This window comes from Corynebacterium sp. J010B-136 (assembly GCF_002967075.1).
Lineage (GTDB): Bacteria > Actinomycetota > Actinomycetes > Mycobacteriales > Mycobacteriaceae > Corynebacterium.
In genome coordinates this window covers 288,358-346,028 of record NZ_PUGE01000003.1, presented here as the reverse complement: position 1 = coordinate 346,028, position 57,671 = coordinate 288,358, and the positions used below count along the sequence as shown (strand labels likewise).

Here is a 57,671-nt window from a genome sequence, read left to right as displayed (position 1 = left end):
TCACTTAATTCCTCATCAAAGCGCTTTGCCTGCTTCTTTAACGCCTTGGCATTGCCGTCAAAACCGGGTGTGGCCCTCGGGTCAGAATCATCGAAACTAAATGGCGTGGAAACACGCAACTTGCGGGCATCTTTGACTTTGAATTTACTCATCTTCCCCACCTTACTTAAGGAAAAGCCTTCGCCCTGCCCATTTTCCTAAGAAAAGTTTATGGGCAGGGCGAAATCTTCAAGGTCAAGCGGTGCGACTACTCCTCAGAAGCCTCTGGCTCTTCAGCCTCGACATTCATCGGGTTATCCTCGGAGCGGGAATGCGCAACATCGTCGAGCACTGCGTTGATGTACGGTGCTGCGGCATCGGTCGAGTACTCGCTGGCGAGCTCCACGCCTTCGGTTACTGCCGTAGCCAGGTCAATCTCATCCGAGTTGAACAGCAATTCCCACACAGCGACGCGCATGATCGCACGGTCGACAGCCGGGATGCGATACAGCTCCCAGTCCTGCGCCAAGAAGCGTTCGATGGTCGCATCGATTGTGTCCAATTCTTCAGCAACGCCGGCGACTAGCACCTTGGTGTACTCGGCGACAGGCGCGACACCGTGCTCGTCTTCACGAGCCAACTTCACGCGGTCTTCAACGATAGCTACGGGGTCGACGTCGCGATTTTCTGCCTCGTACATAATGTCGGCAGCACGACGACGCGCGCGGTAGCGAGCACCATGACGGCGCTGCTTAGGCACGCGGTGAGACTCAGGCTTTGCGTCCAGAACTTCTGGGTTTGGTTCCTTATCAGAACCAGACCCGTCATTGATACGTTCTTCAGCCACGATTAGTTGCTCACACGGGACTGGTACTCGCCAGTGCGGGTATCAATCCGGACGACGTTGCCAATTTCGATGAACAATGGAACCTGAATCTCAGCGCCGGTTTCCAAAGTTGCTGGCTTGGTGCCACCGGAAGAACGGTCGCCCTGCAGGCCCGGTTCGGTGTGCTCAATCTTCAGCTCTACGGAAATAGGAAGCTCTGCGAAAAGTGCATCGCCTTCGTAGAAGGAAACCTGCACGCGCATGTTTTCCTGCAGGAACTTCGCTGCGTCACCGAACTTGTCAGCTGGCAACTCAGCCTGCTCGTAGTTGGTGTCGTCCATGACAACGTAGCTGGTGCCATCGTTGTACAGGTAAGTCATATCGCGACGGTCAACCGTAGCGGTCTCAACCTTGGTGCCGGCACTCCAAGTCTTGTCGGTTACCTTGCCGGTAACAACATCCTTGAGCTTGCTGCGTACGAAAGCTGGGCCCTTGCCCGGCTTAACGTGCTGAAACTCGATAATCTGCTGAAGCTTGTTATCAATTTTGAGAACAAGTCCATTCTTGAAGTCGCTGGTATCTGCCACGAGATTCTCCTGTGATGGTTCGTGTAAAAGTACGGTCTACTATCCTACTACACTGCGGTGTCCACACGTTATTGGACTAAAGCACGGTCATTTTAGCAACCGTGCAACCTAGTCCTCATCGTGTTTAAATGATCCGCAATTCTTTGGACATCGGGGTAATAATCTTCGGCGCCCCAGAAGTAATAATCAGGGTGTCTTCGATGCGGACACCGCCTTTACCGGGGACATAAATACCCGGTTCGATAGTGAGCGTCATATTCTCTTCCAAATAGCCCTTGCCGGTTACCGCCGCTGAAGGCCCTTCATGCACGTGAAGACCAATGCCGTGGCCTGTGGAGTGCACGAAGTACTCACCAAAGCCAGCATCTTCGATAATGGAGCGGCACGCGCGATCCACATCATAAAGAGCCGTTCCTGGACGTGCTGCTGCGACACCGGCGAGCTGCGCTTCTAAGACAACGCCGTAGATCTCCTTGGCAAAGTCCGTGACCTCGCCTGCGACAAAGGTACGGGTCATATCGGAGTTAAACCCACGCAAGTGCGCACCGAAGTCGATGGTGACCAAATCACTATTAGCAATTACACGGTCTTCAGCACCGTGGTGTGGCTTCGCGGAATTAGGACCGGAAGCAACAATGGTGTCAAAGCTAACCCGTTCAGCACCAGCCTTGCGCATGCGGTATTCCAGATCCGCTGCAACTTGACGCTCGGTGCGGCCAATAGCCAGCTCCCCTGCCTCCAGTAAGTCTTCGAGGGCATTATTGGCCAACAAAGCAATCTCTTCGAGGCGCTGGAGCTCGTAGTAATCCTTTTTCTCGCGCTGCTTTTCAATCACGCCGGAAACTGGCACCAACGTAATATCTTCCGGGCAGGCCTCTTCTAGCTTTTTGAATTCCTCAACGGAAACATAAGCCGCTTCAAAGCCCACGCGTTGTGGACCTTCCAGCCCCTCCAAAAGATTCGGCCCCACGCGACGCTGAATGATGGCCTTGATATCAGGGACCTCTTCAGCAATCTGGGTGGTGTAGCGGCCATCGGTAGTCACTACGGCAGAAAGATCTTTGCGCAAGAGCAAGGCGCCATTGGATCCGGAGAAACCGGTGAGATAGCGCATATGAGTCAAGTCAGTAACTAAAATCGCATCGATGCGCTGCGCTGCCAACGTAGCAGCCAATGCGCGGCGACGATTGCTAAAGCGAGTATCTGCCAAACCCATAATTACTATTTATCCTTTTCTCTCCCGCCCAAGGCTTTCTTAGTCCTGCGAAATACCTCAGGCTGATGAATTTTTAGTTAGCGTCGAATACTTCTGTAGCTTAGCTGCCTAAGCATCCTTTGGGGTGAGATCCTGGGTGAAAAATCCCAAGGCTGCAACGTAGCCATACACACCCAAACCTGCGATAACGCCGCGGGCTTTATCGGAAAGGTAAGAGTGCTGACGGAAAGGCTCACGCGCGTGCACATTCGAGATGTGTACTTCCACATAACCTTGGCCATCGGCAATTTCTGCCAACGCGTCACGCAAAGCTACCGACGTGTGTGTAAAGGCGCCAGGGTTGATGATGACGGCGGCGTTGTTATCGGCAGCCGCGTGCACAGCATCCAGCAGTACGCCTTCGTGGTTGGACTGCACAAAGTCTAATTCCACCCCTGCCTTATCCGCGTGAGCGCGCACAAGCTCTTCAATATCGGCCAAAGTAGTAGTGCCGTAGATTTCCGGCTGACGCTTGCCCAGACGGTTCAAGTTTGGTCCGTTGACTACAACAATCTTCATGTGGAAATCTTCCTTTTTCTAGTCGTTACTGCCGGGGTTGCTATTGGGAAATCGCGTCATAGGCGGCGCGCAGCTCATCGATGCTTGGGCCTTCCAGGCGCGTCGTGCTACCCACACCAGTCAAGGCCACAAACCGGATGGTGCCGTGACGGTTTTTCTTATCGCGTGTCATGGCCTGGTACAGCTCGTCGAAATGACCGGCCTCATAAGTTGTAGGCAGGCCAATACTGTGAAGGATACGCTCATGTTGGGCAACCAGGGAGGCATCGATAAGCCCGCGCGCATGCGACAAGTGTGCGATGAACATCAAACCCACTGCCACTGCCTTGCCGTGGCGCCAGGAATAGTTCTCCCGCAACTCCACCGCGTGGCCGAAAGTATGACCGTAGTTCAGCGTTTCGCGCAGACCGGCTTCCTTCAGGTCTTCACCAACAACCTTGGCCTTAACTGCTACGGAGCGCGCGATCAGCTCGGGCAGGAATCCGTCTGGATCTAAACACGCTGCCGGGTCTTGCTCATAACGTTCAATGATGACCGGGTCATGGATAAAGCCCGTCTTGATGATTTCAGCCGAACCGGCAATGATTTCATCGGCAGGCAAAGTACGCAAGCGCTCTAAGTCGATAAAGACGGCGGAGGGCTCATGGAAGGCGCCGACGAGATTTTTACCCGCCGCCGTATTAATTCCTGTCTTGCCGCCGACTGCCGCGTCCACCATCGCCAGCAAAGTGGTAGGAACCTGGATGACCTTGATGCCGCGCATCCAAGTCGCGGCAACGAAACCGGCCATATCGGTTACTGCTCCACCGCCAAGTCCCACGATTGCGTCGGTGCGGGAGAAATTTTCCTCGCCCAGGCGATCCCACAGCTTAATCGGGGTGGCAACCTGCTTGCCTGCTTCGGCATCAGGAACTTCTTCCACGACGACCTGCAGGCCTTCGTCTTGTAAACGCTTGGCTAACTGCGCCGCTGGCGCAGCGATGCTGGGCTGGTGCACAACCATAACTTTGTCGGCCCCTGTTGCCTTCGCGTGCTCTGCGATGCGCTCATCCAGGCCTTGGTCAATGACCACCTCGTAGGGAGCTGGTCCATTCACGGCGATTGTGGTCACTGTCATTGCCTTTCTGCGCTTTCACGCAAGGGTTTAAGCAGGTGGGTTGAACAAAGTGCTTATAAACAAACGGTGTCAAGGAATCCCAGGATGTCCCCAACTACTTGCTGCGGGCTGCGGCCATCAGTACGGGCGCGGAAATTAGCTACCTCGCGGTAGAACTGCTTGCGCGCTTCGATGAGTTCACGGTAGTGCTCCACGGGATCATCCGCTGCGAGTACCGGACGAGTAGATTCCCGCGCGGTGCGGCGTGCGCCCTCTTCAGCGGAGACATCGATTAACACCACGGTGTGGTTTTCTAAAAGCTGGCGGGTCGATTCCGTCAACACGGCACCACCACCGAGGGAAACTACGCCATCTGATGCCAAAGCTTCAGCAACGTGTTCTGCCTCAATCTCGCGGAACTTGGGCTCACCGAGATCGGAAAATACTTCTCCGCAGGACTTACCTTCGGCTTCTTCAATCAGTTGGTCAGAGTCCACCAAACCGACGTTGAGGGCACGGGATAGGCGCCTGCCGATGGTGGATTTGCCGGCACCAGGCGGGCCGACCAAGACCACGCGTGGGCGGGTAACCGCAGTCGGCTGCGGCGGGATATTGGGAAGAGTCATGATTAATTTTCCTGGTCAAAAGCCAAACGCTGTGCGACGTATTCTTGGTAAGCAGCGATATTTCGCTTGGTTTCCTCGACGCTATCGCCACCGAATTTATCTAGTACTGCACGTGCCAGCACCAAAGCCACCATGGCCTCGGCCACGACACCGGCAGCAGGAACAGCACACACATCGGAGCGCTGGTGGATACCAGTTGCAGCCTTACCGGTCGCCATATCCACGGTCTTCAGCGCGCGTGGCACGGTGGAAATCGGCTTCATGGCAGCGCGCACGCGCAGTTGCTGACCATTGGTCATGCCGCCTTCTAGGCCGCCAGCGCGGTTGGTCAGACGGTCAACACCGTCTTCAGTGCGCACCATTTCATCGTGAGCTTGTGAGCCTGGGCGGCGAGCTTCTTCAAAGCCATCGCCGACTTCAACACCCTTGATGGCCTGGATGCCCATCAACGCAGCAGCCAGTTGCGCATCCAAGCGGTCATCACCAGAGATGTGCGAGCCTAGGCCGATCGGAAGGCCATCGACAACAACCTCAACGATGCCGCCGAGGGTATCGCCCTGCTTTTTCGCCTTTTCAATCTCTGAAATCATGGATTCTTCAGCAGCCTTGTCAAAAGAACGCACTGGCGATGCATCAATCGCGCTAAGGTCATCAAAGCTTGGTGCTGGACCTTCGTACTTCTCAGAAGGGCCAATGGAAATCACGTGGGAAAGCACTTCAACGCCGAGGGTTTCACGCAGGAAGCTACGTGCCACGGTTGCCGCTGCAACACGCGCTGCGGTCTCACGTGCCGATGAGCGCTCCAGAATAGGGCGCGCCTCGGAGTGTCCGTACTTAATCATGCCGGCAAAGTCCGCATGACCTGGGCGCGGGCGGGTAAGCGGTGCGCCACGGCCCGATTCCATAGCCTTGACGTTTTCTGGATCTTCCATGTCCAGCTTTTCTGCGGACATGATCGTGGTCCACTTTGGCCACTCAGTGTTGCCAATCATGATGGAAATTGGGCTGCCCAAGGTATATCCATGCCGAATGCCAGTGAGCAAAGTTAGTTCATCAGCTTCAAACTTCATGCGTGCACCGCGGCCATAGCCGAGGCGACGACGAGCAAGCTGGAATGAAATTTCATCACGGTCAACGGGTACACCGGCCGGCATGTGCTCAAGCATCGCGATGAGCGCCTGGCCGTGGGATTCTCCTGCAGTAGTCCAACGAAGCATGCCAACCATTATCACATGTAGGTAGCCTTAATGAACCATTTGGCTCGCCGTTTGATTCAGCACTCCCCCTACCAAGGTGTAAAAATCACGATCGCGGTCGCAAAAAGCATGGCTGGCCCATTGGGTGGATCTGCATAATCACTACTGATCTCCGTTGCTTTTGCCTGCAAAAATAACCCCCACACCAGCGCTATCACCGAGGTAAGCCCGATGGCTACCAGTAGTGCAAAGACGCCAGAGTGCTTAACGATGACAACCCCCAACGACACCGCCAGCTTGATATCGCCGCCGCCCATGCCCTGCCCATTGCTTAACATTGCGAAGCACAGATAAAGCACCGGCCATATTAGCCCCCACAGTGCGTGCCACTGCAGAGAAAATCCAATCCAGCCTAGAGCCACGACTGCGGCCGGCACGGTGAGAAAGTCCGGCAAGCGGCGCTGCCGAACATCATAAATAATAAGCGCTGTTGCCCACCCAGCTGCGCCCACGAGCCCCACGATGGGCACAGCCTGTGCGATTAAGTTCTGCATCAACACACTCCCCCAAGTATGCGTCGCTTCCGGTCATTACGCGTCTACATCTCAGCGTACCGGCGTTCTACCTAGTAGAGGCGGTTGACGTTTTTATCGCGCATGTAGACTTTCAAAGCCTCAAACATTGCCTCGCGTGGTGCTTCATGGCCGGTGAACTGCTCAAATTGGCTAAATGCCTGGTACGCCAGCATGCGGTGGCCGCCGACCGTTGGATAGCCATCGGAAGCCGCGTGCACGGTGAGCGGAGTTGGCCAAGGGTCGTAGATAACGTCCAAGATGGGAGCGTGTGCCAGCGTCTTTTCATGACCTTCTAGCGCGGGTGATGGCACCGTGGAGATAATAACCTCTGCGCGCTGCGCAATCTTTTCGATGTCATCGGAATAGGTCACCGGCGTAATATTTTGACCCAGAGATTCCGTGAGGTGCTGCAGCTCGCTGCGGCGGTCGGTGCGGTTTAAGAGATCAATATTCTTAATGCCACGCTGCGCCAGCGCCCACAGAGCTGGACGTGCGGTTCCGCCCGAGCCAATGAGCAATGCCCGTTGTTGTGTGGTTGAAGAATCACGCACACGCAAGTTATCAGCACGGCCAAGCAGCTCAGTCAACGCGCCTTCAACACCTTCGGTGTCGGTGTTATCTGCGCGCCAGCCGCCTTCAATACGCACCAAGGTATTGGCAGAGCCCATCAGGCGCGCACGGTCGGTAATTTCAGATGCTAAAGAAAATGCTGCGAATTTCCCCGGCATGGTCACCGAAAAGCCGCGGTAGTCTTCTTCAGATCCACTCACGATGTCCGGTAGAGTCTCGGCATTCGCCTCAATCCGGGTATATGACCAATCATCAAGGCCCAACGCCTTATAGCCCGCGGTATGCAAAATTGGGGACATGGAATGGGCAATGGGCTGGCCCAAGACCGCTGCGCGTGGCATATACTCTCAAAGCTCCTTTAGTAAGGGAAAAGACAATGCGCGCTGATAAACAGCACGCATTGTTTAGTCTACTGACGTTGGGTGTCCAAGATGCCAGATTCGATGGCGCGATCTACTTGTTCCAGATGTTCTTCGAAGGTATCGGTAAAGACCGTGGTGCCCTGATCATCGATGGTCACGAAGAAGAGCCACTGACCTTCCGCTGGGTTTTCCATGGCTTGGATTGCTTCTTCAGAGGGAGAAGCAATCGGGGTTTGGGGCAAGCCATCCATCGCGTAGGTATTCCACGGAGTAACCTTCCCGCGATCCTCATCAGTCGTGGCCAGCTCTACATCTTCCAAACCGTAATTGACCGTCGAGTCGAACTCTAGGCGCATCGGTTCATCGAGGCGGTTGAGAATAACACGGGCTACCTTATCGAACTCTCCTGCTGGAGCTTCACGTTCTACCAACGAAGCGGACGTTAGGAGCTCATACGGAGTAATGCCGATGGCGCGGGCACGTTCTTCAATGCCAGTCTCGTTATACCGCGCGGTGGAACGGGTAATAAGATCGGTCAAGATCTCCTGGGCGTTCATATTTGGGTCCAGGACGTATTCGCCCGGAGCAATCAGGCCCTCGATACGTTTCGGATCATCTCCGCGAGCGCGAATGTCCTCAAGTGCCCATTCCGGTGCGCCCAACTCTGCTGGGTCCACAGATGCTGCGGTGTCTTCTAGCTCTTGTTTATTAACGCACTGGCCATCATTACAAGTTACGGCCTCAATCAGTGAGTAAATGCCATAGCGAGTATCGCCACCTAAGACGTTAATGTCCATCAAGGTTGAGCCACCGTGGACTGCCAGCATGTCCACTCGGTTTTCTTCATTAAGCAAGGCTTCGACCGCCGCATTGCCGCTCATCTGGCCCTGCAAGCGGTAAAAACCTGGCTGAATATTGCCTGCATTGGTGTTGCTCGCTGCTGCAGCTTGAAATGCAGCATTGGATTTTACAATGTCGCGTTCTTCCAGCTCTGGGCCAAGCTCAGAAATAGAAGAGCCTTCAGGGATTTGCACGAGCTCTACTGAGCCGTTGCCCTCGCCCTGGTAGTCATTGCCTTCAGACTCCCCTCCACTGCCGCTAAGCACGCGCATGGCGATGTAAACTACGGCACCGATAATCAACACGAAAGAAGCGATCAATACCGCTAGTCCACGTTGACGACGCTTTACATGAACGGGGGCCATTGACCTGGCGGGCTTAGCTGACTTGCCGGATTTGGCCAGTCGAGGTTCTTTGTGGCTCACGAAGGTTTCGGCTCCTTGGGGTCGTTTTCATTGCGAGTGCCCGAAAGCGTCACAATTTTGCCATCTACAAGTATTAACGCCACCACATTAGTCGCTCCGTGTTAGTTAAGCGAGCAGGCATACCGAGAGATCGTTACCTTTTTGAGATAGTTTTGGCCCCGTGACGTTATATTTAGGCTGGTTTAGCTGCCTAAAGCAGCTGCGCGCCCATCGAGCCAGGACTGCAAAATCTCTACTGCAGCAGCCTGATCGATGACGGAGCGGCCCTTCTTATCGCTTACCCCCGACGCGCGCAACGCAGTAGTTGCGACGACGGTAGTAAGGCGCTCATCCCCCATGCGCACCACAGGTGCCGGAGAAGGAGGTGTGGGATCTGTAGCAAAAGGCTTATTCAAACGACGCTTCAAGCGAAAGGCGATCTCTTTGGCGTGCTTAACGCTGGCAGAGCCATTGCCCTGGAGATCACGCGGGAGACCAACAACGATTTCCACGATGCCGTATTCGGCGATGATAGACAGCAGCCTATCGATGTCGCCCTTATCAGCGTCTTTCAACCCAGTTTCCCGGGGCACGGTCTCAACTGGGGTGGCAAGGCGTGCATCGCGGTCAGAGACCGCTACGCCAATACGCACCGTGCCAACGTCTAAACCGAGCCGACGCCCAAGGCCTGGGTCTTCTACTCCGGGAGTATCTGGGGAAACCTTTGCCATGTTTACTTACGCCTGAGCCTAAAGCGTCTCTGCAAAATCACGAACAGCAGCAAAGCCCTGCTCGATACCACCAGCATTGCTACCAGCGCCTTGGGCCATATCTGGCTTGCCGCCACCACGACCATCAACGTAGCCACCAAAGAGCTTGACTACATCGCCGGACTTCACACCGCGCGCTACAGCCGACTTGGTTGCCGCAGCGATAAACGGCAGTTTGCCATCAGTTTCAGAAGCCAAGACAACAATCGCGTCCTCATTGCTCAAACGGTTACGCAGATCCGTAGCTAGGGTACGCAGGTCATTAGCAGCAACACCATTAGGCAGGTTCAAGGTGAGCACCTTAAAGCCATTGATGTCCTGTGCCTGGGCTACAAACTCAGCAGACTTAGCCTGCAGTTGCGCCTGGTGCAGCTTGGCGATCTCCTTTTCAGCCTGCTTCAGCTTCTCAGTCAGCGCAGCAATACGGCCTGGCAGATCATCGGAAGGAACCTTCAGATCCTTCGAGACGGCATCGATAAGCGCTGCTTCCTTCGAGTAATAACGGAAAGCATCCATACCGGAGTACGCCTCGATACGACGTGCACCAGAGCCTACAGAAGACTCACCCAAGACAGATACTGGACCGATCTGCGAAGAGTGGCTGACGTGCGTACCACCACAGAGCTCGATGGAAAATGGTCCACCGATTTCAACCACGCGCACATTGTGACCGTAGTTTTCACCAAAGAGTGCCATCGCACCCATTGCCTTGGCTTCTTCCAACGAGGTCTCAATGGTGTTGACGGCAAAGTCCGCATCCACTGCTTGGTTAGCAATTAATGCGATCTCTTCCAACTGTGCATCAGACAGCTGCTCAGTGAAGTTGAAGTCAAAGCGCAAGTAACCTGGACGGTTCAAAGAACCTGCCTGTACAGCTGTTGGACCTAGAACCTCACGCAGCGCTGCGTGAATGAGGTGGGTTGCGGTGTGTGCCTGGGTGGCACCATGGCGCCACTTCTGATCAACCTCAGCGGTTACCTGGGAGCCCAAATCTAGACCACCCGATGCAACGGTGGCCTTGTGTACCCACAGTTTCTTACCGATCTTCTGCACGTCTTGAACGTCCAAAACGGTATCACCGGTGAAGATACGGCCACGGTCAGCCATCTGTCCACCTGATTCCGCGTACAGCGGACTGTGGTCCAAGATGACTTCAACCTGCTCACCCGCACCAGCTGAGGTGACTTTCTCACCATCGCGCACAAGGCCGATAACCTTCGCCTCTGAAGCAAGCTCTTCATAGCCAGTAAAGACGGTTGGCTGGTTATCAACCCACTCACGGTATATCGACTCATCCGCATGTCCGTGCTTCTTTGCACGGTTATCTGCCTTCGCGCGCTCACGCTGCTCGGTCATCGCCGCATTGAAGGAGTCCATATCGACTTCTAGGCCAGCCTCTGCAGCCATTTCCAAAGTCAGGTCGATTGGGAAACCATAAGTATCGTGCAGTTCAAACGCTTCTGCGCCCTGAACCACGGTCTTGCCTTCGGTCTTAGCAGCTGCAGCAACCTCGTCGAAGCGGTGCGTGCCGGACTCCAAGGTCTTCAAGAAGGACTTTTCTTCATTCAAAGCAACGCGCAGGATACGCTCGCGGTTTTGTGCGATCTCTGGGTAGGACAGTTCCATGGTGTCCATGATGGTGTTCATGAAACGCTCGAGAACTTCTGCCTGCGCACCCAACAGACGTGCAGAACGGATGATGCGGCGTACCAAACGACGCAGGATGTAGCCGCGACCTTCATTCGATGGGGTTACGCCATCCAAAATCAGCATCATCGCGGTGCGCGAGTGGTCAGCGATCACACGGAACCGCACATCATTGATGCGCTCATCTTCTGGATCTTCGTAAGTTGCGCCGGTGACCTTTTCCGCCTCAGCGATAACCGGTGCCAAAAGGTCCGTCTCGTAGACATTGTCTACGCCCTGCAGGATACAAGCTACGCGCTCGATGCCGAGACCGGTATCAATGTTTTTCTTCGGTAGCTCGCCAAGGATTTCAAAGTCGCCCTTGCCGGTGCCTTCACCACGGATGTTCTGCATGAACACGAGGTTCCAGATTTCCATGTAGCGGTTATCATCGGCTTCTGGGCCGCCCTCAACACCGTATTCTGGGCCGCGGTCGTAGTAGATCTCAGAACATGGACCACATGGGCCTGGCACGCCCATGGACCAGTAGTTGTCTTCCATGCCCATGCGCTGAATACGTTCCTTAGGAACGCCAATCTTTTCGTGCCAGATTTCTGCTGCCTCGTCATCGTCAAGGTAGACGGTAACCCACAAACGGTCAGGGTCTAAGCCAAAGCCGCCTTCGTCGACGGAGTTGGTAAGAAGTGCCCATGCATTTTCGATTGCACCCTCTTTGAAGTACTGGCCAAAGGAGAAGTTACCGGCCATCTGGAAGAAGGTGTTGTGACGGGTAGTAATGCCGACTTCTTCAATGTCCAAGGTGCGGACACACTTTTGAATCGAGGTAGCCAAGCCATTAGGAAATGGCGGGTTTTGCTGACCTAAGAAGTAGGGCTTGAACGGAACCATGCCAGCGTTGACGAACAGCAGGTTCGGGTCGTCCAGAATCAATGAGGCGCTCGGTACCGCTTCATGTCCGCTATTGACGAAGTGTTGGGTAAACCGTTCGCGAATCTCATGAGTCTTCACTGTGCAGTGTCCTTTTGCATCTATCGGTAGTTAATATCACAAGCCATAATAACTACTACTGGGCTAAATCTTTTTGCCGCGCTTGGGCAATACCTTGTTAAAGCGCGGACTCAACACCACAAGACTTTACCCGTCTTGCACGTTGGTTCGGAATACGGGGCAGGAATTTCTCTAACTCGAGATTTTATTTACTTCTGCCGGCGTTTTTCTCATCCCGCACGATCCCGCGCAACCGTGGGAGATATTCATAAATTCGCTTCTCCGCACCGTGGTTGGTGGGTTGGTAGTACCGGGCATCCGCCAGTTCCTGCGGCAAATATTGCTGGGCGACGACACCGCGTGGATCATCGTGTGGAAATTTATATCCCACTGCACTTCCCAAACGCTTTGCACCTTCATAATGTCCATCGCGCAAATGCGGCGGCACATGCCCAATCTTGCCGCGGGCGATATCTTCTTGTGCCGCTGCAATAGCTTGCATCACCGAGTTGGATTTCGGTGCGGTAGCTAAGTGGATAACCGCCTGTGCCAGCGGGATGCGGGCTTCCGGCAGACCAATCAATTGCGCGGCTTCGGCTGCTGCCACCGCAGTAGGAAGCGCTGTGGGATCTGCCATGCCAATGTCTTCAGAAGCGTGCACGATCAAGCGCCTCGCGATAAACCGTGGGTCCTCCCCTGCCTCGATCATGCGCGCCAGGTAGTGCAAGGCAGCATCCACGTCTGATCCACGAATGGATTTAATAAAAGCTGACACCACGTCGTAGTGCTGATCGCCGTCGCGGTCATAGCGCACCACTGCGCGGTTAACGCTGGCGTTGAGCACCTCCGTGGTTAAAACCGGCTGTGCAGCGCCTTCCCCGTCCGACTCACTTTCGGTGGTTTTTGAGTACACGTCCTCAGCGGTTTCGGCAGCTGCTTCGAGATAGGTCAACACTCTGCGTGCATCGCCACCGGCGAGCATCGTCAACTGCTCTTTGGCTTCATCTGTTATCGTGATGCGACCTTGCAGTCCGCGGTCTGACTCGATGGCGCGATCGATTAACTTCGCAATGTCCGCAGGTTCTAGGGAGTTTAGCTGCAACAGCAGTGAGCGAGAAAGCAACGGCGAAACCACCGAGAAAGACGGGTTTTCAGTGGTTGCTGCCACCAGGAGTACCGTGCGGTTTTCAACAGCCGCTAGCAACGCATCCTGCTGTGTTTTGGAAAAGCGGTGTACCTCGTCGATGAAAAGTACTGTGCGTACCCCGCGGATAGCCTCTTGGCGCGCGTGGGTGATTACTTCGCGAACTTGTTTGACCCCGGAGTCAAGCGCGGACAGGCCGACGAAATTCTGTCCCATGGTTGCAGCGATCAGAGAGGCAATCGTGGTTTTGCCGGTGCCGGGAGCTCCGTACAAAATGACTGAGGCTTCACCTGAGCCTTCTACTAACCGGCGCAATGGCTTTCCCGGTGCCAAAAGATGGTCTTGGCCTAAGACTTCATCCAAGTGCTGCGGACGCATGCGAGCAGCCAATGGAGAACCCGTGTGCGCAGCGAACATCGCCCCGCCACGTCCAGCTATGCCTGAGGCCGAATCCCCTTCTGATGCGGCAGACGGCCCGGTTGGAAATAACGAATCTTGGGTCATGACTACCTTCTCACCATTCGAAAAGCCCTAAGCCTTGAACCATCTCCTGGATAGCCCCAGTGAGGTGGACAAGGAGATAACTAGGCTAGCGATAATTATTCGGGCGTGGCTCCCGCAGCCGGTCGGCAACCTGCTGGCTAAATTCCTCAATGGACTTATATTCCTCAGCATAAGAGCCACGTCCGCGACGTGCTGCAAACCTGTGGAGCGATTCGAATGTCTCATAAAGGTCGCGGCGAATCAACAGCTCATCATCGCTAAAGGGAGCCTGGTTGCTACCGCGCAACAAAGAGTTAGCAAAGACGTCATCGATCTCGCGGTCTTCAGCCGAAAATGCTGCTAGCTCTTCCACACCACCGGCGTACATGGTGGCAACGCTAGACAGTGCCCAACCAATAAGAGAGCGCACGATCAAACGGTTAAGTTCTTCACTTTCACCAAAGCGGGGCCATGTTTCTACGACCTCGCGAGCCCACGCATGGATGAAGACGTCTCCTTCTTCATCGGAGATCGGGCGAGCGAATAGGAACTGTGGGAAGCCTGCAATAACGCATGCCACGTCAAAGCCAACGTTTCTAAAGCCTGCCCATTCATAGTCCAAGAAGGAAATCTTCTGGGAGACAATGATGTTGTCCGGCGACAAGTCAAACGGAGTAAATGCCCGTTCATTACCGCTTAGCAGTGTCGCAGCGGATGCATTCGCGTAGCTGGAAACAGCCTCCGGCGGGGTCAAGCCTGCACGCTTGAGAATTTCCAAGCCGAGATAAATCGAATTGTGCAAAGCTTCCGCGCGCAATTGATAGTTGATGATATCTGGTTGATTGCGGATTACCCGGTTAGCAAGCGCTTCAAAGTCAGGCTCGCGGCCAGCAGTATCGGCATGCATCTGCCCCAACTCCGTGCCAAGTGCGCGGATTACTTGCAGACGCTCTTCATCATCAGCCTTTGCCAAGGTATCCGACAAAGTATTGGAGTCACCTAAGTCAGTGAGCACCAAAATACGCTCATCAATATCGTGCGCTAAAAGCACGGGTCCTGGCCTGGTGTCTTCGGATAGCGAGGTGGTGAATTGATACGCCACCACTTCACTGATGAAGGCCACATCATCCAAAGCCTGCCCCGTTGGCGGGTTGTGCTTAAGCACTACCGTGCGCTGTTGGAGAAATGGTGAGGATGCAACCCGTGCGCGCAGCACGACTGCATGGCCAGAACCAGAGAGTTCTTCTACTTCGGAGAGTTTTTGTTGACCGCCAAACCGCCGCGACAGCAAGTCTTGAGCGATGTCGACGACTTGTTGTTGTTCTAGGTTCACGGTCTTCTCCTTGAGTCTGGAACCACTAATACCACGGAAGAGTTTTCGCGGCAGAAACTAGTGGTTCCATTTACTAGCTTCTGCTCCCGCACACAGGTCTTTTATCGCTATGCGCGGGAGATTTCATATTAAGCTTCAGCCTGGTCAGCAGACTTAGCGTCTGCCTGTGCCTTAGCTTTTTCTGGCTTGAAATCAACGCCAGTTTCCTTACGCTGCTGCGCAGGAATTGGTGCTGGTGCATCGGTAAGTGGGTCTACTCCGCCTCCGGACTTCGGGAATGCGATGACGTCGCGGATGGAGTCGAAGCCGCCGAGCAGCGAGACGATACGGTCCCAGCCCAAAGCGATGCCGCCGTGTGGTGGTGCACCGTACTGGAAGGCATCCAACAGGAAGCCGAACTTCTCCTGTGCTTCTTCTTCGCCGATACCCATGACGTTGAAGACGCGCTTTTGCACATCAGCGTTGTGGATACGGATGGAGCCGCCGCCGATTTCATTGCCGTTGCAGACAATGTCATAAGCGTAAGCCGTAGCCTCACCTGGATTCTCATCAAAAGAATCCATCCACTCTGGCTTAGGAGAGGTAAAGGCGTGGTGCACAGCGGTCCATGAGGAGTTACCCAAAGCAACGTCACCGGATGCGGTGGCTTCAGCTGCAGGCTCAAACATTGGAGCGTCAACAACCCAGGTAAATGCCCAGTCGCCTTCCTTGATGAGGTTGTTCTTGCGAGCGATCTCTCCACGTGCAGCACCAAGCAGTGCACGGGAAGACTTCGTATCACCAGCGGCGAAGAAGATCGCATCGCCAGGTTTAGCGCCGACGTGCTCTGCAATGCCTTCGCGCTCAGCGTCGGTAATGTTCTTCGCAACCGGGCCACCCAAGGTGCCATCTTCGGCAACTGTGATGTAAGCAAGACCCTTAGCGCCGCGCTGCTTTGCCCATTCCTGCCAAGCGTCGAACTGGCGACGTGGCTGAGATGCGCCACCTTCCATGACGACCGCGCCGACGTATTCGTTCTGGAATACGCGGAAGGTGGTGTCCTTGAAGAAGTCGGTGCACTCTACGAGCTTGATATCAAAGCGCAGGTCCGGCTTATCGGTGCCGTAGTACTTCATGGCATCGGCGTAGGTCATGCGCGGGATCGGAGTGGTGATCTCGTATCCGATAAGCTTCCACAGCTCAGCAATGATCTCTTCGCCCAAGGCAATGACGTCTTCTTGGTCAACGAAGGACATCTCAACGTCCAGCTGAGTAAATTCTGGCTGGCGGTCTGCACGGAAGTCTTCATCGCGGTAGCAACGTGCCAACTGGTAGTAACGCTCCATGCCAGCAACCATCAGCAACTGCTTGAACAGCTGCGGAGACTGAGGAAGTGCGTACCAAGAACCTGGCTTCAGACGTGCTGGGACCAGGAAGTCACGCGCGCCCTCTGGCGTAGAGCGGGTCAGAGTTGGGGTTTCAATCTCAGTGAACTCGTGGCGGTCCAGAACGCGGCGAGCAGCGCGGTTAGCAGCCGAGCGCAGACGCAGTGCGTCGCCTTGAGTCTTGCGACGCAAATCTAGGTAGCGGTAGCGAAGACGTGCTTCTTCGCCTACTTCACCGGAAGACGATGGGTCATCGATTTGGAATGGCAGTGCTGCAGACTTATTCAACACCTCGAGCTCGGTGACGTTAAGTTCAATCTCGCCAGATGCCAGGTTTGGGTTCTCTGAACCTTCTGGGCGAGCTTCAACAACGCCGGTTACCTTCACGACGAATTCCGAGCGCAGTTCGTGAGCTTGCTCAGCAACCTCAGACTCGCGGAAGACAGCCTGTGCGAGACCGGAACGGTCGCGCAGGTCAATGAAGATAACGCCGCCGTGGTCACGACGTCGGGAAACCCAACCGGTTAGGGTGACGGTTTCTCCGGTTAGCTCTTTGCGGAGTTCGCCCGCTAGGTGTGTACGCAACACGTTTGTGTTCATTCCTTTCAAGTTTGCAGCCACTTCTTCGACCATCGCCTTGCGTAGACAGCGCGCGCGACAAGGAGGAAGAAGACATGAACGGCCCAAGTCTACTCGTCTTTATCGCGCCCTTCTCTAAAGGGGTCAATCTTAGTCACTTAAATATTCCGTATTCTGCATCAAGGGTGTTCCACGGTTATCGGAAATTTTCAACTCTCCACCCATTTTCTTGTCTTGGCTATGGCATGATCAGTGCATGACATTCAAAAAGGGTTCTGTTCCGCAAGGCCGCCGTGCATCCTCGGGTCGTGGCGGGCGTGGCGGCATGATTGCTGCCGGCGGTGGCTTTGGTTCTCTCTTGCTGGTGGGATTATTTCTACTTCTGGGTGGAAGCCCGGGGCAGCTGGGCGAGTTGCTCGGCGGCCAGGAGCAAGCCCAGCCGGCTATTGAAAGCGGCGAAGATGCCAATGAACCTTTGGCACATTGCCAGACTCTTGAAGACGGCAATACTCATGCCGATTGCCGCGTGGACTTTACCGGCATTTCTGTTGATGATGTCTGGGCAGAGCTTTTGCCGCAGCAGGCCGATATTGAATACACAGAACCAGGCCGCGTTATCTTCCAACAGACCACGCAGTCAGGCTGCGGTATGGCTTCGGCAGCCACCGGCCCGTTTTACTGCCCCACTGATCAAACTGCCTATTTCGATGTCTCTTTCTTCGAACAGCTAGAAAGTCTTGGTGGCTCTGACGGGCCACTGGCGCAGATGTATATCGTCGCCCACGAATTCGGACACCACGTTCAGCAGCTCGAAGGCACGTTGGGATTGTCGAATTATAACGAGCCGGGTGCAGAATCCAACGCTGTGAAGATCGAGCTGCAGGCCGACTGCTACGCGGGCATTTGGGCTTCTTATGCCGACAAAGGTGAGGATGCACTCTTAGAGCCAATCACTCGGGAACAGGTGGCAGCGGCAGTTGAGACTGCACGCGCGGTTGGCGATGACAATATTCAAGAACGCAGCTCAGGCGAGGTGCGCCCAGATACCTTTACCCACGGAACCTCTGAGCAGCGCCAGGAAGCTTTCCTCGCCGGCTACCGAGAAGGCACCATGGCAACCTGTGACTACCTCGATCGCGGCGTTTACACCTCTTAAACCTGCACTGCCTAAAACTCGCACCCTGCAGGGATTTAGGCCACAATTTGGCGATGTCCCAATGGGCAATTTCGGTACGCTAGAAAAGCATGACGTCCTCAAATAGTGATGCCTCTAGCTACCAAAGCCGCGCCATCCCTTTCCTCGCCGCTTTCAATGACATCGAAACGCATCTGCGCATCGTTTTAGATGCCAAACGTTCCGACTCTTTTTGGTGGATGGTCGACCGGGCCGTGGATAAACACCTGCTCTCACGCCAGCAAGGTGAAGTCTTAAAAGACTATGGAAACCTGCGCAATGCAATTTCTCATGGCCGCTATCACGAGGGCGAACCTATAGCCGAGCCACATCCTGCGGTTATAGAAGATATTGAAATGCTGCGCGGAATATTAATGGATCCTCCTCGCGCTTTATCCATCCTGGAATCCACGGACGTGGTGACGCTGACGCCTGCGTCTGAAGTATCCAAAGCACTGCGCGTGATTCGCCTTCAAGGCTTCGCCCAGATCCCGGTTTATGAAGACCACAAGTTCATCCAACTATTAACCACCAACACCATCTCCCGGTGGGTGGCAAACGATCTCGCTGACAATAACGTCCTTGATGCCCGCACCATTGGTGACGTTTTAAAAATGGTCAAAAAAGTCGATGATGCAGTGTTTTTATCCCGGGACATCACAGCGCAAGAAGCTGTCGATGCCCTCATCAACCCAGATAAAAACGGACGTCTTCCTTACGCCGCCATCGTCACCGAGACTGGCAAACGCAACGAGCGGCCATTGAGAATTATTACCTCCTCTGACCTGGCGGTTTTGATTGAGGCATTAAATGGACGCTAAAACACCAACACCCACTTGTTGACGTGTCACATATATGCTATTCTTCTTTTTAGAAACACTTAAATCTTGAAGTTAAACACCTTCTTGAATTCTTAGCGAGGACACGACAATGCAATTTGGAATCATGACCATCGGTGATGTCACCGAGGACCCCACCACCGGCAAGACCCCTACTGAGCACGAGCGCATTAATGCCATGACGCAAATTGCGCTCAAGGCAGAAGAAGTTGGCCTAGATGTCTTTGCCACCGGCGAGCACCACAACCCACCTTTCGTGCCTTCTTCGCCGACCACGCACTTAGGCTATATCGCTGCGCAGACAGAAAATCTGATTCTGTCGACTTCCACTACCTTGATTACCACCAATGATCCGCTCAAGATTGCTGAAGACTTTGCCTTTTTGCAGCATCTTTCCGGCGGCCGCGTGGATTTGATGATGGGCCGCGGCAATACTGGTCCGGTCTACCCATGGTTTGGTAAAGATATCCGCGAAGGTATCCCGCTTTCCATTGAGAATTACCACCTGCTACGTCGTCTATGGCGCGAGAAGAATATCTCCTGGGAAGGAAAGTTCCGCACCCCACTGCAGGGTTATACCTCCACCCCATTCCCGCTCGATGATGTTCCACCTTTTGTGTGGCACGGTTCCATCCGCTCCCCACAGATTGCAGAGCAGGCAGCCTTCTACGGTGACGGCTACTTCCACAACAATATTTTCTGGAATAAAGAACACGTCGCGCAGATGGTGGGCATGTACCGCAACCGCTTCGAGGCTTATGGACACGGTCGCGCGGACCAGGCCATCGTCGGTCTTGGTGGACAGATTTTCGTCGGCGAAACGGAAGAAGCAGCTAAGAAGCAGTTCCGTCCTTACTTCGATGTCGCACCGGTCTATGGCCATGGCCCAAGCCTGGAGGAATTTACCGAGCTCACACCATTGACCGTGGGCACCGTTGAGCAGGTTATTGAGCGCACCATGCAGTTTGCGGACTGGGTAGGCGACTACCAGCGTCAGCTCTTCTTAATGGATCACGCCGGTTTGCCGCTGGAGGTAGTGCTCAACCAGATTGAAATCCTCGGCACCCAGATCGTGCCAGAGCTGCGTCGTCGCATGGAAGCTCGCCGCCCCGAGCACGTTCCTTCCGATCCGCCATCACACGCTTCGCTGAAGGCCAACCGTGACAACCCGCACTTCCAGGTCACCCCGGGCAAGATTGCCGAAGAGTCTTAAAAATCCCCACCTTCCTTCGCGCAGGTAGGATGGATAAACTTATAGCTTGAACACAAAGAAAGAGATGAATAGATAATGCGTTCTCTGGCCGTTGTCACCGCCGGGTTGTCCAATCCGTCATCCACCCGCCAATTGGGCGAAAAGATTGCTGCTGCGGTCGATAGTGCCGTTACCTCCCGCGGTGAGTCCATTGAGGTTCATTTTATTGAGGCGCGGGACTACGCCGAGGAATTAGCATCGGCTTTGGTCAATACGGCTGCCAAGACGCCATTGCTTGACGATGCAAAAAAGACGCTTTCTGCAGCCGACGGCCTCATTGTGGTCTCCCCGATTTTCCAGGGTAGCTATTCAGGGCTGTTTAAGATGTTCTTCGATTCCTTAGATGTCGAAAGCATCAATGACATGCCCACTATCATCGCTGCAACTGCTGGTTCTGCGCGACACAGTATGGTCTTAGACTTCGCACTGCGCCCCTTGATGACCTTCCTGCACGCGATGGTCATGCCGACTGGGGTCTTTCAGGCCACGGAAGACTTTGGTACGCCCGAGGGCGCGCGTATTGATCAGCGCATCACGCGCGCGGCTGGAGAGCTTGCTAATTTCATTGTTGCCAATCCGGACCATGTTGAAGGACTAGCAAAAGACTTCAGTCACAACGCTGGTAGAAAACGCAAGTCTGGGGTGGGAATTGATACCGCTGATTTTGTGCCGATGTCGGACTTGCTAAACTAACACCGAACAATCCCCCAGCTCACCGGCTTATATTTTAAGGGCGTGCGGAGAAAATTCTGCTGAATTTTCTCCGCACGCCCTATGAATTTTTATCTTCGGCCAATGTCGGATTAATTTAAGTCATTGGCGTTAGAATGACACACAGATACGCGCATTTTTCGTTTTCTAATTCGCGCTTCTTTCTCCCCCCATACTAATTTTCCAAGCCCCTTTTTAGAAAGGAGTCATTTCGTGACCATTAGCGTCATTGACATCTTTTCAGTAGGCGTGGGGCCTTCCTCCTCCCACACCGTTGGCCCCATGCGTGCAGCGAAAACCTTTATGGAATCTTTGCCGCATGCTCCAGCCAAAGTACATACTGAGCTGCGTGGTTCGCTCTCAGCCACGGGTAAAGGCCACGCCACCGACCGCGCCGTTATTTTAGGCCTTGCCGGATGGGCGCCACTGACCGTACCTATTGACGCTAAGCCGCTTGCGGGCAGTTTTATCCCGTCTGAAGGCACAGTCGAAGGCCCCGCCGGCAGTGTGGAATATTCTATTGCGTTTAACAACAAGCCAGTACCTGAGCACCCGAACTGTTTGATCTTTAGTGCCTGGGATGAAAATGGTGAAGAAATCGCTACCAATATGGAGTACTTCTCCGTGGGCGGCGGCTTTGTTCTCTCACGTGCAGAGCTCGATGCGCAGCTGCAAGCCACCCAGGAAGTCCCAGCGGGTATGGCGGCTGCGCAAAATAATGACAACGCAATCCCCTATGATTTCAGCACCGGTGATCAGCTCCTAGAGTTGTGCAGAACGCACGACATGAAGATTTGGGAGATCGTCTCCGCCAATGAAGCAATTATCCACCGTGAAGATGGCGGGCTAGCCAAGGTCTACGCACACCTTGATCTGGTGTGGGATGTCATGCGCGAGTGCGTTACCGATGGCATCGCCACCAAGGGGATTTTGCCCGGCGGTCTGCAGGTTAATCGCCGTGCTCCGCAGCTTTATAGCCAATTGCTTGAGCACCAAGATGATCCTGCGTCAGGCTTTTCTGCCATGGAGTGGGTGAACCTCTATGCCCTAGCTGTTAATGAGCAAAATGCTGCCGGTGGCCGCGTGGTCACCGCTCCAACTAACGGTGCCTGCGGAATCATTCCCGCGGTCTTGCACTATGCGCGTGATTTCCTCCCCGATTTCACTCGTGAGACGGCCCGGCGTTTTCTGCTCACCGCTGGCGCTATTGGCATGATCATCAAGCAGAATGCTTCTATCTCTGGCGCTGAGGTCGGCTGCCAAGGAGAAGTCGGCTCGGCATCGTCAATGGCTGCTGCCGGATTGGCGGAGATTTTAGGCTCAAGCCCAGCGCAGATCGAAAATGCTGCCGAAATCGCACTGGAGCACAATCTGGGCCTTACCTGCGATCCAGTCGGCGGCTTGGTGCAGATTCCGTGCATCGAGCGCAATGCGATTGGCGCAGTAAAGTCTATTAACTCCGCACGCCTTGCCCGCATGGGCGAAGGCACGCACTACGTCACCCTCGATAATGCCGTGCAGACAATGGCTGAGACCGGCCGAGATATGCTGACCAAGTACAAAGAGACTTCGATTGGTGGCTTGGCCAAGACCCTGGGACTATCTGTCTCCCAGGTGGAGTGCTAGGCACGCTACGCACTCCATATAACTAAGAGCATTCGACATTAAAGTAAACACTCAGCATTAAAAAGGGCGCTCTGCAGGATAAATAATTACCGGCAGAGCGCCTTTGTGCTGTCTTAGCCGTTCAGCTTCTTAGCTGTGCAGCTTCTTAGCCAAGACCTCAACGATATCGACCAAAGCGACATCTTCTTGCTCGTGCGCTGCGAGATCCTTCAAGGCTACGGTGCCGTTAGCGAGTTCTTGGTCTCCCAATACCAACGCAAAACGTGCGCCAGCGCGGTCAGCGCCTTTCATCGCGCCCTTGAGTCCGCGGTCGCCATAAGACATATCGGAGCTAATACCGGCTTGGCGCAGCTTGTTGATGATAAGAACCATTTCTTTTTTGGCCTCTTCACCCAAAGCAACACCGAATACGGCTGCGCGTTCTTCTACACCTGGAATCGTCTTACCCTCTGCTTCCAAGGCAAGCACGGTGCGGTCAACGCCGAGGCCAAAACCGATACCGGAGAGATCCTGGCCGCCAAGTTGCGCCATCAAGCCGTCGTAGCGGCCACCGCCACCGATGCCCGATTGCGCTCCGAGGCCGTCGTGAACAAACTCGAAGGTGGTCTTGGTGTAGTAATCCAATCCACGCACCATGCGAGGGTTGATTTCAAAAGGCACCTGCATGTCATTGAGCATCGACTTTACGGTTTCAAAGTGCGTGCTGCATTCTTCACACAAGTGATCGAGCATCAACGGCGCATCGGCAGTGGCTTCTTGGATATCTGGGCGCTTGTCATCTAAAACGCGCAGTGGGTTAATCTCCGCGCGGTGACGGGTTTCCTCGTCCAAGTCTAGTTTGAACAAGAATTCCTGCAGCTTCTCCCGGTAAGCAGGACGGCAGTTGCCACAACCCAAAGACGTCATCTCGAGACGGAATTCGGTAAGCCCTAATGCGCGGTAACCGCGGTCTGCCAAAGCTACGACCTCGGCATCCAAAGCAGGGTCATCGACGCCAATGGCTTCTACGCCAACCTGCTGTAGCTGGCGGTAACGGCCTGCCTGTGGGCGTTCATAGCGGAAGAATGGACCGTAATAAGCAAGTTTTACTGGCAGCTGACCGCGGTCTAAGTTGTGCTGGATAACAGCACGCATGACACCAGCGGTGCCTTCAGGGCGCAAAGTGACGTTGCGCTCACCGCGGTCTGCAAAGGTGTACATCTCCTTGGAGACCACATCGGTGGACTCACCGACACCGCGAGCAAAGACCGTAGTGTCTTCAAACACCGGCAGCTCAATATGCGAATAACCCGCGAGATACGCTTGTCCCACGAGGGTCTTGCGCACAGCGTCAAAAGTAGCGGACTGCGGCGGAACGTAATCAGGCACGCCCTTAGGTGCCTGCAGGGCTTGAAACTGCTTTTTATCACTCACGGGTTCTAGATTACCTCCCCTAGTTGAAGAAGAAACCCATTGGTCTTTCTTTCCGCGCGCATGGTGGTTGTGGGGCCATGTCCGGGCAGCAGCGTTAACTTATCGTCAAGAACTTTTAACAGCTTGCGCAGTGACTCATCCATGGCCTGAGCATCCGAGTTCTCAAAGTCAGAACGACCAATCGAGCCTTTAAAAAGCACATCTCCGGTTAACGCGAAATCTTCTGCAACAATCACTGTGGAACCTGGTGAATGCCCTGGGCAGTGATAAACATCGAATTCCAGATCAATAAGTTGCAGCTTCTGTCCATCTTGCAGGTGGCGAATGTCTTGGATCGGAAGCATCGAGGAGGCATCGAAAAGCAACTGCGATTGCGGCGAGCCTCCCTCACCGGTGTGCAGCATAAACTCATCTGCTGGGTGGATGTAGGCAGGGATATCGAAGCGCTTTGCTAAATCACCAGCTTCACGGGTGTGGTCCAAATGCCCGTGGGTAAGCACGATGGCTTCGATGACAAAGCCGTGCTCAGTGCTCAATTCAATAATGCGACCCATCGTGTGCATGCCTGGGTCCACGACAAAAGCACGACTGTTGTGCTCAACGATATACGTGTTCGTTTTGTATGGACCTGCACCGAAACCCAGAATTTGCATGATGACTACCATATCGCGTTGCTGCGCATTGGCGATAATAAAAAAATCCGGCTACCCCGCGAAATGCGAGATAGCCGGAATGGGAAGTTAAATTTTTACTGCAGAGCAGCCAAAGCCTCATCGTAGTTTGGCTCATCAGTGACCTCGTCTACAAAGCTTGCGTAGACGACCTTGTGGTCAGCATCGGTAACGATGACACCACGTGCCAAAAGGCCCGCGAGTGGGGAATCCTGCAAGGTTGCGCCGAAGTCCTCACCGAAGGAAGAACGGAAAGCCGAGCCTGCAACAACATTTTCCAGACCTTCTGCTGCGCAGAAACGATCCAGTGCGAAAGGTAGGTCCTTAGAGATGGACAGCACAACGGTGTTGTCCAGGGAGTTTGCCTTCTCGTTGAAGCTGCGGGTCTGTGCCTGGCATACACCGGTGTCGATGGATGGGAACAGGGAAAGAACCAGGCGCTTGCCTGCGTAGTCTGCTGGGGTGATGTCGGACAGGTCGGTGCCCACAACGGTGAAGTCTGGAAGAGCTTCGCCTACTGCTGGAAGCTCGCCTGCGGTCTGTGCTGGATTGGATTGAAAAGTTACGTTAGCCATGACTACGACGATACTTCCGTTTTTGTTTCCTCGCCATGAACTATTTTCTTCTTACCGCTTTACCTGCCAGCAAACCACTAAGGGACGCGTCGGGGTGTTTAAAGCACCTGGGTTTGCTTCACGCTAGAATCAGGGCATAAATCTTGACGCAGATGACTTCTCTGGATGTCTGTGCAGCACAACGCTGGTTGTTTTCGTTGTGCTGGTGTGTCAATCGGACCTGTTCGATCACTATAAGGACCACTCGGTGACTAGTAGTAATAAAAAGCGCGGCGAAGAAGCCCTGAATCATCTCGAGCGTGAAATTAAAGCTCGCGACCGTAAAGAAAAGGCACGCCCGTTTGGCGTAGTTATTGCCTCTGTTCTTGCCATCTTGGTTATCGGCGGCGGCATCACCTACTTCGCAACCCAAGGTGGCGACGAGGACATCGTTGCCGAAGAGGCTGAAGAAAACGGCGCTACTCCTGAGGAGCAGGCAGAGATCACGCTGACGGGCCAGCGCGAAACCGCGCTGGAGCCAACCGTGCAGTGTGAGTACAACGAAAGCGGCGAAGCTGCCAACGATGCCACCGTCCCTAATGGCGACGACATCTCCGCGGAAGGCACCGTCACCGTTAACTTCACCACCAACCAGGGTGAAATCCCGATGGAACTCGACCGCGCACTGGCACCTTGTACTGTCAACGCGATTACCGATTTGGTGGACCAGGGCTACTACAACGACACCATCTGTCACCGCATGACCACTGGCGGTCTTGCGGTCTTGCAGTGTGGTGACCCAACCGGTTCTGGCTCTGGCGGTCCTGGTTTCCAGTTCGCCAACGAGTACCCCACCGATGAGATGGATGACACCAATGTTCAGACCATCTACCCACGTGGTTCTATCGCCATGGCAAACGCTGGTGCGGACACCAACGGTTCGCAGTTCTTCCTCAACTACGCTGACTCCACTCTGGCTCCGAACTACACCTACTTCGGCAACGTGACTGAAGAAGGACTTGCAACCCTCGACGGCATCGCTGAAAAGGGTGTCGAAGGCGGCGCTGCCGATGGCGCTCCTGCCGAAGAGGTTCGCATCGAATCCGCCTCTGTTGCTTAAAGAATCCTGGATATATTCGCAACGAAAATAAACGAAGCTCCGCTGGCATCACGTCAGCGGAGCTTCCTTATTGCCTGAGATTTGACCACAATAGTCACACAAACCCCAACCTGACCAGCAGTCTTTTTCAACTAAGGCCACCCTGTGTGCACAAAGACACACTTTTGCAAAAAGCTTTGAGTTTTGTTGCAGAACCCTGAAAGTCGGGTTAATATCGTGACGTCTATACAACTATCGCTCTTCAAAGGATTTCACCATGAAGCTTTTCTCCCGCAAGGCACTTGTTGCCGGCGCAGCCGCAGTCGCTCTCTCCTTCGCTGGCACCTCCGTTGCCGCAGCTGAAGAGGGAGACAACACCGAGGTAGTCACCCCGGCTCCTGGTGCTACTGACGACACCGTTAACGAAGGTGGCGAAGGTAACGACGCTAACGAAGGTGGCGACGACGAGGGCCAGGACAACAACAACGGAAACGGTGGCTCTTCTTCCAAGGATGACGAGAAGAACGAAGGCGAAGACAAGGATGAAGATAACGGTTTGTCTTCCCAGGATCCGAAGGACATCAGCGCTTGGATCTCTGTATTCACCGCAGTCATCGGTGCATTAGGCGCTCTCTTCGCATTCGCTTCCAAGTACCTTGGTTTTAAGCTCTAATAGTCAAATCTGACTGCTTTAAAGGCTGCCGCGGATAATTCCGTAGCAGCCTTAATTCTTTCTATAGGCGTTGATATTTAGATTTCAATACACTACAGCGGGTGGTCTTTACCTATGTTCAGGCAAAGACCACCCGCTGTGTTTCTATCTAGTCAATCACGCTGGTCCGTGATTGGCAGCGCCAAAGATTAGAACTTGATAGGGCTAACCTCGTTGAGCTGACGACGCAGGTCATTGAGGGCACGCTGCATGTTAGCTGGGATGAACTGGTCAAACTGTCCATTCAAACCGATGAACGCGGCGATGCCCGCAATTGCTGCCAATACTCCAGCGATACCTACAGCAGCCGAAGCACCCTGGGAAGAGCCCTTGCCGGTGTCAGGTGCGCTGCTGCTAGGCTTGGAGCCGCCGGCAGCGCCCTCGTTGGCCCCCAAGGCGCTTAGCGGCACGGAAATCTCGGTGCCGGCATCGGTGGTCACGGTAACGAGGTCGGTTGGCTCGATGTCTTCCGGCAGGGTCAGCGTTACGCTTGCACGGCCAAATTCATTCTTCTGAGCGTCTTCTTCTGCATTCCACGCAGTGTCGATATCAGCGGTTTCCTGCACATCGCCTACGGCAACGGTAGCCGTAGTGGCTTGTGGATCTTCAGCCATGGTGTAGTTCAGCGAGGTGAGGTTGAAGGTAACTTCTTCACCAGCTGCCATGGTTCCTTCAGTGCTGATACCGATATCAGACTGGCCTTCTTGTACCTCTGCACCGTCTGCGATGTAGTCATTGAGGACCGAGTAGTCCATGTAGCCCACGTCGGTGAGGTTCTGGACATTAGCCAAGGAAGCGAAGTTGTCACCGCCGTCGAAGAGGAAGGTGGAAGTTGCAACCGTGTATTCCGTGGATGGGTCAAGCTCTTCGCCATTGAGGGTCGCGGAGATAACGCGCTGCCCTTGCTCTGCAGCCGGGTCGTAGGCGTACTCAAATCCCGCAGAGAGACCCAGTGCCAAGCGTGGGCGAGACGATCCTGGCTGCCACTGAGCCTCCAGAGCATCCAAGATATCCTGGCCCGTCAAAGTGCCATAGGCGATGGAATTGCCGAATGGCTGCACGGTAAGCACGTCCTGGAAAGTCACATCGCCATTTGGAAGGTCAGCGCGTACGCCACCGGCATTCATAATGCCTAGGTCCACGTCAACGCCAGTCGACTTAGCCACTGATGCACGGTTGGCGTCAGCGATAAGCGAGTTCAAGGTGGATTCAACACCGCGGTTGCTCCCCGCTCCTGCTCCCTCATCTTGGCCGCGGAAAGTAGCGCGGTCCATCTGGCCGACAACCTCAGCTCCAAGCTCTTCAGCTTCTGCCTCGGCAGCTGCTACGCGAGCGGCAACTTCTGCATCTGGGGCTAGTGCTTCAACCTCAGGCATCGAGCGGTCGTACTGGGTGATTTCGACGGACTCAATTTCGCGGGTGTCCTTGTTAAAGGAAATGTCGGCGTCTTGGAGAACCTTGCCGTATTCATGGCCCTGCGCCCAATGCAGTGGCTGCGCAGCATCACGTTCGATGATGCCCTGGGAACGCTGGTGAGAATCGCCACCGAAGAGAATATCCACATTGTTGTTGAAGCCAGCAGCGTACTGCTGCGCGTCCTCGTGCATGAGCGCTACAACAACGTCTGCTTCGCCGGATTCCTTCAATCGGTCAGCTTCCTTATTTGTAGCCTCTACAGGATCAGAAAACTCCACACCTTCAACTGCGGATGGTGCGACCTTGTTCTTGGTCAAGGTGGTCACAGTACCGACGAAGCCAACCTTGACGCCGTCAATTTCTTGAACGTAGGAAGCATCCAACATCGGTTCACCGTTTAAGGTGACATTCGCACCCAGCAATGGGTAATCAGATTTCTCGGCGATGCGACCAAGCAGATCATCATAGCCGCGGTCGAATTCATGATTACCTACGGCCGAGACGTCAACGCCGAGCATGTTGAGGACGTCGAGGGTTGGCTCATCATCGGCGATTGCCGAGACAAACGCGCTGCCGCCGACGTTATCGCCGGAGGTAGTCATGATGTATTCTTGGTCCTGGTTGACGTACTCAATCAATGCCTTAAGCTTGGCCGCACCCATCTCTGAGTTGGCATCAGGAGCGTCAGTCTCCTGCGTAGAAAGGTGGCCATGGAAGTCAGTGATATTGGTGACCGAGAAGTCAACAACATTATCTTCTTGAGCAAAGGCTACGGGCGCGCCAACAACGATGGTGGCGGATACGGTGGTTGCAGCCAGCAGACGGCCAAAACGGCGAAACTTAGACACGGGTTCTCCTGTGAGAATAATGAGAAATTACTTACAGAAGTCTTTATATCGCCTTTAAATTATCTAAGCAGCGCAATGGTTTTGCACCACCTGCGCATTTACCGCGTCGATGAAAATAATTCACCACAGCTTTAACTTCACGCCACCTGCTGGTGGCTTAGCTACCCCGCAGAAGGGGCAACTAAGCAGTCACGCGATAGACGTCGAATACGCCTTCAGTATTGCGCAACGTTGTCATCAAAGAACCTAGCTGCTTGGTATCTGAGACCGAGAAAGTAAACTGCAGGGTCGCAATATGGTCTTCACCTCGAACCGAGCGCATGGATAATACGTTCAGCTTCGCTTCGGTAAATACCTTGGTGACCTCGAAGAGCAGTCCTTGCCTATCCAGCGCTTCTAGCTGCAAGGTCGCAGCGAAAGCTCCGGAAGAAGACTTTCCTTGTTCCCACTCAACCTGCACCATGCGCTCTGGTTCGCTCTTGAGCTTATCCGCGTTGGTACAGTCTGCACGGTGAACCGAGACTCCCCCGCCGCGGGTTACGAAGCCAAAGATTTCATCTCCAGGAACCGGCTGACAACACTTGGCGAGCTTCGCCAACACATCGGGGCTTCCTTCCACCAGAATGCCGGCACCAGCTTTGGAATCCTCCGTCTGCGTGCGCTGCTTCGCGCGTGAGCTTTCCAATTCCGACAAAGGCGTGCGCGAGGCAAGCGCATCCACTGCATCATCGCGATCGCCAAACAATGCCATGAGTTGGTTGGCAACATGTTGCGCAGAAACGTGGCCAGCGCCGATGGCTGTGTAGAGAGCATCGACATCATCGAAATGCAGCTGCTCTGCCACTTGCTTCATCGACGTAGCGGTAAACAGCCTGTGCATTGGCAAACCACCGCGTTGCTCCTCAGTAGCTAGTGCATCGCGACCATTTTCCAAGTGCTCTTCTCGGCGTTCTTTGGCAAACCACTGCCGTACCTTAGCCTTGGCACGCGGCGAGACAAGAAATTCCTGCCAGTCCCGAGATGGACCAGCGTTAGCATCTTTGGAGGTAAAGATTTCTACCTTGTCACCGGACTTTAGCTCCGATTCCAAGGCAACCAGTTTGCCGTTGACCTTCGCACCGATACAACGGTGGCCTACCTCGGTGTGCACTGCATAGGCGAAGTCGACCGGGGTCGAACCTGCAGGCAGCGTCACCACATCGCCCTTCGGCGTAAACGCAAAGATCTGCTGCGAGGTTAAGTCATAACGCAAAGAGTCCAAGAACTCATTCGGGTCAGCAGCTTCCTTTTGCCAATCCAGAAGCTGGCGCATCCACGCCATCTGATCGACTTCTTCGCTGTTGCCGGAGTTCTTACCCTTCATCTCCTTATAGCGCCAGTGCGCAGCAACACCGAATTCTGCGTTGTAGTGCATCTCGTGCGTACGCACCTGCACTTCTAGGGTGGATTCCCCAGCAATCACGGTGGTGTGCAGCGACTGGTACACGCCAAAACGAGGCGAGGAAATATAGTCCTTGAACCTGCCCGGCAGCGCCTGGAAGAGTGAATGCACGACGCCAATGGCGGCGTAGCAATTATTGACGTCATCCACCAGGATGCGGATGCCGACGAGGTCAAAGATCTCCGCAAAGTCACGACCACGCACGATCATCTTTTGGTAGATCGACCAGTAGTGCTTCGGCCGGCCCATGACATCGGCTTCAATGCCGTTTTCTTTCAGCGCACCGCTTACCTGCTCCTTGATTTCTGCCAGAGCCCGGTCACGGGAAGGTGCACGGTCTGCAACCATGCGGACAATCTCGTCATATTTTTTCGGGTACAAGATCGCAAAAGCTAAATCCTCTAGCTCCCACTTCACATTTGCCATACCCAAGCGGTGCGCAAGCGGTGCAATCACATCAAGGGTTTGCCGTGCCTTCTTCGCCTGCTTTTCCGGCGGCAAAAAGCGCATGGTACGCATATTGTGCAAACGGTCAGCAACTTTAATCACCAGCACGCGTGGATCATGAGCCATCGCCACAATCATCTTGCGGATGGTTTCTGCTTCAGCAGCCGCACCAAGGGCTACCTTGTCCAGTTTGGTCACTCCATCAACTAGACGCGCGACCTCAGGGCCGAAATCAGCGGTTAAGTCTTCCAGCGAATAATCGGTGTCTTCAACCGTGTCATGCAGCAAAGCCGCCACCACAGTGGTGGTGTCCATGCCAATTTCCGCAGTAATCGTCGCTACCGCCAAAGGGTGGGTGATATAAGGTTCACCCGACTTGCGAAATACCCCTTCGTGCAGCATCTCCGCAGTCGAATAGGCATTGTTTAACAATTCCACGTCAGCGCGAGGATGAAACTGCCGGTGGATTGACAGCAATGGATCAAGGACTGGATTGACCTTGACGCGACCCCCTGTCAGCGAACGCGCGAGGCGGGCCGACATACTGCGAACGCCACTGCTGGCTGGGCGTTTCGTTGACCTATTGTTCGTCATGTGCGCCCTTTCACTCACTACCTACTCGGTGGGCCCAAATATTTACTGGTTTAAAGACCCAAACCGAATCCTTAATGAACCTAGTTTAGCGCGTCTTATTCAGTTGTGGCATTCAGCACACTAATAGGGAGATTTCCAAACTTTTCACGTCCCCCTAGACCTTCAACTTCCAAAACCACAACAGCACCCACGACTTCTGCGCCAGCGGACTCCAGCAGTTGACGAGCACCGGCAAGGGTACCGCCGGTGGCAAGGACGTCATCGACAAGCGCAATCTTGGCGCCCGTAATCACTGCCCCATCCGCAGGAATCTCCAACGCCGCGGAGCCGTACTCCAAGGAGTATTCTTGGTGCAGCACTGGAGGGGGAAGCTTGCCAGCCTTGCGCACTGCCAGGACACCGGTGCCCAGCTTGTACGCTGCGGCTGAGCCAAGCAAAAAGCCACGTGCATCGAGACCTGCGATGAGATCCGCGCCCAGCTTTTCGCATTCATCAGCAAGACCATCGATGACTACTGAAAAGGCATCGGCATCAGCTAATACCGGAGTCAAGTCTTCAAAAAGCACACCGTCTTCTGGAAAATCCTGTACATAGCGGATTTTATCCTTGATGGCTTCACGGGCATCGGAATACTTTGAGTTCACGGTATTAAACCTTAAGATCTATTCATAGTTAGTGGAAAACGTGGAATGACGCGGCGGCAGCAAAAGCAAGAAGCCTCGTGGATTATCTCCAGAGGCTTAATACTGCACAAGTAGATTATCAACTGCTAGAGGAAGTTTCAGAGCTCTCCCCCTCAGATGAGGAAGAGCCTGTGGACTCTGGCACATCTTGGACGTACCAACGGTCCATATTCCACCCAATACCGGTGCTTCCGGTGTACGGCACGGCATTAGCCAGCTGCGGTGAAATAAAGAAGGTATGCGGTTCCGCAGACAGCGGCAAACCGGGAAGATCTTCCCATAATTGGCGCTCTTCGTCACGGAGTTCATCGACACGCGCCAAGCTTGCAGCGTTAACTCCATACTGTGAACGCGAATTAATGGGGCCTAAGAAAGCGTCGATGCTCGGCAACCAAGTCTCTGGATCCATTTCCAAAAAGGCCGCAGAAACATTGCCGCCGGTTACTTCTTCAACTGTAATCCCTGCTGGCTCGCACTGCTGGCGGATAGAGTCCACCATCGCTTGCAAACGCTCATCTTCACCAAGATATCCAATGCGGATGGTCATGCCGGCCAGCTGTCCAGCCTTGTCCATATCTGTTTCCTGATGTTCCCTGGTAACTGAAGCAAGGGTTCGTGCCAAAGGATCATTGTGGTTGACCGCATGGGTATAGACGGGTGGAACTTCTACCCCAGAAGCCTCGGAGCTCACCTTGGCAATTTCGCCTTGGTCAATACAAGCGGCAAAAGCCTGGCGTGCCCACTGCTGCTCAAAGACACCTGAGTCAGAGAAAATCAGCGAGTCCGTGAGATCGCCGACGACATCTTCGATCTCGAAGTTATCGCCCATAGTTTCTTTATCAAACCACTTGGGTTCAGAAACAGCTGCATCAGCAACCAGGAGGTTGTCTTGCTGGGTTACTTCTGAGACATCCGAGTGGATCGGCCAGATCACAAGATTGTCCATCAAAGCTGGATCGCCGTAGTAGTTGTCATTGCGCTTGAGCAGGACCTCACCCTGCTCACCCACGCTATCCAGGGCAAATGGACCATAGGAGACATGCATTTCTGGGGTGAAATGATCAAGACCAAAGGCAAAGCGCCAAATCTCTGCGACGCGCCCTAATTGATTAGGGTCTTGCGAATAGAGGGCGTTAACCAGCTCTTCCCTGCTCATCTCAGCACGTTCAGCAATCTTATGAGCCGGCATGACAGTGCCCGGGCCAAACATTGAACGCCACTGTCCACCTTGTCCTGGCTGGAACTTGACCAAGAATTTCTTGTTCTCAGGCGCGCAGGCAACGGATTCAACTTGATCCATCAAAGGCATATTTGACCCAAACATCTCTTGCATCTGGCCTGCGGTATAAGCCAGCAAGAAATCATCACAGGTAACAGGCGTGCCATCGGAATAAGTTGCATCCTCAGTCACCGTGTACAACACTTTGCGCTGATCGCCATCCATCCACTCATGGGTCGTAACCAAATCCGAGTTCGGCACCAACTGTCCAGTTGGGCCGGAGACAAAAGCACCCGGATATAGGCGACCTGATAGCTGCGATGCTACTGAGGCAGTACCAAATGCTGAACCAGCGTTGACCGTAGTTAGCTCAGAGTTAGCCAAGTATCCCGGATACTCAGAGCTTTTCTTTTCTTCAGGGCCAATTTCCTGCTCGCCGCTTTGGTCTCCGCCAGTTGAGCAAGCAGTCAGCACAAGCGAGGATGCGGCTAGAAGTACGACACCGGCACGTAAGTGTCGGGCATGCTTTCGCCACCCACGCATCGGTGTTCGTGGTGTGCTTTGGTTATCCACTGTTTTTACCACTTTTTGGTTCATGCCACGTGTCTCCTTCACAAACCCGAAACTTTACTACCCTATCTACTTAATAACCAATGAAAAAGCTTGAGGATAGGTAAATAGAGCGAAAGAAAACAGCACCGCATGTAGAAAGCGGTGCTGTTAAAAATCTTTAGCGGTTAAGAGTTAGTCTTAACGCCGTGGACGCCAAGAAGAGCCGGTCTGCGAGACCTGTGTGCCTTCTAGGTTCGTCGGCTGTTGTGCGGTTGGTGAGACGACCTGGCGCTTGGAGTTTGCTTCCTTGCTACCTGCATCCTGTTCGCCCTCGCTAAATTCGGCACTGGCACGATATTCAGCGACTTGCTTGTTGTGTTCCTTAATCTTCTTATTGCGGTTAGCCAGAGTGACTACCAAAGGTGAAGCCAAGAAAATCGAAGAGAAGATACCTTCGATAACACCGATAAGCTGAATGAGCGCAAGATCGCGCAGGGTACCAATGCCCATCATCCATACGGCAACGACAAATAGCGCAATGATCGGCAGTGCAGAAATAACCGAGGTAGAGATTGAACGCATCACGGTCTGATTAATTGCCAAGTTGGTTTGCTCAGCATACGTTCGATTTCTTTGTCCGGTAATCCCCTCTGTATTTTCATTGACCTTGTCAAAGACAATCACGGAGTCATAGATGGAGAAGGTCAAGACCGTCAGCAGACCAATAATGACTGCTGGGGAAACTTCCAAACCAAACAGCGCGTACAGGCCAGCGATGATAATACCGTCAGCAATCAGGGCCAAGATGGCAGCAATTGCCATAGTGCGCTGCAGGCGGAAAGCAACATATGCCGTCGCAATAACCAGGAACACAATCATCGCGATGATCATGCGCTTAGTAATAGTTGAGCCCCAGGACTCCGACACGGTGGATACGCCCACAGCATCAGGGGTAGCTTCCCCAGCTGCGTTTACTGGCTGAAATTCTTCATAGATTGCCAGTCGTGCCGAATCCGCCTGTTCCTCGGTTAAACGCTCGGAGTTTACTTCCAGCGTCGCGCTCTCACCACTACCAACAATTTGGACCTGTTCAGGTTCAATGCCAGTAGCTTCTTGGAATACCTCGGAAACTGCGGTTTCTTCCAGGCCTTTGGCGGGAAGGTTGATTTTGGTTCCGCCTTCGAAGTCCAGCGAAAGGCTGAATCCGCGAATGGCGATGGCAGCGATTGCGACCACTAAAAGACCAATGGTGATGGAGTACCAGGTCTTGGATCGCTTGATGAAATCAAAGCCGCCCTCATCGAGGTATAGGCGATCCATGCGAGAGATTTTAGATTTATTGGCAGCCATGATTATTTCTCCTCCTGGGAGTCCTGATCCGAAGGCTTCGCGGAGGGGTCTTCCCCGCTGTCTGATCTTTCGGGTGCTTCAGAAGTTGATGATGCTGATGATGTTGGCCCAACGACGCTTCGAAGCTGGTTTACTGGCTCTTCCTTGCCTTCGGCTTCAGAACCAGTAGAAGCTGCTGCCCTGTGGTTGCGTCCTGGCGCGTAGAAACCCTGTTCACGGCGTTCTTCGACCAAAGCAAACATGCCGCCCAGGCCGTTCATCGATGGCTTAGCAAATGCTGGACGACGTGCCGCGATCTGCATCAGTGGTGCCATCACGAGGAAGGAAACAACGATGTCGAATACGGTGGTCAGACCCAGCGTGAATGCAAAGCCCTTAACTTCACCAACAGCCAGCATGTAGACCACGACAGCACCGATCAAGGTCACGACGTTACCCGTAATGATGGTCGCACGTGCGCGCTCCCAAGCCTTAGTAGCTGCGGACCTAAATGTACGTCCCTCAAGCAGCTCATCCTTGATGCGCTCGAAGTAGACAACAAAGGAGTCAGCGGTGGCACCAATACCGATGACCAAACCTGCGATACCGGACAGGTCCAGCGAGTAGCCGATCCAGCGGCCCAGCAAGACGATGGAGCCATAGGTCAAGATTGCTGCGGCCACCAGCGTAATGAGGGAAACGCCAGCCAAAGCGCGGAAGTAGTAAATGGAGTAAGCCGCGACAAGAAGCAGACCTACAACGCCAGCGATAAGGCCCGCTTCCAGCGCAGTCTTACCCAGTGACGGTGGGACGATCTCGGTGGTACCGCCCGATTCACCGTCTTCACCGGTAAAGGACAATGGCAGCGCGCCATAACGTAGGTTGTTGGCAAGACTTTGTGCTTGCTCCTGAGTGAATTGTCCAGTGATGGAGGTTGCGGAACCATATGGGGTTACGCCCTGAATCACGGGAGCGGAGATAACCGCCGAGTCCAATGTGATAGCGATTTGCTTCTGCAGGTACTCGTCGGTCAACTTGGCCCAGGTATCGGAACCAGTTGGGCCATCACCGGTCTGGAAAGAGAAGCTAATTTCCATCTGACTGGTTTGAGAGTTCAAGCCACCATTGATTGGTGAATTCGTATCAATCTCATTACCGGTTAGACGAGTGCCTTCTGGATCCTCAATGCCGGCGAGCAACGGAGCAGGCTCCAAAAGGTAGGGAGCCTGATTGTCATAGTCACAGGTAACAAAAGGAAGCGCTGGGTCGTCTGCACCTGCCAATGGGTCAGTTGCGGCATCACACTGCATCAAAGACAGTGCTGCGGCCTGAACCGTTGGGTCTTCAGACTGGCGGTCCTTCAACAGCATCTCAGTCATTTCATCGCGGCGATCAGCAGCCTCTAGAGAGTTCTCAGGCTCTGGTCGTGGCTCCGCAGTTACGGTTGGCGCATCTGAATCTGTATCGTCGGCAGCATCGCCTTCGTCATCCGTAGTTGGGTTAATGGCATCATGAACCTGCTTGAGAACCTGATTCGCCCCATCGACAGAAATGAGGTCGAATTCTACCCACCGGTTGGCCATTTCTTCGATGGTCTCACCCAGCGCTGCTGGATCCGGATTCGGCTGTTCAGCTACAGGACGAAATAGCAGCTGCGATGTCGCACCAACAGCTTGTGCCTGAGAGGTGTCTTCACCCGGAACGGTGATCACCAAGGTATTGCCGTTGGTTACTACCTCAGCACCAGAGACACCCATGCCGTTGACACGCTGCTCCAAAATCGTACGAGCTTGCGCCAACTGGTCCTGGGTTGGCTCTTCACCCTGTGGAACTAGCGTGACTCGCGTACCACCTTGCAGGTCGATACCAAGCTTGGGGCTAAGTGAACGCTCCCCGGTAAAAAGAACTAATGCGTAGAGAAGGATCACTATGAGCCCAAACAACGCTAGAGCGCGTTTGGGCCAGGTGCGATTACTTTTGCTGATCGCGCCGCGATTAGGAGCGGACAAGGCTAATCTCCCACTGGTTGACTTTATTGACTATTTAGATTTTGCGGCCACCGCGCGCAGTAAAATACACCGCACGTTAGGTTGACCAAACACAAACCATTATCGTACGTCATATATACAACTGTGCAGCACCCGATCTTGGCATTTCTCCGAGCATGTGAGAAGTAATACGCCTTTTCATATCGTTGCCGCTGCTGTGAATTAACTAGTTAAATTGCAGCTCTGGCACGCGAAAAGCACCAGCATGCTCCCTCAATTGGGTGCACACGGGTGCTTTCTAGAAATCTAACTTTAGTTCTTTGACTCAGGTGAGCTGCCAAAGTCATCATCGTTAGACTCTGGTGCGTCATAGTTTTCAGACTCAAAGTTGCTGGAGTAATTTTCGGGGTGGCTTCCGCGATCCTCGAAAGCTTCTGGATGCTCAGTCGCCGGGGAGCTTGGTTGCTGGTTTTCTAGTGCGGGACCACCGGCCGGGCTGATCGCATCCGCACTGCGGATAATGCCCATGCGCTCAAAAGTAACGACGACATTAGGCGATAGTTCTAAGTTGACGGTATTGCTGTCGGTGGAAACCACGGTGCCGACAATGCCGCCGGCGGTGATTACTCGCTGTCCAGGAACCAAGTCGTGCTGGAACTGCTGGATCTCGCGCTGACGCTGACGCTGCTTGCGGCCAATCAGGATGCTGGGAAGGAGGAAAAGGACAAGGATTATTGCGATAAATACTAATTCCATAGTATTTCCATACTGCCAGAATATCGCCGAAATTCCTTGCTAAAGCCCGCTTGTTCTCTACACGCGAACAAAGTCGCTACGCGTTAGAAAAGTCCCGCGGCGGTATTAGGAGGAGTAAGTCCCAAATGTTCCCACGCCGCACGAGTTGCCACGCGCCCGCGGGCAGAGCGCGCAATCATGCCAGCGCGCACAAGATAGGGCTCACACACTTCCTCAACGGTGGAAGGTTCTTCACCAACAGCAATGGCAAGAGTACTCACGCCAACCGGCCCGCCGCCGTGGCCCTTAATCAATGCGCTAAGCACTGCCCGGTCCAGGCGGTCTAGACCTTTGTGGTCCACGTCGAAGACTTCCAACGCACCCTGCGCTGCTGCCATGTCAACATGTCCATCGCCATTGACTTCAGCAAAGTCACGCACGCGGCGCAAAAGCCGGTTTGCAATACGCGGGGTGCCACGCGAGCGCGACCCAATTTCAATCGCTGCGTCTTTGTCAATGTCCACGCCCAAAATTCGAGCCGCACGAGTAACAACGTGTTCTAGATCGGCGTCGTTGTAGTACTCCATTTGCGCAGTAAAGCCGAAGCGATCACGCAAAGGGCCGGTGAGCATGCCCGCGCGAGTGGTTGCTCCAACAAGGGTAAATGGCGGAATTTCCAACGGAATGGATGTTGCACCAGGCCCTTTACCCACAATGACGTCGATGCGGAAGTCTTCCATCGCCATGTACAACATTTCCTCGGCAGGACGCGCGATACGGTGAATCTCATCGATGAAAAGGATGTCACCTTCCATCAGGTTCGATAACATCGCGGCCAAGTCGCCAGCTCGTTCCAGGGCTGGGCCCGAGGTCATGCGCAAACTCGTGCCCATTTCCTGGGCAATGATCATCGCCATGGTGGTCTTACCAAGACCTGGCGGGCCCGAGAGCAACACGTGATCTGGAACAACACCACGATTTTTAGCACCGGTGAGAACTAGCGACAGCTGTTCTTTGACCTTCGGCTGGCCGATGAATTCATCCAAGCCTTTGGGACGCAGCGAACGCTCCACGTCGTGTTCGCCCAGCTGCATTTCAGCGGCAATATTCTCATTTCGCTGCAAAGGCTCAGGGCGCGCAGCGTCATTGGGAAGCTGAAATTCAGTGCGCTCTACATCCGACATGTCGTGTCCTCAATCTCCGGTGATTCATTCATGTTTGATGAACCTCTATTTCTTACCGCTTAGTGCTGCAAGCGATGCACGCAAGACGGTAGCAGTTTCAAGGGTTTCCGTATTTTCTGATTCTGCCACGAAGGCTTCAACCACAGGACGCGACGCTTTTTCGGTAAAGCCAAGCCCGACCAATGCTTCGACGACGGTATCTACCATTGCCCCGCTGCCGACAGGCAGGCTGCTTTGGGAAGCAGCCGACGCATCATCCCCAGCAGGTTGCGTAATAAAGCCTTTAACCTTGTCCTTCAGTTCCAAAGCCATACGCTCCGACATACGCTTGCCCACACCTGGGATGGTCTGCAGCTTCTTCGCATCCCCATTATTAATGGCAGTGGCAATTTCGCCTGGCTCGAGCACCGATAAACATGCCAGCGCAAGCTTCGGGCCTAAGCCGGACACTACTTGGAGTTGATGAAACATCGCACGATCTTCATCTGCGGTAAATCCATATAGGGTCATGGCGTCTTCCTTGACAGCCAAGGACGTCATCACTCGCGCACGATCACCGCGCACCAAAGTACCTAAGGTCCGGGGCGTGGCTAAGAATTGGTAGCCAACCCCGCCACATTCAATAACAGCGTGATCAAGGGCGATGGATAAGACCTCACCGTTCAAAGAGGCAATCACAGGTTTTCTAGCTCCATTTCTTCTTGTGCAATAACTCTTGTTGCTGTTTCTGACGCAGCATGCAACACATTGGTTCCCCATATTTGGCCGCTATTAGATTTACGCGTGCCCATTACTTATTCGCTGCTTGCTTGCGGCGTTCTTCCTCCAGCTTTTTCATCTGCTGTTGCGCCATCTCTGCACGTTGGATAACTGGCGCTCGCCAACAGTGACAGACCGCGAGTGCCAAAGCATCGGCAGCATCCGCCGGCTTCGGCGCTTCACTCAATCCGAGGATACGGGTAATCATGGTGGTCATCTGTTTCTTATCAGCACGACCATTGCCAGAGATAGCCTTTTTCACTTCCGAAGGAGTGTACATATAAACCGGTATATCGCGCTTGGCTGCAGCCAGCATCAATACGCCAACACCGTGGGCCGTGTGCAATACCGTGGAGACATTACCGCGTTCAAATAATCTTTCAATCGCGACTACATCCGGCTGGTAATCATCCATCCACTCCTCCACCGCATTGGAAAGACGAAGCAAGCGTTGTGCCAATTCTTCCTCTGGTGGGGTGCGCGCAACACCCACAGAGATGGGGATGACGGCGCGACCGCGGCCAGCTTGTACTACGGAAAGACCACAGCGGGTTAAGCCAGGGTCAATGCCCATGACGCGCAAACCCTCAAGGTTCATTGGCTATACCGTCCTTTTGCCGCTGATCTCACCGGCTTTATGTCCTTGTCGATGCGCTAAGTTAGGCCTCAGGCATCAGTTATCCTCACACATATGTTCTACCACATGTAAGTGACAAAGAAGTGCACCTATGCCCACGGTGTGGAACTTAGGTGCACTCTTAGTGTTTCGAATCAGTGGACTAAAGCCACGAAAATGCTCTCAAGTCTTAGCCTTCGTCCAATGCAGCAAGCACGTCTTCTGAAAGATCCATGTTGGTGTACACGTTTTGTACATCATCAGATTCTTCCAGAGCGTCAATTAGGCGCATGATCTTCTTAGCATCATCTACACCGAGTGCTACCTCAACCGAAGCGCGGAAGTCTTGGTCGGAATCTTCCACTTCAATCTCAGCCGCTTCCAAAGCTTCCTTCACAGCAGAGATATCGGTGGGCTGGCAGGTAACCTCAAAGAACTCACCCAAGTCGTGGACATCCTCAGCGCCTGCTTCAAGGACAGCCATGAGAACGTCATCGACTTCTAGTTCGCCCTTTTTCACCAAAACCACACCGGTGCGGGTAAACATGTACGCGACCGAGCCGGATTCACCGAGGTTGCCACCGTTGCGAGACATCGCGGTGCGCACCTCGGTAGCCGCGCGGTTGCGGTTATCAGTCAAACACTCAATCAGCATGGCAACACCATTGGGGCCATAGCCTTCGTACATGATGTTTTCCCAGTCCGCACCGCCGGCTTCTTCGCCGGAGCCACGCTTGCGCGCGCGCTCGATGTTGTCGTTGGGGACGGAGGCCTTCTTGGCCTTTTTGATCATGTCGTCCAGGGTTGGGTTGGCCGCCGGGTCACCGCCACCGGTACGCGCTGCAACTTCGATGTTTTTGACCATCTTTGCGAATTCTTTGCCGCGCTTGGCGTCATTCGCGGCCTTTTTATGCTTCGTAGTTGCCCACTTTGAGTGGCCTGCCATCAAGTTACCTTTCGTACGTTAAAAATTAGCTTGCGATCAACTATACGTTCTTCTGCAGTTATCAGTACTATCCCCCGCGCACCGAGCACGAGAAAATGCAGCTGCGAACAAGAAAATACACGCTAGTTAGGCTCGCGCATGAGCCCTTCTTGGGACAACACAGCTACTAGTTCACCTTGCTGGTTGTACACATTCCCCTTGGTCAGGCCCACTCCGCCTCCAGCTGAGGGCGAATACTGATCTACTAATAGCCATTCATCGACACGCACTGGACGCAAGAACCACATGGCATGATCGAGGCTAGCTACCTGCAATTCTTGCTCTGGGTGATCCAGCAATGCCGTATACAGCAAAGTCATATCGGATAAATAAGTCAGCGCAGCTTGGTGCACATCCTGATCTTCGCCCATCACACCGGTGTTTTTAAACCAGAGGTACTGGTGGGTGCCCTGTCCTGCAGGGTGTAGTTGCTCCTCGGTCAGCTTTGATTCTTCAACCGCGCGGATATCCCAATCCATCCAATCGAGCTGGCGTTTTTGTGCAGAGCGCGGACGAATCTCTAAATGGTCAATAGCTTCCTCAGGTCCTGGAACCTGGGGCATGGCGGTGGCATGTTCTGGTCCGCGGTCCTTATCGTGGTGGAAATTGACGGTCATAATCATCATGCGCTTGCCGTTTTGGAAGCCTTCCACACGGCGGCAGGAAAAAGTACGTCCATCACGTACATGTTCAACCTCAAACTCGATAGGCTGAGCGGCAATGCCGCCTTCTAAAAAGTAGCTATGCAAAGAGTGTGCACGTTTGCCCTCGACAGTCAGTTGTGCAGCGCGAAGTGCCTGCGCCACAACCTGTCCGCCGAAAGTCCGGGTAAAAGCAGAGGGAACCGAAGGACCTAAGAATTTTCTATCGCCTAAAGGCTTCATGTCCAAGACGTCGTGGACAGACTGCGCCTTTGCTGCCGACGTTGAGTCGCTAGTGGTCACTTTATTCTCCTTAGTAGATTTCTCTTAACTTCTAGATGGTCAATCTCTCCATCATATGTGAGCAATACCAAAGCGTTGCATGCCCGTCCGGTACGTCAATTTCACCAGCTGTTAGTTACCATGTTGGATATGATGCCGAAGAAACTACATCGAGTAGTCGCCTATCTAGAAATGTTTACCTGGACCTTCCTGATCTTAGGGATGATCCTCAAATACTCAGGCGTGACAGAAGCTGTTGTTCCTGTAGCCGGAGGAATCCATGGTTTCGGCTTCCTGTGCTTTATTTTCATCACGGCCTTGGTCTGGATCAATAATCGCTGGCCTGTGGGAATTGGCATTGTAGGCCTTGTTGTCTCCGTCATTCCGTGGGCAGCGCTGCCTTTTGCCATCTGGGCAGATCGCAAGGGCCTGCTGGAAGGTGGCTGGCGCTTTCATAATCGCGATGAAAAGCCGCAGGGAATCTTCGACAATGTTCTAGCGCAGGTTGTACGCCACCCTGTTCGCTCCATTTTAATTGTGCTAGTCATTGTCATCATCGCCTTCAGTGTCTTGTTGTACCTGGGCCCACCGGTTGATGTGGAGTCCGCTATTGAGGGCCAAACCAACTAGAGTGCATCGTTTGTGCACTCTGCAAACCACTGACAACTACACAAAGGCCATAAGCGCATGCCAGTTCTAAGGCGTCTATTCGCTACCATTCCAGCGATTTGGACCGCGTGGGTGATAGCCCGCATCATGTTGGGCTTAATCATTTTCCGCGATCATTCCCCGCGCGGGGATGTTGCTTATTACTTCTACGGCATCTTGGGCAATGAGCCCACCACCATGATGACTGAGTACCCGCATGCGGGGACTTGGCCAGTGGAGATACTCACTGCACTCATCGGCGATCATATCGATGCTTTCTACATCGCTTTTGTTCTGATGTGCATGCTTGTCGATGCCCTATTCCTCGCCCTTGTCCTAAGCAATCACCACGCAAACCCACGGGTATGGCTTGCTGGCTGGTTCTGGATCTTCTTCGGCACATTGACTGGCCAAGTCTTCTACATGCGGCTCGATATTTTCCCAGCCCTTACGGTCGCCGCTGCTGCAGCGTGCTTGGTGAAGTGGCCAAATATTGCTTCAGCGCTACTGGCTTTTGCGACCACGATGAAGCTCTGGCCAGGCGTTCTAGCTGCCGGTCTTGTTGGTCGGTTGAGCAACCGCAAGTCATGGTTGAGGTTGTTGAGCTTTTTCACCGCGCTTGTCGCGTTGTGCGCCATCACGGTAGTAACCAGCGGCTGGCAGCGTCTTTTAAGCCCCTTGACCTATCAAAGCGATCGCGGTTTACAGATAGAATCCGTATTCGCCACACCTTTTGTTTACCAGGCCTTTTATGAGCCTACGCGGTGGGAAATGGGCTATGCCGAATCAAAGAGCTTTGAAATCTCCGGCCCCGGCGTCGATCAAGCCATTGGCTGGTCCACCTACTCCATGGCCGCCGCTATAGCTTTCGCTTTGGCCTGGGCACTGTGGCGTTTTCTGGCTGGTGGTTGGAATCCACGGAGCACCATCGCCTTTTTCGGCGTGATGATCTTGTTGTTGATTATCACCAATAAAGTCTTTTCCCCGCAGTATATTGTTTGGTTTGCACCGCTGCTCGCAGTTGCACTACGCCAACCGGAGATGTCTGAGCACCAGCTCAAACATCCTAGAACTCACCGGGCTATTTTCATCCTCATGGTGTCCTTAGCTGTACTAACGCTCGTAACTGCCGCTTTAGGCAGTTACGTCTATCCCAGCAACTACAACTTTATTTGGTCCCAGGTGGGTGTCGAGTTCGCACCAGTGGCAGCACTCGCGCTGCGCAATCTTCTCATCGTTATTATGACTGTGCTTGCGCTGTGCTGGCTCGCGCTCGAAGCAAGGTGCGAAGCGTGGTGTGAAGCTCGTGCTCAGTCCGAGCAATCAACTGCGCAGCAGCATCTGGCGGAAGCGCCAGTTGCTATGGACGCTCGAGACTAAAAGAGTATTCAAAAAATTCTGGCAGCGGAGCCGTGCCTCCCAGACGCAGCACACGTACTGTTGGGCGCAAACGTAAAGCCCGAGTATCGGATACTGCTTCATTATAAAAACGGTGCGCTAATTGAACGCGTGTTTCCGCATCCACCAATTGCGGATTCGCCGATACGCTGGCAGCTAATTGCTCATCAGCGTCGAAGAACTTGTGGATTTCCACATTCAGCTCACGTTCACGTTGTGAGCGCTCATCAAATTTCCCGTGGCGGAGCGCAACACCTTCTGCTTGCAGGGCAATCGGCGCGAGAGCCGGAACCAACACGCCGATAACGGCTGCGCGTCGGTCCAGCATCGCTTGCAGCTGGGCCAAGGCAGCATCTGTGCGGATGTGCAAGGTATTAAGCCGCTGTGCGGTGAAATATGCCCACAGCGCAATAACTGTGATGATCACCGTGATGACGATGAGCACAATCGTATTCATGAAAAGCGCTGCTCCTTAGCCGACCCGAACTTTAGTTCCGTCTTGGACAGTTTCATAAACCTGCATCACCGCGGCTGCTACATGGTCCCAGTCATATTGCTCGGCACGTTGGATACCTGCGGAGATCAGGGCACGGCGTTCGTGCTCATCATCGATAAGCCGCGTGATCTTTGCAGCCAAGTCGCGGGCATCGCCATTTTTAAACAGCAAGCCGGCAGGCTGTTCAGCTTCCACGTTGCACACCGCCGCAAACGCCTCTAAATCACTGGCAACTACAGCGCACCCCGCGGCCATCGCCTCAACTAAGACAATGCCAAAGGATTCGCCACCACGATTCGGCGCCACGTAGATATCCGCGCGGCCCAGAATCCGAGCTTTGTCTAGATCGGAGACTCGCCCGACAAAATCCACGCCAGGACGCGATCGAGCATGGCCTCCACCCATCACGGTTACGCGGATGGGACGATCGATGTGCTCAAGCGCATCCAAGAGAACATCAAGCCCCTTACGTGATTCATCAAGGCGGCCCAAAAAGACAATCTCCAGGGGTCCTTCAGTCGCGTCGTCCGCGTTGTTAGACGCAGCGTTGCTGTGTTGGCGCGCCGCTGCATACACTGAGGTATCCACGCCATTAGGAATCAAAATCGGGTCGCCGCCCAGTTGTTCCACTTGCCAACGCCGCGCCATCTCCGAGACAGCAATGCCCCCGCGAATTTTTTCCAACATCGGGCTGAGGACCGGACGCGCCAACTGCAAAAGCCGTGAGCTCGCCGCAGAAGCATGATACGTTGCAACAATGGGCCCCTCGGCGATGCTCAGAGCCCGCATGGAGTAGCTCGGGGAATTTGGCTCGTGAATATGCAAGACATCAAAGTCACCATCACGAATAAATTCTTTAACGCGGCGAGTAACCTGCGGTCCGATAGAAAGCCGCGCGACAGACCCGTTATAAGAAATCGGGATGGAACCGCCACCTTTGACCACAAAGTCCGGGACATCGGTCTCTGCTGAAGCCGGACCCAGAACCTGTACAAAATGGCCCTGGTCAATAAAAACCGTGGCAAGGTCAAGCATATGCGCTTGAACTCCGCCTGGTTCGTCGAAGGAATACGGGCACACTAAACCAATTCGCACCTGCTATTTCCTCCCCTTTTTCTTCTGCTGCGCAGCTTGCTTTTGCTCATAGCTCTCGCGCTCCGCGCGCTTGAGCCGGCGTTGTTCAATATCGACATTCCACTGCGGTTGCAGCATGTGCCAATCTTGAGGCCGGCGGCGGAGGAATTTTTCGAAGTGCCGAGCAAGGCTTTGCGTTGTTGTCTTGATGTCGTCGACCTCAACCGGTTCCGAGACCGTCATACCCCACCGCGGGCTGCCACCTGCAACTGATGCACCAGACTCATCGTCGTTGTCGTCGTGGAAAAAGCAATGGACTGCGTGCAGATGAGCACCGGTCTCCTGCGCTAAACGTGCAGGGCCAGTGGCCATATTGCACGGCTCGCCGAAGAAATCTACCTCCACGCCATGCCGCGTTAAATCACGCTCGGAAAGCAGACACACCACTTCCCCTGATTCTAAAGCTTGCTTCAGCTGCTCATAAGGCGGCTGCTCACCACCGGTAAGAGCTATGACCTTAAAACCAAGCGCCTGCCGGTAATCCACGAAAGCCTTAAACAAGCTTTCCGGCTGGACACGTTCTGCAACGGTGGTAAAAGGACCGTTATAGCCGACCAAAAATACGCCAGCCATGTCCCAGTTGCCACTGTGGGTCAGCGCCAGAATGGTGCCCTTAGGCGAATTCAAGGAGGCATCGAGAAGCTCTTTGCCTTCAAGCCCTGCCAGCAGCTGACGATGCAAATCTGCATCCTGCGATAAGGACTGCAAGCGAAATGCTTCCATCCAATAGCGCATATAAGAACGCATGGAATCCCGCACTAGTTCACGGGTGACGTTTTCCGGCCCCACTACGCGCATCAAATTGCGGCGTAGCTGTTCCATCCCTGCGCCATCGTGCGAGACCTTATCTGCCACCTTGTTAAAGAGCCATTTGGCTAGTGGCACAGGCAGGTGCTTGACCAGGCTCCACCCCGCAAAATAGCCGGCGGCAGAAATATCGTCCTTAATTCTCATCTAGCCCCTTAAGCTGTTTTGGCCCCTGGCGCTTTAGGGTTTTCCCGCCTATCTTGCTTATACGCCTGCATCAACCGCTGATAAACGGTAAAAATCGAACCGATAGCCAACAACCACAAGCACACCGGAAGAATATAAGGAACGCCAAGCCCTTCGAGGCCAATACCAACCAATCCTAAAATCAAGCGCTCAGGACGCTCGATGAGCCCACCGATCATCGAAAAGCCTGATGCTTCACCGCGGGCTTTGACATAGGAGATGACCTGGGAGGTCACCAAGACCACAAGTGCTGCAAAGATGGTTGCGGGATGCGCATTGTCAAAGTAGATGAGGTACCAGATGATGGCAGCAAAAAGAGCACCGTCGGTAATCCGGTCACAACTAGCATCAAGCGTTGCACCAAATTTTGTAGCCCCACCGCTTAAACGCGCCATAGTGCCATCGACCATGTCGAAGGCCGCGAAGATTCCGGAAAATACTGCCGCGGCAAAAAGATGGCCACTCGGAATGAGCGTCACGGTAATAGCGATGGTGACAAAGGTGCCGATGAGTGTTACTGCATTAGGCGTTAGTCCTACTTTGAGGAATCCGCGGGCGACTGGTTCGACAACCACTGCTGCGGGCTTGCGCCCGTGCACGCTAAGCACTGGGGTTCTCCATTCTTGAAGCCTCCATTTGGCTATCCTCCAACTCAATTTCCTGCCAGCCTTGGGCAAGGGCTTCCCGTGTTTCTTTCAACAATTGCGGCAAGACCTTCGTGCCATCAAGGATAGTCATAAAGTTGCTGTCCCCAGACCAGCGCGGCACGACATGCATGTGAAGATGGTCTCCCACCGACCCGCCAGAGGCTTTACCTAAGTTAAAACCGACGTTAATTCCTTCTGGATTCGAAATCTTCTTGAGCACTCGGATCGACTTTTTCACAAAAGCCATAAGCTCCATGGTTTCGGAGTCAGTAAGGTCCTCGAAGTTAGCAACCTTGCGATAAGGCACCACCATGAGATGGCCTGCGTTATAGGGAAAGAGATTTAAAAGTGCATAGACCTCTTCGCCGCGCGCAATGATTAATGCGTCTTCATCTGTTTTCTTTGGCGCTTCTACAAACGGGTCTTGAGTTCGCTTTTTGATATACGCCATACGAAAAGGCGCCCAAATCCGCTCTAAACGGTCTGGCTGTCCCACCCCAGAGTCCACATACACGTCAACTTCCTCTTGTCCTGTGTGTTCATAGGATTTGGAAGAATTAGCCATGACGGCAAACGTGTCCTTTCTTCTCGCCGCTAACATGCGGCGAGGTCTGTGCAAGGTTATCTGGGGTGGGTAAAGTACCTAAACCGCTAGCTTAGGCATCTTGACTGCGACGAGCCTCGATGTTTTCTTGATTCGGCTGGGTGTTCTCACGCTCTGCAATCCAGTTGGCAATGAGCTCGACTGCTTCATCAACCTGGATGCCGTTGGCTTGGGAACCATCGAGGAAGCGGAAGGATACTGCATCCGCTTCAGCATCACGTGCGCCAGCGAGCAACATGAACGGCACCTTGCCCGTGGTGTGGTTGCGAATCTTTTTCTGCATGCGGTCATCCGAGGTGTCGACCTCAGCGCGAATGCCCTTCTTGCGCAGTTTCGCAATAACCTGGTTGAGGTGCTCGACGTTGTCCTCAGACACTGGAATACCTACGACCTGGTGTGGCGCCAACCATGCTGGGAAAGCGCCAGCGTAGTGCTCCAGCAGCACGCCGAAGAAGCGCTCAATAGAGCCAAAGAGCGCGCGGTGGATCATAATTGGCTGCTTCTTGGAACCATCAGAAGCGGTGTACTCCAGGTTAAAGCGCTCTGGCATGTTGAAGTCCAACTGCACGGTAGACATCTGCCAGGTACGGCCAATCGCGTCACGTGCCTGAACAGAGATCTTAGGGCCGTAGAAGGCAGCGCCTTCTGGGTCTGGAACTAGCTCCAGACCAGACTTCTCAGCAACGCGTGCAAGGATTTCCGTTGAACGCTCCCAGATTTCATCAGAGCCCACGGACTTCTTTGGGTCGCGGGTAGACAGCTCGAGGTAGAAATCATCCAGACCGTAGTCCTTGAGCAAGGAAATAACGAAGTCCAGAACTGACGTCAGCTCATCTTCCAACTGATCATCGGTGCAGTAGATATGCGCATCATCTTGAGTAAAGCCACGCGCACGGGTCAGACCGTGGATAACCCCGGACTTTTCATAGCGGTACACGGTGCCGAACTCAAAAATACGCAGCGGAAGCTCACGGTAAGAACGACCACGGGTATCGAAGATGAGGTTGTGCATCGGACAGTTCATGGGCTTGAGGTAGTAGTCCTGCCCAGGCTTGGTCTCATTGCCCTCTTCGTCATATTCAGCATCGACGTGCATTGGTGGGAACATGCCGTCTTTGTAGAAACCAAGGTGACCGGAACGCTCAAAGAGGTCCTGCTTGGTGATGTGCGGAGTGTTGACGAAAGAGTAGCCGGCCTCAATGTGGCGACGGCGTGAATGCTCTTCCATTTCCGTGCGAACGATGCCGCCGTTTGGGTGGAATACTGGCAGACCAGATCCCAAGTCATCGGGAAAGCTAAAGAGGTCTAGCTCTGCGCCCAGACGGCGGTGGTCACGCTTTTCAGCCTCTTCCATCATGTGCTGGTAAGCCTCAAGGGATTCCTTGGATTCCCAAGCGGTGCCGTAAATGCGCTGCAGACCAGCATTATCCTGGTCACCGCGCCAGTAGGCAGCAGAAGAGCGCGTCAAGGTAAAGGCAGGAATGTACTTGGTGGTCGGAAGGTGCGGACCACGGCACAAGTCAGACCACTCCACCTCATTGGTGCGTGGATTGACGTTGTCATAGTAGGTCAGCTCGCCGGCGCCGACTTCAGTTGCTTCATCGGAATTCGGGTCAACATTGCCCTTATCCTCGATGAGTTCCAGCTTGAATGGCTCATCACGCAAGGCTTCTGCGGCTTCTTCATTGGAAGCAAACACGCCACGCTCAAAGCGCTGGCCAGTTTTGATGATCTTCTTCATCCGCTTCTCGATGGTCTTCAGATCTTCTGGAGTAAATGGTTCCTCAGTCTGAAAATCGTAGTAAAAGCCATTTTCAATTGCCGGGCCAATGCCCAACTTGGTGCCCGGAAATTCAGCTTGGACAGCCTGTGCCAAAACGTGCGCGCACGAGTGGCGAATAACAGCGCGGCCGTCTTCTTCAGAAGCTGCGACGGGGGTGAATACGCCATCTTCAGCAGGGACGTGAGCGAGATCTTTCAGTTGACCTTCTGCATCACGAACGACGACAACCGCCTCAGGTCCTTTATTGGGCAGACCCAGCTCCCTCATCGCAGTACCGACTGCTGTGCCTGCAGGGCAGGTAAACGGCTCATAATTGACCGTAGTTGCGGCGATTGCTTCTGACATGCTGCGCTCCTTTGCGCTAATGGGAAAAACGGCTTACCTGGCCGCCACCCTGATGTACAAGTTCTAACCCGGTTATCCTACCGCGTCTATTAAGGTTTCCGCCCAAAAGGTCCCCGTGGTTCCGCCGGATTGCACTCCCGGTGGGACAAAGTACACGGCAGAACCGATATGTGTGATCCACTCATTAAGCAGATCCACTTCATCCATGCGCCTTTGCATCGGTTCAAAAACCTTGGTCATGTCTTTCTGGAAACAAATAAAGACCAGTCCGGAATTCGATAACTGTACGTCGGTACCCGAGATCTCTTCCTCGTCATTAACGAAGCCGGTTTCTGAGATCGGCGCGTAGTCCGGTTGCATATCGTAGTTAAAAGCACGGCGCAGCATGCGCTCCTGCGGCTTGCCATCTGGTGCTTGGGCACGCGCAATGTGCGAATTGCGGTCGATGGTGGGAAGACCGTATTTATCCACCGCGTCAAAATCCGGCTTATCGAATTCTTCTTCACCAGTTAACGGCGCACCGTTATCAAGCTTGCGCCCAATGGAATTTTCGCGTGACTTCCGGTCAAGCTTCTCCCAGGTGTCAAGATTCATGCGAATGCGGCGCACCACCATCGAGGTTCCACCGCGCGCCCACTGCGGACCTTCATCGATCCACACCTGCTGGTCCATTTCTTCGTCACTGCGCGGGTTGACGGTGCCGTCTAATTGGCCAAAGTGATTGCGCGGAGTATCGCCCTTACCGCCGGCACCGTAGGCGTGGCCATAGCCTTGCTGGAGCCACTTCACCTGCGCATAATCTTGGCCAGCGCGAATCATATGCCGCATGGCATGGCCTGCTGTGACCGGGTCATCACAGCAGATCTGCAAGACGATATCGGTTTGCCCCCACGCAGGATCTAACTTATCGCGGTCAAATGCTTCAACATCACGCAGCCACTTCGGCCTGAGTTTTGAAGCACCAATGACGTCAAAGACCCGCTCCCCGAGCCCACAAGTAATCGTGAGATTGGCGGGAGTATCTGCCATCTCTGGTTCAAGCGAGCCAACCGGAGTTTCCGATGTACACAGTGCCCTGGCGTCTGCGGTCCATAACCGCATCAAATTGGTGAATTCCTTCTTCCCCACGGTGTCTTTGAGGTTGAAACCTAAAAGGTTCAACACGGCGTGCGAGCTCGCGGTGATGCCGGCTTGATGCTTGCCATCAAACGGAACCATCGCGTCTTTGAGGAAAGTCTCTATATCTGCCTGCTCAGTGGACGCGGTATTTGCTGCAGCTGCGTTCTTTACTTCGGGTGTAGTGCACCCCGCAATAATTGCGCCGGTCGCAGCAAGACCGCTGGCTAGGCCGCCGCGAATTAGAAGTGCTCGTCGGTCGAGCTCAACCATGAAAATATTCACCTTCTTGAACACTGTGCCTACTTAAGGCACAAAACCAAAACCTTAAAAGCTGAACAGATTAGTGATCGTGCTATTCGTCGTTATCATCGTGGTCGTCGTGTTCCTCACCAGCATGATCACCGTGGTCATGACCTAGATCGCCGTAGTTTTCATCGCCGGCGCCAATGGTGCGCACTGGGATGTCATCAAATTCTTCGGTCGAGCCATCAGCCAGCTCAACTGTCAGGGTGACTTCATCGCCAGCCATGACTGGTTCCTTGACGTCCATGAGCATAAAGTGTGCCCCACCTGGTTCCAGGGCCACGGATTCACCGGCTGGGATAATTAGTGGCTCTTCCATCTCCCGCATCTGACCGTCTACGGTTTCGTGGATCTCATTGATACCAGCGTCCACGCTGGAGCTAAAGGCCACGATCTCAATATCTTCATTAGATTCGTTGACCAGGGTGCCAAAAATCGCCGTCATATCGGCATCTTCAGCCATCGCACGCACTACTGCGTCCTCAAAATCCAAGGCATCATCAGCATCGTCCGCGTCATCGTTGTCGTCTGCGTCATCAGCGTCTGATTCAGCAGGAGCATTCGCAGCGGTTTCTGGCGCGGAATCATTTTGCGTGGAGTCCTGCTCAGAATTGCTACAGCCTGCCAATACCAAGGCTGAGGCAGCAACGATGGACACGAAAATGCGAGGGTGCTTTAACATTGCGATAAAACTTTCTCCGCCTTCATTAAGGCGGCGTAAAGGTTAAAAATGAATCGAACTTCTGTGAAAGAAAACTATTCTGCGTCGTATCCGCGGCGCTTAGCCAGCATCACCGCTAGGACTGCGATGACAGCCAGCACACCGACTCCGGCAAGTGCCCACTTCATCCAGGTGCTCATGCCTTCGGCTTCTTCTGCTGCTTCCGCAGGAGTTTCGGCCCCTTCAGAGTCATCTGCCGCACCGTTGGCGGTTTCTGAAGCACTGGCGGTTTCTTCACCGGATTCAACGCTGAAAGAGATACCGCCGCGGGTGGCATGCCCATCGGAGGAAGTAATTTGGAATCCGAGCATGTAGTCGCCATTGCCTGGGTCTTGATCCTCTGGCGTAGTGATGGTCAGCTCGCGCTCGTTAATTTCTGGTTCTTCAGAAAATAGTACTTCGCCGGTGGCTTGATCGGTGACTGCAAAGTTATTGAATCCGTCGCGTGGAATTGCAGAGAACTCAATCGTGATCTCTTCTGGGAATTCATCCAGTACGTCGCCTTCAGTGATGCTACCGCCAATTGCGGTGTCATGCGCCGACGCAACGGGTGCCAACAAGGCAGATGACAAACCCAGGCCCGCAACAAGTGCACCGGCAGTTAAGGTCCGTCCCAGATGGATCGATGATTGAATCATTTTTCACTCCTTGGCTCCAGGAAGAAATTCCTGTCGTGAGCCCACGTGTTAGACAAAGTACGCTTACTCAATGCGTACTAAGGATTTAGTCGTATCACCGCTGAGAATAGTTCCTTTGGTGTACTTTGGGAAAGCTGACGGCACGCTACCGTGCCAGCACGAACTTATTCTCACCACTGTCTTTAGTAATTCATCCCGACTTTCGTGCGCCGCAGTGGTGATATCAAACACAGCGGGTAGCGTCGTTGACGCTACCCGAAAGACATTTGGGCATGCGAAAAGGTGGGTCATTCTTTCTTTGAAATGACCCACCTTTTATGTGGAGCGGATGACGAGACTCGAACTCGCGACCCTCACCTTGGCAAGGTGATGCGCTACCAACTGCGCTACATCCGCAAACGAAACCAGGCCCGGTTTCTAGGATTTACCACCGAGGTGGTTATCCGTGTGCGCGATACTGGGATTGAACCAGTGACCCCTACCGTGTCGAGGTAGTGCTCTACCGCTGAGCTAATCGCGCTTGTACCTGCCCCTAGGACAGCACAAATTGAGGTGGAAACGGGAATCGAACCCGTGTGCACGGTTTTGCAGACCGTTGCCTCACCACTCGGCCATTCCACCGTGGCGAACCGCCTCAGGCACTTTGACGGCTAACCGTAAAAGAACCAGAGCGGATGACGAGACTCGAACTCGCGACCCTCACCTTGGCAAGGTGATGCGCTACCAACTGCGCTACATCCGCATTTTCAAGGTTTTACCCTTGGTGCGCGATACTGGGATTGAACCAGTGACCCCTACCGTGTCGAGGTAGTGCTCTACCGCTGAGCTAATCGCGCTAACGAAAGTTCCATTGTAGTGAAACTTTGAGCGGATGACGAGACTCGAACTCGCGACCCTCACCTTGGCAAGGTGATGCGCTACCAACTGCGCTACATCCGCACTGCTTTAACCGCTTGAAACTTCATTCTGAGATGACCTCAGATTAAAACGCTCGCGGTGGCTTGCGATATGAAACTTTATCCTTTGCGGCTCCAGTTTCCAAATCCCCCGCTCAATCCCGCTTTAGCTACCCTCAAATCGCGAAAAATCCGCCACTTAAATTACGACCGTGTAATTCCTGCCAAGCACGAAATAACTCGAGGCGAGGACATGGTGGCCACTATGAGACTAGGTTGGGCTTATGACTGACACATCGTTTATCTCCCTTCCTACTTCCGCCCCGAAGGTCGAAGACGTAATCGGACCAGATCCTGACCCCTCGCATCCGCATGTGCGCTTTATTGAAATCTCTACCTTGTCTGGTTCCGCCAGCCTGCATGGCAGTAGCGGCGAACTAGGTAATGAGCTCGATACCGCCGTGCTGCTGGGACTTCGAGAGCGCGCCGATGTCATCGTTGTCGGCAGCCGCACTGTGCTCGCAGAAGATTACGGCGGAGCTCAACCTTCAAAGGACCGTCCCAACCCTGCCCCCATCGCGGTGATCACCAACTCTTTCAATGTGGATGTCGCCTCTAAGTTCGTCCAAGAAGCCATTACCCCACCGCTGGTTGTAGCGAGTGACCAAGCGCTTGCTGATCCAGAGCTCGCCGACAAGCGCGAAGAGCTACAGCGCGCCGGCGTCGAATTGGTCAACAGTGGCAATGGCACCGCCACCGAAATCGTGCAGGCTTTAAGCGCACGCGGTCTTAATCGGATCGTGTGTGAAGGCGGCCCAGGCATTTTTGGGCTCTTCATTGCCGACAAGATGCTCGATCAGCTGTATCTCACGCTCGATCCAACGCTAACTACGGATGTGGAAAAGAATCTCGTTTCCGCTAAAGCTGCCTCCAGCGTTGGCATTTCACACAACAGCAACCTCCAGCTCAGCTTGGAGCAGGTAGTGGTAGATACCGATTCAACGGTGTTTCTTCGTTACGCAGTGCCCAGTAACCCGTAATATCGGCCGGTGTGACAGCTACATTTGAGAATCGTTTTAATTCCTGGGGCTCGGCCTCTACGCCACTGACCTCTATGGCGGAAGGTTCAGTGAAGCAACCCGAAAATGGGCAGGCACCATCTGACGCCTCGCGTATTTTCCAGATTCTTACTGCAGCAGCGTGGCCACTGGCCGTAGTCTTAGCGCTTCACCGTACTTTCATCACGGCATTCAACGGCACCGCCACGGATGATTTTACGACCGTTTATAACGCACTTTCACGGGCACTTACAGGTCTGTCAGTTTATGACCAGGCGTACCACCACGTTGATCCGCTCTATCTATATAACCCAGGCGCAACATTATTACTGCTGCCGATGGGGCTAGTGGATAACTTCGACGCGGTTCGCTACGCCTTCATCATCGTCAATAGCTTAGCCATTATTGTTGCCCTCGCACTACTTACCCGGTTGGTGGGTCAGTCATTGCGTGGGCCAGTATGGCCTTTTGCAATCGCCATTAGCTTTTCGACGGAATCAGTCATCAACACTCTGACTTTCTCGAATATCAATGGCATCTTATTGCTGCTGCTTTCCGTCTTTCTCTTTTGCTTCGTGCGTTCTTTTAGCCCTGCCGTAGACACGGAGGCCATCAGGGGCCGAAGTCTCAGCCCACACGCGCTTCGACATATCGCAGGAATTGCAATTGGGCTAGCGATTGTTATTAAGCCGCAGTTCGCGCCATTATTATTCCTTCCGCTTATGCGGCTAGATTGGCGCACCATCACCGGCGGTATCGCTGTTCCTGCCGTACTCAACGTCATCGCATGGCCACTTATCCCGGGAGCTTCTGACTACCTCACCAAGCTTGTCCCCTACCTCGGTCAAACACGTGACTATGCAAACTCCTCCCTCGCGGGGTGGCAGGCATATTTCGATATTCCGAATGCTCTTTATTTGCCCGTGTGGCTTCTTGTTGCTGCCGCCGTAGCTATCGGCATGCTGGTGCTGCTGAGATGGCGCGTAACCGATATCTTGTTATGGTCTTTGACTTCGAGTGGGCTCTTATTGGTCGGGGTTTTCACATTGTCATCGCTAGGTCAGCAGTACTACTCCATGTGGCTATTTCCTATGGTGTTTACTGTCTTTTTGTCTCGCAGCGTGTTTCACTCATGGCCGGCATGGCTAGCAGCTGTTTTATTCTTGGTTCCCAATAGCTGGACTTCTTCACTTTGGCCGAATTTCGGCAGGTGGATGGGCACCTACATTGGTACTTTAGGGTGGGTTTTACTCATCGTCGCAACTCTTGCAACCGCCGTAGGCTGGTGGCGTTTACAAGTGAAAAATCCGGCGTAGACTTTAGGTTATGAGCAACAATTTTGTATCGCCATCCTCCTCCACCGAGGACAATATCGACTTCAAGTCACTCACCGAAGAACAGTGGCGTGAGCGCCTTAACCCTGATGAGTACCAGGTTCTGCGCCAGGCCGGCACTGAGCGCCCTCACATTGGTGAATACACCAATACCACTGCGGAAGGTGTCTATCGCTGCCGTGCGTGCAATGCCGAGCTATTTCGCTCGACTGAGAAGTTCGCTTCCGATTGCGGCTGGCCGTCCTTCTTCTCTCCACTCGCGGGAGACAACATTATTGAGCGCGAAGATCGCTCTTTAGGCATGGTTCGCACAGAAGTACTGTGCGCGAATTGCAATTCCCACTTAGGCCACGTTTTCGCCGGCGAAGGATACGACACCCCGACCGACCTTCGTTACTGTATTAACTCAATTTCAATGAGTTTCGAAAGCGCAGATTCCGACAAGTAACTTCTTCGCGCCCATTTCGGGACACGAGTCCACTATGGGCACCACAAAGCGGTGGCACGAGCAAGTCTTCTACTTTGCTCGCGCCACCGCTTCTGCGTTACTAATTCGCCACCGACATTTATGTACTTATGTAGGTATGTAGTTATTCCCTGCATTGGCTCGAGGGGACCATGGAAGTGAAATTACGGCAGAAT

General features: G+C 53.8%; 53 protein-coding genes and 6 tRNA genes (2 of these 59 only partly in view). 12 read left to right on the top strand and 47 right to left on the bottom strand.

Translation table 11 applies throughout. The features are described from left to right. The 16 genes from C5Y44_RS07375 to aspS all read right to left on the bottom strand — a co-directional run. Nucleotides 1–152: the 5' end (the start) of a PPK2 family polyphosphate kinase gene (locus C5Y44_RS07375; protein WP_105324325.1), read on the bottom strand. It extends 703 nt beyond the left edge of the window; 152 of the gene's 855 nt are visible here — the first part of the coding sequence; its start codon is at nucleotides 150–152; the stop codon falls past the left edge of the window. 95 nt (nucleotides 153–247) lie between these two features. Beyond that, nucleotides 248–766 (bottom strand): transcription antitermination factor NusB, encoded by a 519-nt coding sequence (nusB, locus tag C5Y44_RS07370; RefSeq protein WP_369831077.1) that lies wholly within the window; start codon nucleotides 764–766, stop codon nucleotides 248–250. A 62-nt stretch (nucleotides 767–828) separates the two neighbouring features. Continuing rightward, complete coding sequence (gene efp, locus C5Y44_RS07365; protein WP_066839906.1) at nucleotides 829–1,392, bottom strand: elongation factor P; 564 nt, start codon at nucleotides 1,390–1,392, stop codon at nucleotides 829–831. 124 nt (nucleotides 1,393–1,516) lie between these two features. Further along, a complete protein-coding gene (locus C5Y44_RS07360) occupies nucleotides 1,517–2,608 on the bottom strand; it encodes an aminopeptidase P family protein (RefSeq protein WP_105324324.1) in 1,092 nt (363 codons plus the stop codon). Between the two features lie 108 nt (nucleotides 2,609–2,716). After that, complete coding sequence (gene aroQ / locus C5Y44_RS07355) at nucleotides 2,717–3,166, bottom strand: type II 3-dehydroquinate dehydratase (RefSeq protein ID WP_105324323.1); 450 nt, start codon at nucleotides 3,164–3,166, stop codon at nucleotides 2,717–2,719. Between the two features lie 40 nt (nucleotides 3,167–3,206). After that, a complete protein-coding gene (gene aroB / locus C5Y44_RS07350) occupies nucleotides 3,207–4,277 on the bottom strand; it encodes a 3-dehydroquinate synthase (protein WP_105324322.1) in 1,071 nt (356 codons plus the stop codon). 59 nt (nucleotides 4,278–4,336) lie between these two features. After that, a complete protein-coding gene (locus C5Y44_RS07345; RefSeq protein ID WP_105324321.1) occupies nucleotides 4,337–4,888 on the bottom strand; it encodes a shikimate kinase in 552 nt (183 codons plus the stop codon). A 2-nt stretch (nucleotides 4,889–4,890) separates the two neighbouring features. Continuing rightward, complete coding sequence (aroC, locus tag C5Y44_RS07340) at nucleotides 4,891–6,105, bottom strand: chorismate synthase (RefSeq protein ID WP_105324373.1); 1,215 nt, start codon at nucleotides 6,103–6,105, stop codon at nucleotides 4,891–4,893. Nucleotides 6,106–6,173: 68 nt separating this feature from the next. Continuing rightward, entirely contained in the window at nucleotides 6,174–6,638 is a 465-nt protein-coding gene (locus C5Y44_RS07335; RefSeq protein WP_105324320.1) for an A24 family peptidase, read from the bottom strand. 71 nt (nucleotides 6,639–6,709) lie between these two features. Next, the gene (locus C5Y44_RS07330; RefSeq protein WP_105324319.1) at nucleotides 6,710–7,570 is read right to left on the bottom strand and encodes a shikimate dehydrogenase; all 861 of its coding nucleotides are present in this window, start codon (nucleotides 7,568–7,570) and stop codon (nucleotides 6,710–6,712) included. A gap of 68 nt (nucleotides 7,571–7,638) precedes the next feature. Further along, nucleotides 7,639–8,796 (bottom strand): endolytic transglycosylase MltG, encoded by a 1,158-nt coding sequence (gene mltG / locus C5Y44_RS07325; protein ID WP_105324372.1) that lies wholly within the window; start codon nucleotides 8,794–8,796, stop codon nucleotides 7,639–7,641. Nucleotides 8,797–9,038: 242 nt separating this feature from the next. Further along, nucleotides 9,039–9,566: a Holliday junction resolvase RuvX gene (ruvX, locus tag C5Y44_RS07320; RefSeq protein ID WP_105324318.1), complete on the bottom strand. Its 528-nt coding sequence runs from the start codon at nucleotides 9,564–9,566 to the stop codon at nucleotides 9,039–9,041. A gap of 18 nt (nucleotides 9,567–9,584) precedes the next feature. Continuing rightward, nucleotides 9,585–12,260: an alanine--tRNA ligase gene (gene alaS / locus C5Y44_RS07315; protein WP_105324317.1), complete on the bottom strand. Its 2,676-nt coding sequence runs from the start codon at nucleotides 12,258–12,260 to the stop codon at nucleotides 9,585–9,587. Nucleotides 12,261–12,444: 184 nt separating this feature from the next. Continuing rightward, nucleotides 12,445–13,887: a replication-associated recombination protein A gene (locus C5Y44_RS07310; protein ID WP_105324316.1), complete on the bottom strand. Its 1,443-nt coding sequence runs from the start codon at nucleotides 13,885–13,887 to the stop codon at nucleotides 12,445–12,447. Between the two features lie 85 nt (nucleotides 13,888–13,972). Continuing rightward, the gene (locus tag C5Y44_RS07305) at nucleotides 13,973–15,199 is read right to left on the bottom strand and encodes a phosphotransferase (protein WP_105324315.1); all 1,227 of its coding nucleotides are present in this window, start codon (nucleotides 15,197–15,199) and stop codon (nucleotides 13,973–13,975) included. A gap of 128 nt (nucleotides 15,200–15,327) precedes the next feature. Continuing rightward, on the bottom strand, nucleotides 15,328–17,151 hold the full coding sequence (gene aspS, locus C5Y44_RS07300; protein WP_105324371.1) for an aspartate--tRNA ligase: 1,824 nt from the start codon (nucleotides 17,149–17,151) through the stop codon (nucleotides 15,328–15,330). A 247-nt stretch (nucleotides 17,152–17,398) separates the two neighbouring features. Here aspS and C5Y44_RS07295 point away from each other — a divergent pair, with 247 nt between their 5' ends. The 5 genes from C5Y44_RS07295 (at nucleotide 17,399) to C5Y44_RS07275 (ending at nucleotide 22,744) form a co-directional block, all read left to right on the top strand. Continuing rightward, entirely contained in the window at nucleotides 17,399–18,298 is a 900-nt protein-coding gene (locus C5Y44_RS07295; protein WP_105324314.1) for a neutral zinc metallopeptidase, read from the top strand. A gap of 89 nt (nucleotides 18,299–18,387) precedes the next feature. Then, nucleotides 18,388–19,137 (top strand): CBS domain-containing protein, encoded by a 750-nt coding sequence (locus C5Y44_RS07290; protein ID WP_105324313.1) that lies wholly within the window; start codon nucleotides 18,388–18,390, stop codon nucleotides 19,135–19,137. A 109-nt stretch (nucleotides 19,138–19,246) separates the two neighbouring features. Then, the gene (locus C5Y44_RS07285) at nucleotides 19,247–20,368 is read left to right on the top strand and encodes an LLM class flavin-dependent oxidoreductase (RefSeq protein WP_105324312.1); all 1,122 of its coding nucleotides are present in this window, start codon (nucleotides 19,247–19,249) and stop codon (nucleotides 20,366–20,368) included. A gap of 75 nt (nucleotides 20,369–20,443) precedes the next feature. Then, the gene (locus C5Y44_RS07280; protein ID WP_105324311.1) at nucleotides 20,444–21,100 is read left to right on the top strand and encodes an FMN reductase; all 657 of its coding nucleotides are present in this window, start codon (nucleotides 20,444–20,446) and stop codon (nucleotides 21,098–21,100) included. A gap of 231 nt (nucleotides 21,101–21,331) precedes the next feature. Beyond that, nucleotides 21,332–22,744, top strand: a complete 1,413-nt coding sequence (locus tag C5Y44_RS07275) for an L-serine ammonia-lyase (protein ID WP_105324310.1) — start codon at nucleotides 21,332–21,334, stop codon at nucleotides 22,742–22,744. A gap of 129 nt (nucleotides 22,745–22,873) precedes the next feature. On the opposite strand, the gene hisS is transcribed toward C5Y44_RS07275, so the two are convergent. The 3 genes from hisS to tpx all read right to left on the bottom strand — a co-directional run bounded on the left by hisS (nucleotide 22,874) and on the right by tpx (nucleotide 25,403). After that, nucleotides 22,874–24,157 (bottom strand): histidine--tRNA ligase, encoded by a 1,284-nt coding sequence (hisS, locus tag C5Y44_RS07270; RefSeq protein WP_105324309.1) that lies wholly within the window; start codon nucleotides 24,155–24,157, stop codon nucleotides 22,874–22,876. A gap of 5 nt (nucleotides 24,158–24,162) precedes the next feature. Beyond that, complete coding sequence (locus C5Y44_RS07265; protein WP_105324370.1) at nucleotides 24,163–24,810, bottom strand: MBL fold metallo-hydrolase; 648 nt, start codon at nucleotides 24,808–24,810, stop codon at nucleotides 24,163–24,165. Nucleotides 24,811–24,905: 95 nt separating this feature from the next. After that, nucleotides 24,906–25,403, bottom strand: a complete 498-nt coding sequence (gene tpx / locus C5Y44_RS07260) for a thiol peroxidase (RefSeq protein ID WP_105324308.1) — start codon at nucleotides 25,401–25,403, stop codon at nucleotides 24,906–24,908. A 247-nt stretch (nucleotides 25,404–25,650) separates the two neighbouring features. Here tpx and C5Y44_RS07255 point away from each other — a divergent pair, with 247 nt between their 5' ends. Next, nucleotides 25,651–26,502, top strand: a complete 852-nt coding sequence (locus tag C5Y44_RS07255) for a peptidylprolyl isomerase (protein WP_105324307.1) — start codon at nucleotides 25,651–25,653, stop codon at nucleotides 26,500–26,502. A gap of 256 nt (nucleotides 26,503–26,758) precedes the next feature. Beyond that, the gene (locus C5Y44_RS07250) at nucleotides 26,759–27,154 is read left to right on the top strand and encodes a hypothetical protein (RefSeq protein WP_105324306.1); all 396 of its coding nucleotides are present in this window, start codon (nucleotides 26,759–26,761) and stop codon (nucleotides 27,152–27,154) included. Between the two features lie 188 nt (nucleotides 27,155–27,342). Here C5Y44_RS07250 and C5Y44_RS07245 read toward each other — a convergent pair whose 3' ends face one another. The 12 genes from C5Y44_RS07245 to C5Y44_RS07190 form a co-directional block, all read right to left on the bottom strand. Then, nucleotides 27,343–29,457: a bifunctional UDP-sugar hydrolase/5'-nucleotidase gene (locus C5Y44_RS07245; RefSeq protein WP_105324305.1), complete on the bottom strand. Its 2,115-nt coding sequence runs from the start codon at nucleotides 29,455–29,457 to the stop codon at nucleotides 27,343–27,345. A 181-nt stretch (nucleotides 29,458–29,638) separates the two neighbouring features. Then, nucleotides 29,639–31,939 (bottom strand): bifunctional (p)ppGpp synthetase/guanosine-3',5'-bis(diphosphate) 3'-pyrophosphohydrolase, encoded by a 2,301-nt coding sequence (locus C5Y44_RS07240; RefSeq protein ID WP_105324304.1) that lies wholly within the window; start codon nucleotides 31,937–31,939, stop codon nucleotides 29,639–29,641. A 95-nt stretch (nucleotides 31,940–32,034) separates the two neighbouring features. Continuing rightward, nucleotides 32,035–32,583 (bottom strand): adenine phosphoribosyltransferase, encoded by a 549-nt coding sequence (locus C5Y44_RS07235; protein ID WP_105324303.1) that lies wholly within the window; start codon nucleotides 32,581–32,583, stop codon nucleotides 32,035–32,037. A gap of 118 nt (nucleotides 32,584–32,701) precedes the next feature. Further along, nucleotides 32,702–34,438 (bottom strand): ABC transporter substrate-binding protein, encoded by a 1,737-nt coding sequence (locus C5Y44_RS07230; protein WP_233189895.1) that lies wholly within the window; start codon nucleotides 34,436–34,438, stop codon nucleotides 32,702–32,704. A 153-nt stretch (nucleotides 34,439–34,591) separates the two neighbouring features. After that, nucleotides 34,592–35,743: a protein translocase subunit SecF gene (gene secF, locus C5Y44_RS07225; RefSeq protein WP_105324302.1), complete on the bottom strand. Its 1,152-nt coding sequence runs from the start codon at nucleotides 35,741–35,743 to the stop codon at nucleotides 34,592–34,594. Between the two features lie 2 nt (nucleotides 35,744–35,745). Further along, entirely contained in the window at nucleotides 35,746–37,731 is a 1,986-nt protein-coding gene (secD, locus tag C5Y44_RS07220; RefSeq protein WP_105324301.1) for a protein translocase subunit SecD, read from the bottom strand. Nucleotides 37,732–38,022: 291 nt separating this feature from the next. Then, the gene (gene yajC, locus C5Y44_RS07215; RefSeq protein ID WP_105324300.1) at nucleotides 38,023–38,466 is read right to left on the bottom strand and encodes a preprotein translocase subunit YajC; all 444 of its coding nucleotides are present in this window, start codon (nucleotides 38,464–38,466) and stop codon (nucleotides 38,023–38,025) included. Nucleotides 38,467–38,549: 83 nt separating this feature from the next. Then, on the bottom strand, nucleotides 38,550–39,629 hold the full coding sequence (ruvB, locus tag C5Y44_RS07210) for a Holliday junction branch migration DNA helicase RuvB (RefSeq protein ID WP_105324299.1): 1,080 nt from the start codon (nucleotides 39,627–39,629) through the stop codon (nucleotides 38,550–38,552). A 45-nt stretch (nucleotides 39,630–39,674) separates the two neighbouring features. Beyond that, the gene (gene ruvA / locus C5Y44_RS07205; protein ID WP_105324298.1) at nucleotides 39,675–40,307 is read right to left on the bottom strand and encodes a Holliday junction branch migration protein RuvA; all 633 of its coding nucleotides are present in this window, start codon (nucleotides 40,305–40,307) and stop codon (nucleotides 39,675–39,677) included. Nucleotides 40,308–40,419: 112 nt separating this feature from the next. Beyond that, a complete protein-coding gene (ruvC, locus tag C5Y44_RS07200) occupies nucleotides 40,420–40,986 on the bottom strand; it encodes a crossover junction endodeoxyribonuclease RuvC (RefSeq protein ID WP_105324297.1) in 567 nt (188 codons plus the stop codon). A gap of 208 nt (nucleotides 40,987–41,194) precedes the next feature. Beyond that, a complete protein-coding gene (locus C5Y44_RS07195; protein WP_105324296.1) occupies nucleotides 41,195–41,950 on the bottom strand; it encodes a YebC/PmpR family DNA-binding transcriptional regulator in 756 nt (251 codons plus the stop codon). 122 nt (nucleotides 41,951–42,072) lie between these two features. Beyond that, nucleotides 42,073–42,933 carry an acyl-CoA thioesterase II gene (locus C5Y44_RS07190; RefSeq protein WP_233189893.1) on the bottom strand — a complete coding sequence of 287 codons (861 nt, stop codon included), beginning with the start codon at nucleotides 42,931–42,933 and terminating at the stop codon, nucleotides 42,073–42,075. Between the two features lie 129 nt (nucleotides 42,934–43,062). Here C5Y44_RS07190 and C5Y44_RS07185 point away from each other — a divergent pair, with 129 nt between their 5' ends. Together C5Y44_RS07185 and C5Y44_RS07180 are read left to right on the top strand one after the other, a co-directional pair. Next, nucleotides 43,063–43,542 (top strand): DUF3817 domain-containing protein, encoded by a 480-nt coding sequence (locus C5Y44_RS07185; RefSeq protein ID WP_105324367.1) that lies wholly within the window; start codon nucleotides 43,063–43,065, stop codon nucleotides 43,540–43,542. Nucleotides 43,543–43,599: 57 nt separating this feature from the next. Continuing rightward, nucleotides 43,600–44,940, top strand: coding sequence for a glycosyltransferase 87 family protein (locus tag C5Y44_RS07180; protein ID WP_105324295.1), 1,341 nt, complete (start codon nucleotides 43,600–43,602; stop codon nucleotides 44,938–44,940). Here the strand turns inward: C5Y44_RS07180 and C5Y44_RS07175 are convergent. The 15 genes from C5Y44_RS07175 to C5Y44_RS07105 form a co-directional block, all read right to left on the bottom strand. Then, complete coding sequence (locus tag C5Y44_RS07175) at nucleotides 44,921–45,415, bottom strand: hypothetical protein (RefSeq protein ID WP_105324294.1); 495 nt, start codon at nucleotides 45,413–45,415, stop codon at nucleotides 44,921–44,923. The genes C5Y44_RS07180 and C5Y44_RS07175 overlap by 20 nt on opposite strands. Before the next feature lie 15 nt (nucleotides 45,416–45,430). Then, a complete protein-coding gene (locus tag C5Y44_RS07170) occupies nucleotides 45,431–46,549 on the bottom strand; it encodes a glycosyltransferase family 4 protein (protein ID WP_105324293.1) in 1,119 nt (372 codons plus the stop codon). Between the two features lie 3 nt (nucleotides 46,550–46,552). Further along, nucleotides 46,553–47,542, bottom strand: a complete 990-nt coding sequence (locus tag C5Y44_RS07165) for a phosphatidylinositol mannoside acyltransferase (RefSeq protein WP_105324292.1) — start codon at nucleotides 47,540–47,542, stop codon at nucleotides 46,553–46,555. 8 nt (nucleotides 47,543–47,550) lie between these two features. Then, nucleotides 47,551–48,189: a phosphatidylinositol phosphate synthase gene (pgsA, locus tag C5Y44_RS07160; RefSeq protein WP_105324291.1), complete on the bottom strand. Its 639-nt coding sequence runs from the start codon at nucleotides 48,187–48,189 to the stop codon at nucleotides 47,551–47,553. Then, on the bottom strand, nucleotides 48,182–48,793 hold the full coding sequence (locus C5Y44_RS07155; RefSeq protein WP_066793702.1) for an HIT domain-containing protein: 612 nt from the start codon (nucleotides 48,791–48,793) through the stop codon (nucleotides 48,182–48,184). The genes pgsA and C5Y44_RS07155 overlap by 8 nt, the downstream gene beginning before the upstream one ends. Before the next feature lie 91 nt (nucleotides 48,794–48,884). Beyond that, complete coding sequence (gene thrS, locus C5Y44_RS07150) at nucleotides 48,885–50,960, bottom strand: threonine--tRNA ligase (protein WP_105324290.1); 2,076 nt, start codon at nucleotides 50,958–50,960, stop codon at nucleotides 48,885–48,887. Nucleotides 50,961–51,032: 72 nt separating this feature from the next. Further along, nucleotides 51,033–52,349, bottom strand: a complete 1,317-nt coding sequence (locus C5Y44_RS07145; protein ID WP_105324366.1) for a Dyp-type peroxidase — start codon at nucleotides 52,347–52,349, stop codon at nucleotides 51,033–51,035. A gap of 82 nt (nucleotides 52,350–52,431) precedes the next feature. Next, nucleotides 52,432–53,064, bottom strand: coding sequence for a copper chaperone PCu(A)C (locus tag C5Y44_RS07140; protein WP_105324289.1), 633 nt, complete (start codon nucleotides 53,062–53,064; stop codon nucleotides 52,432–52,434). Between the two features lie 74 nt (nucleotides 53,065–53,138). Then, entirely contained in the window at nucleotides 53,139–53,741 is a 603-nt protein-coding gene (locus C5Y44_RS07135) for a copper resistance protein CopC (RefSeq protein ID WP_105324288.1), read from the bottom strand. A gap of 320 nt (nucleotides 53,742–54,061) precedes the next feature. Continuing rightward, nucleotides 54,062–54,137 (bottom strand) — tRNA-Gly (locus C5Y44_RS07130). 52 nt (nucleotides 54,138–54,189) lie between these two features. Beyond that, nucleotides 54,190–54,261 (bottom strand) — tRNA-Val (locus tag C5Y44_RS07125). A 30-nt stretch (nucleotides 54,262–54,291) separates the two neighbouring features. Beyond that, nucleotides 54,292–54,362: transfer RNA gene (locus C5Y44_RS07120), tRNA-Cys, on the bottom strand. A gap of 48 nt (nucleotides 54,363–54,410) precedes the next feature. After that, nucleotides 54,411–54,483, bottom strand: a tRNA-Gly gene (locus C5Y44_RS07115). A 19-nt stretch (nucleotides 54,484–54,502) separates the two neighbouring features. Then, a tRNA-Val gene (locus C5Y44_RS07110) sits at nucleotides 54,503–54,577 on the bottom strand. Nucleotides 54,578–54,607: 30 nt separating this feature from the next. Beyond that, a tRNA-Gly gene (locus C5Y44_RS07105) sits at nucleotides 54,608–54,680 on the bottom strand. A gap of 241 nt (nucleotides 54,681–54,921) precedes the next feature. On the opposite strand from C5Y44_RS07105, the gene C5Y44_RS07100 reads away from it, so the two are divergent. From C5Y44_RS07100 to msrB, 3 genes are read left to right on the top strand one after another with little or no spacing between them, the layout of a single operon-like run. Continuing rightward, nucleotides 54,922–55,677 (top strand): dihydrofolate reductase family protein, encoded by a 756-nt coding sequence (locus C5Y44_RS07100; protein WP_105324287.1) that lies wholly within the window; start codon nucleotides 54,922–54,924, stop codon nucleotides 55,675–55,677. A gap of 11 nt (nucleotides 55,678–55,688) precedes the next feature. Beyond that, on the top strand, nucleotides 55,689–57,011 hold the full coding sequence (locus C5Y44_RS07095) for a glycosyltransferase family 87 protein (protein ID WP_233189887.1): 1,323 nt from the start codon (nucleotides 55,689–55,691) through the stop codon (nucleotides 57,009–57,011). Nucleotides 57,012–57,021: 10 nt separating this feature from the next. Continuing rightward, nucleotides 57,022–57,477: a peptide-methionine (R)-S-oxide reductase MsrB gene (gene msrB / locus C5Y44_RS07090; RefSeq protein WP_105324286.1), complete on the top strand. Its 456-nt coding sequence runs from the start codon at nucleotides 57,022–57,024 to the stop codon at nucleotides 57,475–57,477. A 182-nt stretch (nucleotides 57,478–57,659) separates the two neighbouring features. Here the strand turns inward: msrB and hemQ are convergent, their stop codons facing one another. Continuing rightward, on the bottom strand, nucleotides 57,660–57,671 hold the 3' end of the coding sequence (hemQ, locus tag C5Y44_RS07085) for a hydrogen peroxide-dependent heme synthase (RefSeq protein WP_066793689.1). 690 nt of this gene lie beyond the right edge of the window; the window shows 12 of its 702 coding nt (coding positions 691–702); the start codon falls outside the window, past its right edge; the stop codon is at nucleotides 57,660–57,662.

Bases quoted from the DNA above. Each gene is read 5' to 3' on its own strand.
- C5Y44_RS07360 (WP_105324324.1), bottom strand. From the start codon at position 2,608: ATGGGTTTGGCAGATACTCGCTTTAGCAATCGTCGCCGCGCATTGGCT.
- aroQ (WP_105324323.1), bottom strand. From the start codon at position 3,166: ATGAAGATTGTTGTAGTCAACGGACCAAACTTGAACCGTCTGGGCAAG.
- C5Y44_RS07345 (WP_105324321.1), bottom strand. From the start codon at position 4,888: ATGACTCTTCCCAATATCCCGCCGCAGCCGACTGCGGTTACCCGCCCA.
- aroC (WP_105324373.1), bottom strand. From the start codon at position 6,105: ATGCTTCGTTGGACTACTGCAGGAGAATCCCACGGCCAGGCGCTCATC.
- C5Y44_RS07335 (WP_105324320.1), bottom strand. From the start codon at position 6,638: ATGCAGAACTTAATCGCACAGGCTGTGCCCATCGTGGGGCTCGTGGGC.
- C5Y44_RS07330 (WP_105324319.1), bottom strand. From the start codon at position 7,570: ATGCCACGCGCAGCGGTCTTGGGCCAGCCCATTGCCCATTCCATGTCC.
- mltG (WP_105324372.1), bottom strand. From the start codon at position 8,796: ATGGCCCCCGTTCATGTAAAGCGTCGTCAACGTGGACTAGCGGTATTG.
- ruvX (WP_105324318.1), bottom strand. From the start codon at position 9,566: ATGGCAAAGGTTTCCCCAGATACTCCCGGAGTAGAAGACCCAGGCCTT.
- C5Y44_RS07310 (WP_105324316.1), bottom strand. From the start codon at position 13,887: ATGACCCAAGATTCGTTATTTCCAACCGGGCCGTCTGCCGCATCAGAA.
- C5Y44_RS07295 (WP_105324314.1), top strand. From the start codon at position 17,399: ATGACATTCAAAAAGGGTTCTGTTCCGCAAGGCCGCCGTGCATCCTCG.
- C5Y44_RS07290 (WP_105324313.1), top strand. From the start codon at position 18,388: ATGACGTCCTCAAATAGTGATGCCTCTAGCTACCAAAGCCGCGCCATC.
- C5Y44_RS07285 (WP_105324312.1), top strand. From the start codon at position 19,247: ATGCAATTTGGAATCATGACCATCGGTGATGTCACCGAGGACCCCACC.
- C5Y44_RS07280 (WP_105324311.1), top strand. From the start codon at position 20,444: ATGCGTTCTCTGGCCGTTGTCACCGCCGGGTTGTCCAATCCGTCATCC.
- C5Y44_RS07265 (WP_105324370.1), bottom strand. From the start codon at position 24,810: ATGCAAATTCTGGGTTTCGGTGCAGGTCCATACAAAACGAACACGTAT.
- tpx (WP_105324308.1), bottom strand. From the start codon at position 25,403: ATGGCTAACGTAACTTTTCAATCCAATCCAGCACAGACCGCAGGCGAG.
- C5Y44_RS07250 (WP_105324306.1), top strand. From the start codon at position 26,759: ATGAAGCTTTTCTCCCGCAAGGCACTTGTTGCCGGCGCAGCCGCAGTC.
- C5Y44_RS07240 (WP_105324304.1), bottom strand. From the start codon at position 31,939: ATGACGAACAATAGGTCAACGAAACGCCCAGCCAGCAGTGGCGTTCGC.
- C5Y44_RS07230 (WP_233189895.1), bottom strand. From the start codon at position 34,438: ATGAACCAAAAAGTGGTAAAAACAGTGGATAACCAAAGCACACCACGA.
- secF (WP_105324302.1), bottom strand. From the start codon at position 35,743: ATGGCTGCCAATAAATCTAAAATCTCTCGCATGGATCGCCTATACCTC.
- yajC (WP_105324300.1), bottom strand. From the start codon at position 38,466: ATGGAATTAGTATTTATCGCAATAATCCTTGTCCTTTTCCTCCTTCCC.
- ruvB (WP_105324299.1), bottom strand. From the start codon at position 39,629: ATGTCGGATGTAGAGCGCACTGAATTTCAGCTTCCCAATGACGCTGCG.
- ruvC (WP_105324297.1), bottom strand. From the start codon at position 40,986: ATGAACCTTGAGGGTTTGCGCGTCATGGGCATTGACCCTGGCTTAACC.
- C5Y44_RS07195 (WP_105324296.1), bottom strand. From the start codon at position 41,950: ATGGCAGGCCACTCAAAGTGGGCAACTACGAAGCATAAAAAGGCCGCG.
- C5Y44_RS07185 (WP_105324367.1), top strand. From the start codon at position 43,063: ATGATGCCGAAGAAACTACATCGAGTAGTCGCCTATCTAGAAATGTTT.
- C5Y44_RS07180 (WP_105324295.1), top strand. From the start codon at position 43,600: ATGCCAGTTCTAAGGCGTCTATTCGCTACCATTCCAGCGATTTGGACC.
- C5Y44_RS07175 (WP_105324294.1), bottom strand. From the start codon at position 45,415: ATGAATACGATTGTGCTCATCGTCATCACGGTGATCATCACAGTTATT.
- C5Y44_RS07165 (WP_105324292.1), bottom strand. From the start codon at position 47,542: ATGAGAATTAAGGACGATATTTCTGCCGCCGGCTATTTTGCGGGGTGG.
- C5Y44_RS07155 (WP_066793702.1), bottom strand. From the start codon at position 48,793: ATGGCTAATTCTTCCAAATCCTATGAACACACAGGACAAGAGGAAGTT.
- thrS (WP_105324290.1), bottom strand. From the start codon at position 50,960: ATGTCAGAAGCAATCGCCGCAACTACGGTCAATTATGAGCCGTTTACC.
- C5Y44_RS07145 (WP_105324366.1), bottom strand. From the start codon at position 52,349: ATGGTTGAGCTCGACCGACGAGCACTTCTAATTCGCGGCGGCCTAGCC.
- C5Y44_RS07140 (WP_105324289.1), bottom strand. From the start codon at position 53,064: ATGTTAAAGCACCCTCGCATTTTCGTGTCCATCGTTGCTGCCTCAGCC.
- C5Y44_RS07135 (WP_105324288.1), bottom strand. From the start codon at position 53,741: ATGATTCAATCATCGATCCATCTGGGACGGACCTTAACTGCCGGTGCA.
- C5Y44_RS07100 (WP_105324287.1), top strand. From the start codon at position 54,922: ATGACTGACACATCGTTTATCTCCCTTCCTACTTCCGCCCCGAAGGTC.
- msrB (WP_105324286.1), top strand. From the start codon at position 57,022: ATGAGCAACAATTTTGTATCGCCATCCTCCTCCACCGAGGACAATATC.